The sequence below is a fragment of the Kordiimonas sp. UBA4487 genome, assembly GCF_002389025.1.
Classification (GTDB): domain Bacteria; phylum Pseudomonadota; class Alphaproteobacteria; order Sphingomonadales; family Kordiimonadaceae; genus Kordiimonas; species Kordiimonas lacus.
The window spans coordinates 508,937-565,149 of the sequence record NZ_DGNR01000013.1; the positions used below are offsets into that span (position 1 = coordinate 508,937).

Annotated in this window: 56 protein-coding genes and 1 tRNA gene (2 of these 57 running past the window's edge); 27 read left to right on the top strand and 30 right to left on the bottom strand. The window is 55.3% G+C overall.

All coding sequences use genetic code 11. The features are described from left to right. A protein-coding gene (locus B3Z17_RS14055) for a serine hydrolase domain-containing protein (protein ID WP_286830402.1) crosses the window boundary here: on the top strand, positions 1-154 show its 3' portion. The gene continues 899 nt to the left of window position 1, outside the view; the window shows 154 of its 1,053 coding nt (coding positions 900-1,053); its start codon lies off the left edge, out of view; it ends in the stop codon at positions 152-154. Positions 155-197: 43 nt separating this feature from the next. On the opposite strand, the gene B3Z17_RS14060 is transcribed toward B3Z17_RS14055, so the two are convergent. Next, positions 198-2,228, bottom strand: a complete 2,031-nt coding sequence (locus tag B3Z17_RS14060) for an alpha/beta hydrolase family protein (protein WP_286830404.1) — start codon at positions 2,226-2,228, stop codon at positions 198-200. A gap of 36 nt (positions 2,229-2,264) precedes the next feature. Further along, positions 2,265-2,861, bottom strand: a complete 597-nt coding sequence (locus tag B3Z17_RS14065; protein ID WP_286830406.1) for a hypothetical protein — start codon at positions 2,859-2,861, stop codon at positions 2,265-2,267. Positions 2,862-2,992: 131 nt separating this feature from the next. On the opposite strand from B3Z17_RS14065, the gene B3Z17_RS14070 reads away from it, so the two are divergent. Further along, positions 2,993-3,946 (top strand): GNAT family N-acetyltransferase, encoded by a 954-nt coding sequence (locus B3Z17_RS14070; RefSeq protein WP_286830408.1) that lies wholly within the window; start codon positions 2,993-2,995, stop codon positions 3,944-3,946. Between the two features lie 296 nt (positions 3,947-4,242). Continuing rightward, complete coding sequence (locus tag B3Z17_RS14075; RefSeq protein ID WP_068302186.1) at positions 4,243-4,671, top strand: hypothetical protein; 429 nt, start codon at positions 4,243-4,245, stop codon at positions 4,669-4,671. A gap of 28 nt (positions 4,672-4,699) precedes the next feature. On the opposite strand, the gene B3Z17_RS14080 is transcribed toward B3Z17_RS14075, so the two are convergent. From B3Z17_RS14080 to B3Z17_RS14130, 11 genes are all read right to left on the bottom strand, one after another. Beyond that, entirely contained in the window at positions 4,700-5,023 is a 324-nt protein-coding gene (locus B3Z17_RS14080) for a hypothetical protein (protein ID WP_286830410.1), read from the bottom strand. A gap of 10 nt (positions 5,024-5,033) precedes the next feature. Beyond that, the gene (locus B3Z17_RS14085) at positions 5,034-5,942 is read right to left on the bottom strand and encodes a hydrogen peroxide-inducible genes activator (RefSeq protein WP_068302197.1); all 909 of its coding nucleotides are present in this window, start codon (positions 5,940-5,942) and stop codon (positions 5,034-5,036) included. A 550-nt stretch (positions 5,943-6,492) separates the two neighbouring features. Then, on the bottom strand, positions 6,493-7,476 hold the full coding sequence (locus tag B3Z17_RS14090) for a type II secretion system F family protein (RefSeq protein WP_068302200.1): 984 nt from the start codon (positions 7,474-7,476) through the stop codon (positions 6,493-6,495). 6 nt (positions 7,477-7,482) lie between these two features. Further along, positions 7,483-8,472, bottom strand: a complete 990-nt coding sequence (locus tag B3Z17_RS14095; RefSeq protein ID WP_286830412.1) for a type II secretion system F family protein — start codon at positions 8,470-8,472, stop codon at positions 7,483-7,485. Between the two features lie 3 nt (positions 8,473-8,475). Beyond that, positions 8,476-10,167 carry a CpaF family protein gene (locus tag B3Z17_RS14100; RefSeq protein WP_286830413.1) on the bottom strand — a complete coding sequence of 564 codons (1,692 nt, stop codon included), beginning with the start codon at positions 10,165-10,167 and terminating at the stop codon, positions 8,476-8,478. A gap of 60 nt (positions 10,168-10,227) precedes the next feature. Then, positions 10,228-11,445, bottom strand: coding sequence for an AAA family ATPase (locus tag B3Z17_RS14105; protein WP_068302210.1), 1,218 nt, complete (start codon positions 11,443-11,445; stop codon positions 10,228-10,230). Between the two features lie 9 nt (positions 11,446-11,454). Beyond that, positions 11,455-12,099, bottom strand: a complete 645-nt coding sequence (locus tag B3Z17_RS14110; RefSeq protein ID WP_286830415.1) for a CpaD family pilus assembly lipoprotein — start codon at positions 12,097-12,099, stop codon at positions 11,455-11,457. 28 nt (positions 12,100-12,127) lie between these two features. Beyond that, positions 12,128-13,579 carry a type II and III secretion system protein family protein gene (locus B3Z17_RS14115; protein ID WP_286830416.1) on the bottom strand — a complete coding sequence of 484 codons (1,452 nt, stop codon included), beginning with the start codon at positions 13,577-13,579 and terminating at the stop codon, positions 12,128-12,130. Continuing rightward, positions 13,576-14,463: a Flp pilus assembly protein CpaB gene (gene cpaB, locus B3Z17_RS14120; protein ID WP_286830417.1), complete on the bottom strand. Its 888-nt coding sequence runs from the start codon at positions 14,461-14,463 to the stop codon at positions 13,576-13,578. The genes B3Z17_RS14115 and cpaB overlap by 4 nt, the downstream gene beginning before the upstream one ends. Before the next feature lie 73 nt (positions 14,464-14,536). Further along, positions 14,537-15,028, bottom strand: a complete 492-nt coding sequence (locus tag B3Z17_RS14125; protein WP_286830419.1) for an A24 family peptidase — start codon at positions 15,026-15,028, stop codon at positions 14,537-14,539. A 132-nt stretch (positions 15,029-15,160) separates the two neighbouring features. Beyond that, complete coding sequence (locus B3Z17_RS14130; RefSeq protein WP_068302223.1) at positions 15,161-15,349, bottom strand: Flp family type IVb pilin; 189 nt, start codon at positions 15,347-15,349, stop codon at positions 15,161-15,163. A 624-nt stretch (positions 15,350-15,973) separates the two neighbouring features. On the opposite strand from B3Z17_RS14130, the gene B3Z17_RS14135 reads away from it, so the two are divergent. From B3Z17_RS14135 to B3Z17_RS14150, 4 genes are all read left to right on the top strand, one after another. Then, positions 15,974-17,278 (top strand): Tad domain-containing protein, encoded by a 1,305-nt coding sequence (locus tag B3Z17_RS14135; RefSeq protein WP_286830421.1) that lies wholly within the window; start codon positions 15,974-15,976, stop codon positions 17,276-17,278. 19 nt (positions 17,279-17,297) lie between these two features. Continuing rightward, positions 17,298-17,771, top strand: a complete 474-nt coding sequence (locus tag B3Z17_RS14140; protein ID WP_068302229.1) for a TadE/TadG family type IV pilus assembly protein — start codon at positions 17,298-17,300, stop codon at positions 17,769-17,771. Between the two features lies 1 nt (position 17,772). Continuing rightward, a complete protein-coding gene (locus B3Z17_RS14145; protein WP_286830423.1) occupies positions 17,773-18,237 on the top strand; it encodes a TadE/TadG family type IV pilus assembly protein in 465 nt (154 codons plus the stop codon). A gap of 85 nt (positions 18,238-18,322) precedes the next feature. Next, positions 18,323-19,405, top strand: a complete 1,083-nt coding sequence (locus B3Z17_RS14150; RefSeq protein ID WP_286830425.1) for an alpha/beta fold hydrolase — start codon at positions 18,323-18,325, stop codon at positions 19,403-19,405. On the opposite strand, the gene B3Z17_RS14155 is transcribed toward B3Z17_RS14150, so the two are convergent. Next, positions 19,402-19,965: a TetR/AcrR family transcriptional regulator gene (locus B3Z17_RS14155; RefSeq protein ID WP_286830426.1), complete on the bottom strand. Its 564-nt coding sequence runs from the start codon at positions 19,963-19,965 to the stop codon at positions 19,402-19,404. The genes B3Z17_RS14150 and B3Z17_RS14155 overlap by 4 nt on opposite strands. A 164-nt stretch (positions 19,966-20,129) precedes the next feature. On the opposite strand from B3Z17_RS14155, the gene B3Z17_RS14160 reads away from it, so the two are divergent. Further along, positions 20,130-20,690, top strand: coding sequence for a carboxymuconolactone decarboxylase family protein (locus tag B3Z17_RS14160; protein ID WP_286830427.1), 561 nt, complete (start codon positions 20,130-20,132; stop codon positions 20,688-20,690). 3 nt (positions 20,691-20,693) lie between these two features. Here the strand turns inward: B3Z17_RS14160 and hisN are convergent, their stop codons facing one another. Next, positions 20,694-21,500, bottom strand: a complete 807-nt coding sequence (gene hisN, locus B3Z17_RS14165) for a histidinol-phosphatase (RefSeq protein ID WP_286830428.1) — start codon at positions 21,498-21,500, stop codon at positions 20,694-20,696. 107 nt (positions 21,501-21,607) lie between these two features. On the opposite strand from hisN, the gene B3Z17_RS14170 reads away from it, so the two are divergent. Further along, entirely contained in the window at positions 21,608-22,732 is a 1,125-nt protein-coding gene (locus tag B3Z17_RS14170) for an NAD(P)/FAD-dependent oxidoreductase (protein ID WP_286830430.1), read from the top strand. On the opposite strand, the gene B3Z17_RS14175 is transcribed toward B3Z17_RS14170, so the two are convergent. The 3 genes from B3Z17_RS14175 to B3Z17_RS14185 are packed head-to-tail and all read right to left on the bottom strand — an operon-like array spanning position 22,729 to position 23,455. Next, entirely contained in the window at positions 22,729-22,983 is a 255-nt protein-coding gene (locus B3Z17_RS14175) for a GlsB/YeaQ/YmgE family stress response membrane protein (protein ID WP_068302252.1), read from the bottom strand. The genes B3Z17_RS14170 and B3Z17_RS14175 overlap by 4 nt on opposite strands. Then, positions 22,980-23,228, bottom strand: a complete 249-nt coding sequence (locus B3Z17_RS14180) for a GlsB/YeaQ/YmgE family stress response membrane protein (RefSeq protein ID WP_286830432.1) — start codon at positions 23,226-23,228, stop codon at positions 22,980-22,982. Before B3Z17_RS14180 ends, B3Z17_RS14175 begins: the two co-directional genes overlap by 4 nt. Positions 23,229-23,239: 11 nt before the next feature. After that, positions 23,240-23,455 (bottom strand): hypothetical protein, encoded by a 216-nt coding sequence (locus B3Z17_RS14185; protein ID WP_068302258.1) that lies wholly within the window; start codon positions 23,453-23,455, stop codon positions 23,240-23,242. Positions 23,456-23,699: 244 nt separating this feature from the next. Here B3Z17_RS14185 and B3Z17_RS14190 point away from each other — a divergent pair, with 244 nt between their 5' ends. From B3Z17_RS14190 to B3Z17_RS14200, 3 genes are all read left to right on the top strand, one after another. Continuing rightward, positions 23,700-25,064, top strand: a complete 1,365-nt coding sequence (locus B3Z17_RS14190; protein WP_286830434.1) for a methyl-accepting chemotaxis protein — start codon at positions 23,700-23,702, stop codon at positions 25,062-25,064. 117 nt (positions 25,065-25,181) lie between these two features. After that, positions 25,182-25,928 (top strand): substrate-binding periplasmic protein, encoded by a 747-nt coding sequence (locus B3Z17_RS14195; protein WP_286830436.1) that lies wholly within the window; start codon positions 25,182-25,184, stop codon positions 25,926-25,928. Between the two features lie 83 nt (positions 25,929-26,011). Next, the gene (locus B3Z17_RS14200) at positions 26,012-26,764 is read left to right on the top strand and encodes a substrate-binding periplasmic protein (protein ID WP_286830437.1); all 753 of its coding nucleotides are present in this window, start codon (positions 26,012-26,014) and stop codon (positions 26,762-26,764) included. Here B3Z17_RS14200 and B3Z17_RS14205 read toward each other — a convergent pair. Then, complete coding sequence (locus tag B3Z17_RS14205) at positions 26,761-27,219, bottom strand: gamma-glutamylcyclotransferase family protein (protein WP_068302268.1); 459 nt, start codon at positions 27,217-27,219, stop codon at positions 26,761-26,763. The two genes, B3Z17_RS14200 and B3Z17_RS14205, sit on opposite strands and share 4 nt — an antisense overlap. An 80-nt stretch (positions 27,220-27,299) precedes the next feature. Continuing rightward, positions 27,300-27,596 carry a putative quinol monooxygenase gene (locus tag B3Z17_RS14210; RefSeq protein ID WP_068302272.1) on the bottom strand — a complete coding sequence of 99 codons (297 nt, stop codon included), beginning with the start codon at positions 27,594-27,596 and terminating at the stop codon, positions 27,300-27,302. Between the two features lie 217 nt (positions 27,597-27,813). Between B3Z17_RS14210 and B3Z17_RS14215 the strand changes: the two genes are divergently transcribed. Next, positions 27,814-28,344: a hypothetical protein gene (locus B3Z17_RS14215; protein WP_286830440.1), complete on the top strand. Its 531-nt coding sequence runs from the start codon at positions 27,814-27,816 to the stop codon at positions 28,342-28,344. Positions 28,345-28,424: 80 nt separating this feature from the next. On the opposite strand, the gene B3Z17_RS14220 is transcribed toward B3Z17_RS14215, so the two are convergent. Beyond that, complete coding sequence (locus B3Z17_RS14220) at positions 28,425-28,562, bottom strand: hypothetical protein (protein WP_160328578.1); 138 nt, start codon at positions 28,560-28,562, stop codon at positions 28,425-28,427. Between the two features lie 280 nt (positions 28,563-28,842). Here B3Z17_RS14220 and B3Z17_RS14225 point away from each other — a divergent pair, with 280 nt between their 5' ends. After that, positions 28,843-29,310: a GNAT family N-acetyltransferase gene (locus B3Z17_RS14225; protein WP_286830441.1), complete on the top strand. Its 468-nt coding sequence runs from the start codon at positions 28,843-28,845 to the stop codon at positions 29,308-29,310. Positions 29,311-29,400: 90 nt separating this feature from the next. Here B3Z17_RS14225 and typA read toward each other — a convergent pair whose 3' ends face one another. From typA to B3Z17_RS14250, 5 genes are all read right to left on the bottom strand, one after another. Next, the gene (gene typA, locus B3Z17_RS14230; RefSeq protein ID WP_068302281.1) at positions 29,401-31,233 is read right to left on the bottom strand and encodes a translational GTPase TypA; all 1,833 of its coding nucleotides are present in this window, start codon (positions 31,231-31,233) and stop codon (positions 29,401-29,403) included. 135 nt (positions 31,234-31,368) lie between these two features. Beyond that, positions 31,369-32,124, bottom strand: coding sequence for a substrate-binding periplasmic protein (locus B3Z17_RS14235; RefSeq protein WP_286830442.1), 756 nt, complete (start codon positions 32,122-32,124; stop codon positions 31,369-31,371). An 81-nt stretch (positions 32,125-32,205) separates the two neighbouring features. Beyond that, positions 32,206-33,012 carry a substrate-binding periplasmic protein gene (locus B3Z17_RS14240; protein WP_286830444.1) on the bottom strand — a complete coding sequence of 269 codons (807 nt, stop codon included), beginning with the start codon at positions 33,010-33,012 and terminating at the stop codon, positions 32,206-32,208. 1,179 nt (positions 33,013-34,191) lie between these two features. Then, positions 34,192-36,816 carry a TonB-dependent receptor plug domain-containing protein gene (locus B3Z17_RS14245; protein ID WP_286830630.1) on the bottom strand — a complete coding sequence of 875 codons (2,625 nt, stop codon included), beginning with the start codon at positions 36,814-36,816 and terminating at the stop codon, positions 34,192-34,194. A 326-nt stretch (positions 36,817-37,142) separates the two neighbouring features. Continuing rightward, a complete protein-coding gene (locus B3Z17_RS14250; RefSeq protein ID WP_286830446.1) occupies positions 37,143-38,063 on the bottom strand; it encodes an N-formylglutamate amidohydrolase in 921 nt (306 codons plus the stop codon). Between the two features lie 164 nt (positions 38,064-38,227). Between B3Z17_RS14250 and B3Z17_RS14255 the strand changes: the two genes are divergently transcribed. Further along, positions 38,228-38,303: transfer RNA gene (locus B3Z17_RS14255), tRNA-Val, on the top strand. 49 nt (positions 38,304-38,352) lie between these two features. Here B3Z17_RS14255 and B3Z17_RS14260 read toward each other — a convergent pair. After that, positions 38,353-39,144 carry a substrate-binding periplasmic protein gene (locus B3Z17_RS14260; RefSeq protein ID WP_286830448.1) on the bottom strand — a complete coding sequence of 264 codons (792 nt, stop codon included), beginning with the start codon at positions 39,142-39,144 and terminating at the stop codon, positions 38,353-38,355. Positions 39,145-39,343: 199 nt separating this feature from the next. On the opposite strand from B3Z17_RS14260, the gene B3Z17_RS14265 reads away from it, so the two are divergent. From B3Z17_RS14265 to B3Z17_RS14290, 6 genes are all read left to right on the top strand, one after another. After that, complete coding sequence (locus B3Z17_RS14265; RefSeq protein WP_286830450.1) at positions 39,344-40,270, top strand: ferritin-like domain-containing protein; 927 nt, start codon at positions 39,344-39,346, stop codon at positions 40,268-40,270. After that, positions 40,270-42,375, top strand: coding sequence for an ATP-binding protein (locus B3Z17_RS14270; protein WP_286830452.1), 2,106 nt, complete (start codon positions 40,270-40,272; stop codon positions 42,373-42,375). Before B3Z17_RS14265 ends, B3Z17_RS14270 begins: the two co-directional genes overlap by 1 nt. Continuing rightward, positions 42,368-42,736, top strand: a complete 369-nt coding sequence (locus B3Z17_RS14275; RefSeq protein WP_286830453.1) for a response regulator — start codon at positions 42,368-42,370, stop codon at positions 42,734-42,736. The genes B3Z17_RS14270 and B3Z17_RS14275 overlap by 8 nt, the downstream gene beginning before the upstream one ends. Before the next feature lie 144 nt (positions 42,737-42,880). Beyond that, a complete protein-coding gene (locus B3Z17_RS14280; protein ID WP_286830455.1) occupies positions 42,881-43,804 on the top strand; it encodes a hypothetical protein in 924 nt (307 codons plus the stop codon). A 203-nt stretch (positions 43,805-44,007) separates the two neighbouring features. After that, positions 44,008-44,700, top strand: a complete 693-nt coding sequence (locus tag B3Z17_RS14285; RefSeq protein WP_286830456.1) for a response regulator transcription factor — start codon at positions 44,008-44,010, stop codon at positions 44,698-44,700. 20 nt (positions 44,701-44,720) lie between these two features. Next, a complete protein-coding gene (locus B3Z17_RS14290; RefSeq protein WP_286830458.1) occupies positions 44,721-45,398 on the top strand; it encodes a DUF502 domain-containing protein in 678 nt (225 codons plus the stop codon). A gap of 208 nt (positions 45,399-45,606) precedes the next feature. Here B3Z17_RS14290 and B3Z17_RS14295 read toward each other — a convergent pair whose 3' ends face one another. Together B3Z17_RS14295 and proB are read right to left on the bottom strand one after the other, a co-directional pair. Beyond that, entirely contained in the window at positions 45,607-46,095 is a 489-nt protein-coding gene (locus B3Z17_RS14295; RefSeq protein WP_286830460.1) for a nuclear transport factor 2 family protein, read from the bottom strand. A 168-nt stretch (positions 46,096-46,263) separates the two neighbouring features. Continuing rightward, positions 46,264-47,421 carry a glutamate 5-kinase gene (gene proB / locus B3Z17_RS14300; RefSeq protein ID WP_139167506.1) on the bottom strand — a complete coding sequence of 386 codons (1,158 nt, stop codon included), beginning with the start codon at positions 47,419-47,421 and terminating at the stop codon, positions 46,264-46,266. A 314-nt stretch (positions 47,422-47,735) separates the two neighbouring features. Between proB and proC the strand changes: the two genes are divergently transcribed. The 5 genes from proC (at position 47,736) to B3Z17_RS14325 (ending at position 54,824) form a co-directional block, all read left to right on the top strand. Further along, on the top strand, positions 47,736-48,515 hold the full coding sequence (gene proC / locus B3Z17_RS14305; RefSeq protein ID WP_286830462.1) for a pyrroline-5-carboxylate reductase: 780 nt from the start codon (positions 47,736-47,738) through the stop codon (positions 48,513-48,515). Positions 48,516-48,566: 51 nt separating this feature from the next. Further along, positions 48,567-49,832: a glutamate-5-semialdehyde dehydrogenase gene (locus tag B3Z17_RS14310; RefSeq protein ID WP_286830464.1), complete on the top strand. Its 1,266-nt coding sequence runs from the start codon at positions 48,567-48,569 to the stop codon at positions 49,830-49,832. A gap of 93 nt (positions 49,833-49,925) precedes the next feature. Further along, positions 49,926-51,425, top strand: a complete 1,500-nt coding sequence (gene putP / locus B3Z17_RS14315; protein WP_286830465.1) for a sodium/proline symporter PutP — start codon at positions 49,926-49,928, stop codon at positions 51,423-51,425. A gap of 180 nt (positions 51,426-51,605) precedes the next feature. Continuing rightward, positions 51,606-53,729 carry a TonB-dependent receptor gene (locus tag B3Z17_RS14320; RefSeq protein WP_286830467.1) on the top strand — a complete coding sequence of 708 codons (2,124 nt, stop codon included), beginning with the start codon at positions 51,606-51,608 and terminating at the stop codon, positions 53,727-53,729. 69 nt (positions 53,730-53,798) lie between these two features. Continuing rightward, a complete protein-coding gene (locus B3Z17_RS14325; RefSeq protein WP_286830469.1) occupies positions 53,799-54,824 on the top strand; it encodes a PepSY-associated TM helix domain-containing protein in 1,026 nt (341 codons plus the stop codon). On the opposite strand, the gene B3Z17_RS14330 is transcribed toward B3Z17_RS14325, so the two are convergent. Next, positions 54,821-55,570: an ABC transporter permease gene (locus B3Z17_RS14330; protein ID WP_286830471.1), complete on the bottom strand. Its 750-nt coding sequence runs from the start codon at positions 55,568-55,570 to the stop codon at positions 54,821-54,823. The two genes, B3Z17_RS14325 and B3Z17_RS14330, sit on opposite strands and share 4 nt — an antisense overlap. A 164-nt stretch (positions 55,571-55,734) precedes the next feature. Between B3Z17_RS14330 and B3Z17_RS14335 the strand changes: the two genes are divergently transcribed. Continuing rightward, positions 55,735-56,213 carry the 5' portion of an Hsp20 family protein gene (locus B3Z17_RS14335; protein WP_286830472.1) on the top strand. The gene runs 13 nt beyond the window's last position, so only the first 479 of its 492 coding nucleotides appear in the window; its start codon is at positions 55,735-55,737; its stop codon lies beyond the right edge, outside the window.

A 56,213-nucleotide genomic window follows, 5' to 3' on the forward strand; every position in this document is an offset into this window, starting at 1 on the left:
CGGTGTGACCTTCTATGAGCATTCAGGCTTCTGGGGCACGCTGGCGATCTATGTGCCGTCCCAGAAACGTGCGATTGCTGGCGCGGTCCTACACCAGAAACATTTCAAAGCCATGCGCGATGCCATGGTCGGACTTGTGACCGAAGGCATGTAGCCCTGAAATAAAAGGCCGGGTCTCCCCGGCCTTTATTGTTGGCTTATTTGTATTTTTCGAACCAGGCGAGGATGTTTTCCACCTTGGCGACAAGCCGGGACGGCCTGCCGGCGATGCCGTGTGGGCTGTCGGGCACGCGTACCATCAGGGTGTCAACGCGCCTAAGCTTCAGCGCCTGATAAAACTGCTCGGTTTCCGAAATCGGCGTGCGGCGGTCGGCTTCGCCGGTGATCAAAAGTGTTGGCGTGGTCACATTGCCCACCAAGGAAAGCGGCGAGCGTTTCCAGTAGTGCTCCACATTGTCCCACGGCATACCGGGGAACTGGTAGGGGATCTGCCCCAGGTAGCTATCGGCCGTCAGTACCTTCGATATCCAGTTGATCACCGGCTTGGCCACAGCCGCCGCCCGGAAACGGTCCGTCAGGCCAATGGCATAGGCGCTGGCGATGCCGCCCGCGGACCCGCCGGTGATATAGAGCTGGTCTGGGTCAATGAAGCCGAGGCCGATCATGGCATCGACGCCTGAGTTATGGTCGGCAAAGTCGAACTCGCTCGAATATTTGTTCTGCAACAGAAGTGCGAAGCGCTCGCCATAGCTGGTGCTGCCCCGGTGGTTATCATAGAAAACCACATATCCTTCAGCGGCATAGCGCTGCATTTCAGCGGAAAAATTGGGCCCGTACGAGAGGTGCGGCCCGCCGTGAATCTCGAGGATCAGCGGGTATTTCCTGCTGGTCGGGTCGAAGCCCGGTGGGGTTATGTACCAGCCCTGGATTTCCTCGCCGTCGATCGATGACTTGTAGATGATCTCATGGGTTTCGCCCAGCGTCTTGTGCCCCAGCGCATCTTCATTCAGGGCCGTCAATTGCGTGGTCTTGCCGCCGCGCACAGCAAAGATATCAGCGGGGCGGGTGCCGCTGCCGCGCGTGAAAGCAACCGTGCCGCCCGCCGCGTCAAAGTCACCGCTGGTGTAGGGGCGGCCGATAGAGGTGCCGCCCAGCGCGTCTGCCACCATCCGGCGCTTGCCGCGCGTGTCGGTGTAGTGCACTTCCGCAAGGCCCCGGTTTTCGGTCATGAAATAGAGGCCACGCCCACGCGCGTCCCAGATGGCTTTGTCCACCGACCGGTCAAGGTCTGGTGTCAGGCTTGTGGCGTCGCCGCCCTCGAGCGGCATCAGCATTAGCTCGCGGTTGCGGTAGGCCAGCTTTTCGCCGTCACGGGCGAGGAAGGCTATGGTCTTGTCGTCAGGCGACACTGTGGGCGCTTCCTCTGACCCCGGCATGCTGGTGATCTGGCGGATTGTGCCGTCCAGCTTTACAGCGAACAGGTCACTGTCGCGCTGCTGGTATTCCCAGTCGTCATTGCGGTTGGCGGAAAACAGGATTTCCGTGCCATCAGGGGTGAAGGCCAGTGGCCCACGATGGTTGAACTCGCCGCTCGTCAGCTGGCGGGCACTGCCACCATCAGCCGGGATGATGAAGACATGACTGAAGGCAGGCTCCAGAATGCCCTGACCGTCACGTTGATACCGCGCTTTTGAAACATACTTAACCTTGTCCGCCCACGTGGCGCCTTCCGGCTGCTTGGGCATTTTAACCTTTAGCGGGGTATGGTCTGCCGGAACCATCATGGTGAAGGCCAAATGCTTGCCGTCGGGCGACCAGCTGATATTGCGTGGGCTTTCCTGCAGGTTGGAAACCAGGGCAGAGCGGCCGCTTTTGACCCACAGGACATACAGCTGGGTGCTGCCTTCCTCGTTTGAAAGGTATGCGATGCGGTCGCCGCCTGGTGACCACACAGGGCTGGAGAAATTCTTGCGGCCCGACATCAGCGGCATATGGCCCGTGCCGTCCGCATCCACAATCCACACGTTGGTACGCGTGCGGTCCGTCATGATGTCGTTGCTGCGACGCTCATAGATGACACGGCTGCCATCCGGCGACAGGGCTGGGCCAGTGGCATATTCCAGATTGAAAATATCTTCGGCCTTGAACAGCTTGCTGTCGGTGTTGTCGGCCCAAGCCGGCTGTGTCGCTGCCAGCGCAGCAATCAGAATGATTGCGGGTTTCAACATAAGTTCCTCCCTGACCGCTGGCATTGCCAGCCAATGTTATTTTTGTGTCGCCCGTTTGCGTTTGCCCTGCCTGTGGGCCGCGATCCTCAGCCCCAGCGCCAAAAGGCACATCAGCGGCAGCCAGGTTCGCGGGCCAGGATCAAGAAGCTGATTGAGCGACGTCACCAAGAAAATAGCCCAGATATAGTAGCTGCCAACCTTATGCAGTTGTTTCCATCGTTTTGCGCCCAACCGCCGCACTGCCGCGCCAGATGACGTCAGCGTCATGGCGATCAGGAACAGGTAGGCCGTGCCGCCAACGGCCAGCACGGGCAGCGTCCTGCTGGCATCCGTCAGCGCCAGGTTAGACAGCACAATGGCACCATGCGTGCCGTGGATGATGGCGAACGACAAGCCGATATAGCGCCGGTTTCGCATCAGGAAGCGGGGCCCCGCACCCGGCGCCAGCCGCGCAAGGCTTGACGCGGTGAAGGCAAAAAAGAAAAAGATGAAGCCGAAGTGCGCTGTTGGGACCATCAGTGCCGGTAGCGCGTCAACATAGCTTCCGGCAGCGGTAATCTGGCTGCTGATGTAGGCTACCAGCAACAGCACCACAGGAATGAAAATTCTTTTGCCTTCAATCAGTGCCACCATGGCGGAAATCCTTCCCGGTTTCTTTATCGCGCGATGGCGCGTGCATTCAACTGGTTGACAGAAACGCATAGCCTAATGAAAGTCTGGCATAGTTACCAAGAAAACAAACACACAAGACAGCGAGTAAAACTATGCTTGAGATGAAGCCGCTGACGGACGCGGACCTTGAAGCTTATTTCGATCTTTTCAACGACCCTGGCCTGGCGCGCAATGCGGGAACGGTGCCGCATCCGATCGACCTTGCCTGGGCGCGGGAGCGCATGGCGTCGCGCCTTGAGGGCGAAGCCAAAGGCGAGATGAAAGACCGGGGCTTTTTTGACGACGGCCAGTATGTCGGAAATGGTGGCTATTTCTTCCGTGATGGCGAGTTGGAGATCGGCTATTCCGTGCACCGAAACGCGCGCGGGCGCGGTCTGGCAACCAGGATGGCACGGATGATCGTGGCCATGGCCCGCGAAGACCGGCTCGCGGGGCCAATCGTCGCCAACTATTTTACCGACAATCCCGCGTCCGGCAGGGTGCTCGAAAAACTGGGCTTTGTAAAAGTGGGCCTTGAAACGGGTACGTCGATGGCGCGCGAGGGCGACATTGAAAGCCAGCGCACCGAACTCAGGGGCGATGTGCATCTGGCAGATCCGGCAGCCAGTGACTATCCGATCCTGTTTGAGCAGCATCAGGACAAGGAAGCCCAGTGGCAGGCGGCGGGTGGCCGCGTTTTTGACAGCGTGGAAGCCTATCAGCTGTTTCATGAAAATTCTTTGGCTGCCGGTGCCACGATCAAGACCATTCTTTGGGAAGGCAATGTCGCGGGTTATCTGGCGATGTTCAAACGGGACGGTGTGCCGGAGGTCAGCTATTGGCTGGGAAGGGCACACTGGGGGGGCGGTATTGCCACTAAAGCATTGGCGGAATTCCTTGACCAAATGGGCACACGAAACTGTGCCCTGTGTGCCCGTGTGGCCAAGGATCACCCCGCTTCAGGCCGGGTTCTGGAGAAGTGTGGCTTCAAACGTGTGGGCGAAGACAGCTATCATTCCGATATCCGCGGCGTGGCCGTTGAGGAATATCTGTACCGGCTGGATTGATCGCTTTTCACGATTACTAAATCCATTTCTATTCGTTGGATCAAATGAACGACTTCCCCCATATTCAAGGGGAAGCAGCAGCCCGGCTTGACCCCTTCCTCCCCCCTAGCAGTCGAGATGCTGACTTCCCTGTTCCTCGCACGCTTCGGCTACTAGCCCCCAGTTTTTGGTCGAAGCATGTCGTCCTGCCGCTCCTGGTACTCCCGGGAGCGGCTTTTTTATTCTTAATTGCGGAGGGTCAAGGGCGCGTGAGTTGTCCCATAAAGCAAACAACAACAATGCTGTAGGGAGCAACCATGTCAGACGGCTGGGCAGAACCGGCGCTGCGTCAACAGATTGAAGATCTGATTGCGATGTTGAACCGCGGCCAGGTGCTGGAAGCGCTTGAGCAGTTCTATGCGCCGGATGCGCGTGTCTTTGAAAATGACTATCTGTTTGCTGAAGATCGCTTTGAAGCCCTGGCGCGCCAGAAACCTTTCATTGAGCCGTGTCTGTCAATCGACGGCGATGTTCGATTGGTGTACCTGGACGTAGGGCGGGGTATCTCCGTTTTGAACAACCAGACACGGTACGATCACCCGGAATATGGTCAGGGCCAGATCGACGGCGTGCATGTGCTTTACTGGCAGAATGGCGATGTGGTTCGGGAAAATTATTTCTCGGGCACCAAAGCTGGTGAAGCCCTTTCATTCTGGCAGTTGTTGGCTAGCGCCAAGACAAGCTGACAGGGCACCGCCAGTTTACATTTCAGCTTCAGGGCTGGGTCCGGTAAGCGAGTGCAAGGCCGTCGTCCAGTGGCAATCCGACACCGGTACAAGCGACTTTGCTGTCTTTCTTCCATGTCAGGCTGAAGGTATGGTCTGTGCGTTTGATATCGAGGTCGAAGCATGCGGCTTCAGCGCCGTCAGGCCCAAAATAGGTTACCTGATAAGACCCGGCAAGGCCCTCAGACGGCCCACCAACAGCCAAGCCGCGACAGGGTTTGTCCTGTGGCAGGCCAGCTTCCAACCACGTGGCTTCCAGCGTCCCGGGCTCCGGGACAGGGCGATAGATACAGATGCCATAATCGCTGCTCATACAGTCCTGCTCACGATAGGTGGTGGTCCGCGCCAACTTCCTTGATCACCCGCCCCAGTGCTTCAAAGGTGGAGGCGCGTGGGTTGGTTTTGCGCCAGATCAGGCCGATGGTGCGGGTGGGGACAATGTCAGCAAATGGCAGTACTTCAACGCCTGTGCCTTCGGTCAGGCCAGCTTCCACTGCCATTCCTGGCAGCAGGGTAATGCCGTGGCCCGCCGCCACCATTTGCAGGATGGTATTGAGGCTGGTGCCCGCCATCTCGCGGCGCGCGCCGCGGCCCAGCAGTTGGCAGGCCTCGAGTGCATGATCGCGCAGGCAGTGGCCTTCCTCCAGAAGCATCAGGCGTTTTTCGTCCAGCTCGGTTGATTTGATGCCGCCCTTGGGTGCCTCACCTTCCGGGAAGGCCACAAGGAAGGGGTCGTGGAACAGTGGCAGTTCGGCGACATCACCGCAGGCGTAGGGCAAGGCATACAGGACCAAATCCAGCTCGCCTGAACGCACCAGCTCACACAGCTCGGCGGACTTGTCCTCCCGCAGGTGCAATTCGAGGTCCGGCAGCTTCCGGCTGATCGCGGGCATGATTTTGGGCAAAAGAAACGGTGCGATGGTGGGGATAACGCCCATTCGGACGATGCCCTTGAGCGGGTCCTTGGCTGAAGTGGCCAGGTCTGTCAGGTCATCCACATCATTCAGGATGCCTTGGGCACGCCGCACGATCTCTTCCCCAAGGGCCGTGAACATCACCGAGCGCTTGGTACGTTCCACAAGCTGGGTCCCCAAAAGGTTTTCCAGCTCCTGCAAGCCCGCAGACAGGGTGGACTGGGTCACGTGGCAGGCATCCGCCGCCTTACCGAAATGGTTCGTGCGGTGCAGGGCCACAAGGTACCGCAGCTGTTTCAGGGTGGGGGGGAAGCTCATCGATTTGTCCGATTATAATACCATTAATAAATTCATGCTTTCACTATAGGCTTGGTAAGGGCCAAGACCAACCACTTTCGCGAAGCTGGGTGGGGGCGCGGTAATCAACCCCGAAAAAGGCAAGCTGCCTGATTATGGTCACAATTCGACTTTCTACTATCGTTGCCCTGCGTGTGGGGGCTCCGTATCTAGTCTGTATTAGTGGATGTTTTTGACCAGGCTGTTGTCTGGCCAACAGGCATTTGGCCAAAAAAATGGCCGGGTAAAAACCCGGCCCGAGTCACGACAGCGAGGATAGTACGGCTGCAGTCACGCAACCGTAATAGGAGTGGGCGCAGTCGAGACGCGCCCTCTCGCACCTCCTAAGAAACCAAATATCGGCCTTCGGGTCAATGCTTGTCTGCTCGAAATCGTTCAAATCCTTGGTTTACAGGTGTTTTTTTGGGGTGCAGCGCAGCATTTTGATACACTTTGGTGCAGCCAAACCAGCAATAGTGGAGCAACGCAAAAATGCGTCGGGTCTTCCTGTAAAGTGATTCGCGGGTAGCCTTTAGCTGCGGTTGATGAAACCGTCGGTAACCTTGCAGGCTGCGGGCCCCAGGAGGACCACAAACAACGTCGGCAAGATGAACAGGATTAGCGGCACAGTAAGGGTGGCCGGCAGCCGGGCGGCTTTTTCTTCCGCCAGCATCAGCCGCTCATTCCGGAACTCTGCCGACAGCACACGCAGGCTTGTTGCCAGCGGTGTCCCGTAGCGCTCGCTCTGCACCAAAGTGGTTACCACGCCTCTGAGGGCGGGCAGGTCAACCCGTTCCGAGAGGTTCAGAAGGGCCTGGCGCCGTTCGGGCAGGAAACCCAGCTCGATGGCCGTCAAGGAGAACTCATCGGATAGTTCTGGTGCCGCGCGGCCAAGCTCCTTGGCCACCCGGTTAAGGGCACTATCAAGCGTCAGCCCCGCCTCCGCACACACCACAAGAAGGTCGAGTGCGTCTGGTAGTGACTTCCGCAAAGCCTCGGTGCGCTTGGATTTGACGTTGGAAACATACATATCCGGGAGCTTGAAGCCCAACAGCACGGCACAGACGGAAAAGATCGGGTACATGCTGGCTTTGCTGGCCCAGACACCCATGCCGTAGAACAAGGTAACGGCCACCAAGCCCATGATCAGCGGCATGGTAAGGCGCGCGACCTGGAATATCACCAGCGCGTCTTTTGAGCGGAACCCGGCCTGGGTCAGTTGGGCAGAAACTTTCTGGGTCTGTTCCTTTTGCAGCAGCTGCAGTTTGTCGGCCAGCTTGCGCATGGCACCAACACCGTCCACCTTTTTTACTGGTGATCGGCGCTTGGATGTGGTCATGAGGCCGGCTTTGAGGGAATCCCGGCGGTCCTGCAGGGACTTCACGCGCCCCTTCATCGGGTCACGCACCAGTGCGGTCTGATAGATGGTATACATCACCAGAAGCGCGACAAGGCCTGCGACAACCGAAAGGATGTCAATGATCTGGATGCCAAGAATGTCTTCAATTTGCTGCATCTGTTCCTAGACCTCGAACTTGATCATTCTGGACATGATGAAGATGCCCAGGCTCATCCACAAAAGCCCGCCCAACCCAGCCATGATGGCTTTCGGATGGGTAAAGAGAATGATGCCATAATCATAGTTGATGGCGAGGATTGCCCCCAACATGATGAACGGTAGCGCTCCTACGATCCAGGCGCTTGCTTTGGCCTCGGACGACAGTGCACGTACCTTCAGTTTCATCGCCTGCCGGCTTCTCAGGATGTTGGCCAAATTCCCAAGTGTTTCACCAAGGTTACCGCCCGTTTCGCGCTGCACGACAAGCGATATGACGAAGAATTTGAAATCTGGTGTATCCAGCCGGTCCGCGGTTTCCCAAAGAGCTTCTTCAAGTTGTTTGCCGAGGCGCATGGCATCGGTGATCTTCTGGAATTCGACCCCGGTAGGCGCACTCAATTCCTTGGCTACGTTGGCAATGCATTCGTTCACCGGTAGACCAGATTTGAGGCCACGTACCATCAGGTCCATCGCCTCCGGGAACTGTTTGGTGAAACGTTCCTTGCGTTTGTTGATACGGCCGGATACCCACATGTGGGGCAGGCCGAAGCCCAGGATGATCCCGAGCGCCGCGCCGAGCACCCATCCAAATCCCATCACCATGAAGACGCCAGCAGAAATGACAGCGATGCCAAAGGATACAGCTGCATACTTTGAAAGCTGTATCTCAAGCCCTGCCTGGGCAAGGCGCTTCTGGATCTGGTCCTGGCGCGGCAGCATTTCCGCGATCATGCCGGCGAAACCAGCCTCGCTCTGGCGTACGCGGATGGAACGGGACTGCTCCCCTTTCAGTGTGGTTTTGTTCTCAAACCGGGCCTTGAATTGCTCCAGCCGTGCACGGGTTTCCTTGCGGCCTTTGCTGAGCATGCCTGCAACGAAGAACCCGAGCACAATCAGAATGATCGTGGTCAGCCCGCCGGCCAGTAGGATGATATTCAGATTGGCGCCCTGCATGGTCTATCCGTTCATTGCCTCCATCAGCGCACGGTCGAGGCCGAAATATTCGGCTTTTGTCAAGAAATGTGGCCGCACGCCTGTTGAGTGGAAATGGCCCACCAGACGACCACTTTCGTCCTCGCCCGTGAACTCATATTTGAAAAGATCCTGGGTGGTGATCACATCGCCTTCCATACCCACCACTTCGGTGACGTGGGTTGTCCTGCGGCCACCATCGCGCATCCGCTGTACCTGTACGATCATGTCCAGGGACCCAGCGATCTGTTCGCGGATAGCTTTTGCGGGTAGGTGCAGGCCGGCCATATTCACCATGTTCTCAAGCCGGGTCAGTGCCTCGCGCGGGCGGTTGGCGTGGATGGTGCCCATGGAACCGTCGTGGCCAGTGTTCATGGCCTGTAGCATGTCGATGGCTTCACCGCCGCGAATCTCGCCTAGGATGATCCGGTCCGGGCGCATACGCAGGGCGTTTTTCACCAGATCCCGCATGGTCACTTCGCCCTGGCCTTCAAGGTTTGGTGGGCGTGTTTCAAGACGCACCACATGCGGCTGCTGGAGCTGAAGCTCGGCCGCATCCTCAATGGTGACAACGCGCTCGCCTTTGTCGATCATACGGCTGAGCGCGTTCAGCATGGTGGTTTTACCAGAGCCCGTACCGCCAGAGATCATGATGTTGAGGCGGCAGGCGCCTGCGATCTTGAGAAGCTTGGCTAGCGGCGCAGTGATTGAGCCAAAATCCAGCATCTTATCCAGCGTGATCTTGTCTTTAGTAAATTTCCGGATGGAAATGGATGCTCCGTCGATGGCAAGTGGTGGCGCAATCACGTTTACCCGGCTGCCATCCGCCAGACGGGCGTCACAGATGGGTGAGGTTTCGTCCACCCGACGGCCCACAGCGGTCACAATCCGCTGGGCGATATTCATCAGGTGCTGGTTGTTACGGAAATGGACATCCGTGAGTGTCAGACGACCCTTCTGTTCCACGTAAACCTGGTTCGGGCCATTGACCATGATATCAGAGATGCTGTCGTCGGCCAGCAGGGGCTCAAGCGGGCCAAGGCCCAGCATGTCATCGAGCAGCAATGTGACAAGGTCGCGCTGCTCGGACAGGTTCAGGTTGATCTTTTCCTGAACCAGTAGTTCACCGACAACTTCACCAACCTGTTCGGCCAGTTCCGGACGGGGCAGCTCTGCCGCCGCTGCCGGATCGATATGTTCCATCAGCAGGGTCTGGACACGGGTTTTGGCTTCAAACAAGGTTTGTTTGTTGGCGTCTTTGGCTTTTGGGGCGTCAGGGGCCGCGTCGCCGATGGGGCCAATATTGGCCTCGGCTTCGTTCAACAGGTAGGTAACAAGATCTTTCTGTTCCTGTTCGGACAGATGGGCCTCTTCGCTATGCATGACGCGTTCGACCAACCCCTGCAACTTTTTGGTCACTTCGGCTTTCTGCGACATCCGTAGTTCGTCTGGCGTGAAATTGTCCTTGAGTTGGGCTTCGGCCAGCGACGCCAGCATTTCCACAGCGCTTACTGTTCCTGGATCAGTGATCGGCGCGGCCAGATTGCTGGTGCCGGGCGTCTCCTGAACGTCAACAATGGAAGGCGTGACCGACGGTGCGGCGGAAGTGGCGCTTCTGCCAAAGCCGCTGCCGCGTTTCAGTCCTTGCCGTTTTTTGCCAAATGCCTGCGACTTCATACCGCTAAACTAGTCCTGACTTACCAAGTTGGTTCGTTGTGCTCGATCTCTATAAAACCGCTATTTCTTTAATAATTTGTCTAACCAGGACCCCGATTTTTGCGTTTCTTCGTCATCGGCGTCGATCAGCTGCAGGAGTTCCTTATAGGCGGCAGCTGTTTTGCTGTTCGGAAGCGCATCCACGACGACCTTGCCTTGCTGCGATGCAGCCATGGATGTCTTTGGATCAAACGGGATTTTGACTTTGACCGAATGCTCGATCGAATTCTCGAAGTCCTTTTCGTCAACCTCGTTCGGCACCATACCCACCTTGTCGGCCACCACATGGATTTCCGCGTTTGGGGCGGCTTGCTTGATATGAGCCATCAGGCGGATACAGTCGCGCGCTGCCGGAAGGGAGAAATCCGTCACCATTATGATATCGGTGGCTGCCTTGAGGATATCAGCATGGTCACCCAGCATCTGGCGTGGGATATCTACGATCACATTGGAGTAGTTTTCGCCAAGTGCTGTAACCAGTTGTTCCAGTGCTCCTTCAGCAGGCTCTCGGAAGGCGCCAACAGGCGCCTCAGCGGCCAGTATCGCCAGCTTTTCGTGGGGTTTGACCACGGCGCGCTCCAGAAACAGGCCATCTACACGGTGCGGGTTATCAAGCGCATCAGGCAGCCCACGACCGGGTTCCAGATCAAACTGCATGGCTGACGTACCGAAATAGAGGTCCAAATCCAGGATTGCAGTGTTCTTGTCTTTCTCGGCCATTAGCCAGGCAAGGTTGGTCACGATGGAACTGGTGCCAAGGCCGCCGCGAACACCCACACACACAATCTGTCGGTTGTCGGTTTTTACATGCTGGTCGGGCGCTTCATCCACGGCGACAAGGGCTTCCTGTGCCGCGAGCAGGGCATTCTGTAGCAGCTCGCCGGTGACGGGCTTTACCAGGTAATCAAAGACGCCTGCGTGGATCAGGTCTCGGTACAGGGTCACGTCATTGACATCGCCTATCGCCAGCACAAGGGTGCCTTCCTCGGCCACGTCGGCCAGCGCCTGCATATCGGCGCGCGGGTCGGCGCTACCAGAAATGTCGACGACCAGGAATTCGGGACAGGGCATGGCGCCGAGGGCCCGCACGGCCTGGCCGATACCACCAGGGTATACCATTTCCGGGTTCCAGCCGATTTTGGCTGCGACGCCAGACAGCGTCTGAAGCGTGTCATTGTCAGCCATGAAGGCTGCAAAGGGCTCGCGGGCGGTTGTTTCAACTTTTGCCGTCATGTTCATCTTGCCCTCTTACTTCTTGTCGCCAGGAAGGCCGCCAGCGCCAGTGACTGGTTCTTCGCCCGATAGAGGTGCGATGAGCTGGTCAACTGCGGTGGAGGTAAAGCCGGCGCCGCTTTGACCCGCGATCAAGTCCCGGGGGTTGGCGACCATCAGGCCAAGGTTGGCTGTATTGGAGCATCCCAGGAAACTGCTTGGGTTGTTGCGCTGATTGTTCGAAGTTTCAGCCGCCCATTCACCACAGTTTGGTGTGGTCACCACATACCGCTCGAGGTAGAGCATCACACTGCCGCCAGATGGCATGCCGCCCAGGGTGGCTGTGCCGCCATAAGTGTAGCCCTGGCTTTTGAAATAGTCCTCAAGTGCCATCAACCGGTCGTCGGAGGCATTGCCCCTGTCCAGCATCAGAACATCGCCATAGGAGACGTTGGCGGCTCTCAGGAAAGTCTGGATACCGCTATATGTTGCGCCCGAAGGCGTGCTTGTGCCGTCTTCCTCTGCCTTGATTTCATAGGGCAGGCGGATCATCTGTACGCTGTTGCGCATGGTGGTTTCCAGGTGCGACGGGGCCGCCACATCTGTGTGCTGGCATGCCGTCAGGCCAAGAAGCCCAAGGCCAAGGAATGCCGATTTCAGTATTTTTGCCTGATTGGTCATGGTCCTGTTCCTTTCCGTGCTTCTTTGCCTAGTCCAGCTGGAAGCCGGCCCGCTTCTTCAGCGAGGCACCGCTTTGCTTGTCTTTGTTAGCCGCTTCATTTGCAGGTTGCGGTACCCACGACCGGCCGTTCAGGAAACGATCCATATCATTGGGTGCAACATAGCGATCGGTTGGCAGCACAAGCTGGCGGTCCGATACCGGGCGAACAACATAAGGTGTCACGACAATCAGAAGCTCGGTTTCGTCGCGGCGGAAGGATTCTGAGCGGAAGAGCGCCCCCAGGATCGGGATGTCACCCAGGCCGGGAATCTTGTCTGCGTCCTGCACCACATCATTTTGCAGGAGGCCTGCAATTGCGAAGGATTGGCCGCTGCCAAGCTCAACCGTGGTCTCTGCCCGGCGCGTACTGATGGAAGGGATGCTGATGCCTTCGACCCTGATGGAACCCGCGCTTGACAGGTCACTCACTTCAGGGCGTACCCGCATCGAAATGCGGCCCGAGTTCAGGACTGTCGGAGTGAAGTCAAGCTTCACACCAAACTCGCGATACTCAATGGCAATGCCTTCGCGGGTCGGCACGGGGATCGGGAATTCGCCACCTGCCAGGAAGTTGGCGGCTTGGCCGGTCAGCGCCGTCAGGTTCGGCTCCGCCAGAACGGTCAGGAAACCCTGCTGGTCAAGCGCATCGATGGCATAGTTGAGGTCCAACGTGTTGCTGATAAAGTCGCCATAGATGGATTTTACGCCTTGTTCCGGGAACTGGAACAGCTTCAAAGGCCCTTGGGTAACGGGGTCCACAACAATGTCGGCAACATTGCGGCCCGTAATCATGCCGATGCCAAAGCTGGATCCGAAATATCCACCTTCCCAATTGAAGCCAAGCTGTTTGACCACGCTGCGCGACACTTCAGCGATGCGCACACGCAGATTTACCTGCGTAGGCTGTGTAATCTGCAGTTCGTTCAATACGCGATCAGTGCCGAGTACGTCAGTTGCAAGAACTTCTGCCTTCGCAGCCTGGTCAGGGCTGTTGACCCGACCGTGCAGTACGATGATGTTCCCGTATGTACTTATGGAAATCGCTGTGCCCGGAAGCATATCTTCATAGGCACGCAGCAGGGCATCAAGGTTTCTGGTAACGGCCACATTTGCGGAATAGATCGTCTGGTCCTTGTCATCAATGGCATAGAAACTGGTTTCGCCCTGTGCCTTGCCATAGATATAGATGACGCGCGGTGACTTGACCTGAACGTCCGCCACTTCCGGATCAACGATAAAGACCTCGCTTGCTGGTCGGTCCAGCCGCACCAGGGTACCCTTGCCAACCTGCAGGGGCAGGGATGTCTCGCCCGCATTGACAATGCTTGCACCCGACATTGTTTTAAGGGACTCCGCGCTTGCCGGTGTACCCGACAGCAGCGCGGTCAGCGACAGACCAATCAAGGCCGTTCGCGCAATGCTATTCATCTGCCTGATCATTTGCCTGGCTCCTTGCTTTCTCCGGCCCCGTCCACTTCCTTCGCGTCCGAGCCACGGCGAACGATAACGGTATCGCGCTTTTCGTCTTTGGTAGCATCAGGGCGGAACTGGCTCACTTCAGGGCTGCCGGTGAAGGTGAGCGTGGTGCCCACAGGGGGGCTGTCTGGGTCAGAAGGGAGGCCGTCATTACCGCCTGCAAGGCTGCGCAGGCTAAGCGACAAGCTGCCAAGCCGTTCCAGCATGGCGACTTTTTCGGCCATTTTGGGGGTTACCTCTAGGGTCGCCGTTTTAGCAACCTTTACTTCGTCCGTATCCGCGGGGCTGCGTTGGTCAACGCCCAGCACGCGAACATTCTGGAACACGGTTTCTGAGGTAACGTAAGGGATTTTTGTGCCTTTCATTTCGAAAGACTGGGTCAGGATTACGTCGACCCGGTCGCCAGGGAAGACAAAGCCCCCCACACTTGATGTCGGCGACAGCTTAACTGTTACGGCGCGCATGCCAGGGGACAGCACTGCTGCCATGAAGCCTTTTTCGCCCTGGGAGACAACAGCTGTCTTGGTAACCGGTTCGCCACCGGATACCGGGGTCCGGACCACCTTGCCAACAAGATCCTCGATCTTGTTTTTTGGCTGGCTGAAATAGTCATCCGCTACGCCGTCCTCGGGCCATGGACGCCAGGACACATGATCTTTGGTCAGGATCGTGCCGACGGACAAGGGCTTGGACGCAACAAGGATACGCGCGGCAGGAAGCTGCTGCGCAGTTGTCTGCACTTGCTGGCTTTGCTGCTCGAGGCCGCTCAGGAAGCTGCGGGTCAACAAGACCACCAGCAACACACCGACACCTGCGACGGCAATTAGAATTAGGCTTCTGGGGTTCATAGTCCCCTCCTGGCTTTTGTCACACACTCCCCAGGCCCATGGTCAGGCCGAAGGGTTAATAATTCTTCACGAATTAGATCGAAAGTGCAGATATCTGGTGGAAACAGACCCACAGCCCCCCGGCTGAAATAGCAACGCCATACGGTACTTTGGCGCTTTGTTCCGATTGGTCTTTTCTCCAGCGGCTCCAGGCTAGGAGTGCAATGGCAACAAAGCCGCCAATGACCGCAACATAGAGCACGAAAGAGAGCCCCAGGTCAGGACCGGCAAACAAGGCCACTGCAGATAAGAGCTTCACATCTCCGCCGCCCATGACGCCTGTTGCAAACAGGGCAAGGCCGACAAGGAAGACTGAGCTCCCGACAACGGCTGGCCAAACAATGGCGGCCATAACATCCGCGCCGGTCAGGAGGTCTGCTGCAACTGTGACTCCGAAAAGTCCTACAAGGATCAGGCTAAGCCGGTTGGCGATCTGCCTGGTCTTTATGTCTTCAATTGCAGCAAGGATAAGCACCACAGCAACGGCCAGAAAAACGCCTGTGTATATGGCTGTTGTTGCTTGCATATCTTGCCTGAGAACTGCTTTCCCGAAATCTGATTTCAGATCCCTGTCTCACTAAAAAAGCCGCCGGCAAAAGCTATTCCCCCAGCGGCCTTTTGAGTTTCTTGAAGTACCAACTTTTCGTTGGACGCCCGATTAAGGCGTTGTCGTCGGCGTTGCGTTGTCTACTTCAGTAGCCACGCCGTCAAACATTTCGCCGAGGTCAGTACCCAGCGTATTCAGTGCCGTGATCAGTGCAACAGCGATGAGGGCGGCAATGAGGCCATATTCAATGGCGGTCGCGCCTTCTTCGTTAGTCCGTAGTTTGTTCAAAAACTTAATCATTGGTTTTCTCCAGCTGCCAAGATTGGATGCAACCTTTATAGCGCTGAACAACTAAATAAAAAGTTAACGTAAAGTCTAAAATGCTTTTTATTACAAAGACTTATTGTAAAAACTAAAGTAAAATTATCTAAAATTTTATCATGCTTAACAAGCTATTGATAATGTTGGCGAATCCAGAGAGCTGGAAGCCGGAAAACACTTCGAAAACTACTTCTGTGGATAAGAAACACGCCCGGATTTGAGGCGTTTGCTGAAATTTCTGGGCAGGTTTGTTAAAAAAATATTGGAAACTTCTGGATGAAAAGGGTGCTTATGGCCTGAAAAGGCGAATCATCTAGGGTAAAATCAGGAATAACGATGTCCCAGAGACGTTAGATTCCTTAGAATCTTATATACGCGTGCGCTCGCATGCGCGGGAAAGGTGATTCTCGCGGTGGCTGCGCCCACCGGTGCGTCAATGATGAAAGCCAGCTTCTGTCCGGCTCATAGGAGGCCTGCCCGCTTGCTTGTGAGCGGCAACCGCATTTTGTTAAAATGCAGGCTATTTATGCACTGAATTTAAAGAATTCTCCAATAGGTTTGAGGCTCAGGCAGTGTGACCGGAACGACAGGCAGGCGATTCGGATGAAAAAACAATCGAGAATTCAGCGCTTCTTGCGCGACGAGAGTGCCGGCATGATCACCTTGAGTGCATTCATGTTGCCGGCGATTTTGGGTTTTGCAGGTCTCGGACTTGATGTAAGCGGTTGGTACATGGAGCGCCGTCATGTCCAAAACATGACCGACATGGCCGCCATCGACGTGGCAAACTCCGCTATCAATTTTTCCGATTCTGATCTTGAGGCCCAGTTGGCCGCCTTCATGGCGGCACGCGATGAATATGACAGTGGTTCCGACACGGTGACCATGAACAATCCGCCGACATCAGGTGATTATGCTGGCAACAACAACTTCTATGAAGTGACCGTATCGCGCCAGGTAACGCTAAAGTTCCTGAGCGCCTTTTACGCTATCACCGGGGATAACCTGACAGTTAATGTATCTGGCCGCGCCGTTTCCGGCGCTTTGGTTGTGGGGACCCAGTGTGTGGTTGCTTTGGACGATTCAGCAGACCGCGCGCTTGAGTTTTCCGGGAATACCACGATTGGGACCGACTGTGGAGTAACGGCCAACAGCGTCTCGGAAGAGGCACTTTACATCGGCGGCAGTGCCACCCTTGACACCACATCGGTGCAGGCGGTGGGTGACATCAGCGTGCAGGGTGGTGGGACACTGACTACCACCAGTCCGCCGCAATCCTTGTCGCAATCGGCGGATGACCCGTTTACGAACCTGCCAATCCCCACGGATATGGGCTGCGATATTTCTGGTAACCAGCGGCTAAGGGACGGGGATTCGCTCGACGCTGCAGGCGGTGTGTTGCGCGTGTGCGGCGATATTACTATCCAGGGGACCGGCGTGGTGTTTGAGCCAGGTACCTACGTGATTGAGGGCGGTGATTTCAACGCCCTTGCCGGGGCTGACTTTACCGGTAGCGGTGTGACATTCATTTTTACCGGGGATACAAGCACGGACATCGGCAGTATCAAGATCAACGGTGGCGCGAGCGCTGTCCTGTCTGCGCCTGCTGACGATGGTAACGTTTATGAAGGCATCCTGTTCTACCAGGACCCAAATGCCGAATACCGTGGGCGCGATTCCGCAGCCAGCTTCACTGGTGGGTCCAGCATGACAATGGACGGTATCATCTATATGCCCAGTTCAGATGTGACCTTCAGCGGAGGAACGTCCTCTGCGCCGTCCTGCTTGCAGATATGGTCGGCCACAGTGAAGTTCACCGGTGACAGTTCAATTGATAACGACGAAACCGTCTGCAGCACAATGAATATCGAATCCACATCGCAGAAGCGTATTCTGCTCGTTGAATAGAGGTTTGAGGCAAGTCGACATGAGGCTGATGCAGAAATTCAGGACCGACCAGGAAGGATCGATTGCGGTTGAAACCGCAGCGATCATGACTGTGATTGCGCTGATTTCCATTGGCGTGGTTGATTTCGGTTTGGCTTATGCACGCAACATGCAGCTTGCGAACGCCGCACGGGCAGGCATGCAATATGCCCTCGTCCGCAAGCCTGTGCAGGGTGACTATTCAGGGATCATCGCAGCGGTGGAAGCCGCGGCGCCTGCCGCAGAGGATGGTTCCGGGCGCACCGTCACCGCGACACTATACTGCGAGTGTCCGGACGGAACCGCAAGCGACTGCACAACCACAAGCGATACAGATATCACCTGCAGCGACGGCACACTCAGGAAGGCCTATCTGGATGTCACTATCTCGGAGACATACGACCTTCTTCTTCGCTATCCGGCCTTTTCTGACAGTGTCAATCTGTCGCAAACGGCCACAGCGAGGCTGAACTGATATGATGTGTTCTAATCTAATAGGGCGCCTGCGGAAAGGCATCAAACGGTTCCAGCGCGATACCAGCGGCGTTGCTGCCGTAGAGTTTGCTTTGACGATCCCGATCTATCTCGGGTCCATAATCATGCTCGTGGAATTGTCGCGTATCGTCTATACTCAAGGGGTGGTGCTGTATGCCGCCGAAGAAGCCACGCGCTACGCCCTAGTGCATTATGATGCGACATCAGACGACGTCCAGGCGATCGCAGAAGCGAACTTGCTGGGGCTGGACCCAGACAACATCACGGCCATTATCATCACGTCGCCGGTTGATCCGTCCGACCAGACGAAATTGGTGACGGTTGAAGTTCAATATCAGTACCTTCCTATCCTGTCACTTGAAGCGTTCCTTGACTTGGGCAGCGATGCAGGACTGGCCATCAGGGGCGAGTCCAGTGGTTTCCTGACAGAGGAAATTCCGTCCTAACGCATCTATCTGCCGCAACGCTCTCCCAATTACCGCTTGTCTCACGTCAATATTAATGGCAACGATTGAGAAAAGTGGGTGTGATATGACGTCAGAATTAGAACTGGAAGCTGGTGTGGCCATGTCCGCAGCGGGCGATGACTATCCAAGCGCAGAGATATTGGCCGCTGCGAAAGCGAGCCGCCGCCATGTTCCCGAAGATGCCGTGTTTAGTTATTTCGTGGCACCAGATGAAAGGCGCCTTCGGTTCGCACGCTTTCCCGCGAGCAAGGTGATCGAGCCCAAGGGCACTATCATTTTCCTGCCAGGCCGCACGGAATTCATCGAAAAATTTCTTGAGGACGTCCATATTTTCAATGCACTGGGCTTTGCCTGTGCTGCGATGGATTTGCGCGGGCAGGGCATGTCCTGGCGACCACACCCCAACAGGGATAAGCATTATGTCCGGTCCTTTGATCCGCACCTGACAGACGTGAAGGCCTTCTTTGATGAGAAGCTGGTGGGCAAGATGCCCAAGCCTTTCATCCTGATGGGGCATTCGGCAGGCAGCCATGTTATTTTGCGTTTCCTTAAGGAACACCCTGGCTATGCCGATGCAGCCATTACGGTGGCGCCAATGGTGAAGATATTCACCGGAGGATTACCTTCCTGGGTTACTAAAGGCTTGCCGTTGATGGCCCGATTGTTGGGCTTGGGCGCCAGCTACATCCCTGGACACACTGCCTTCAAGGAAGGACGCTGGGGGTGGCGCAAGAAGCTCACCCATGACGACGAACGGTTCGAGGACGAGGATTTCTTCATCAAGACCAAGGACAAACGCCTGGCCGTTGGCGGTGCTACCTACAAATGGCTTTGGGAGGCACTCAAGTCCTGTGAAGTCCTGAATTCAGAAGGGTATCCGGAAGCCATCCAAACGCCTGTGCTGGTATTGCAGGCGGAAAAGGACCGTATCGTCGATAACGACGCCCAGCGGGCGCTGGTCGAGCGCATGCCACACGCCCGTCTTGTTGTCATCGATGGTGCGATGCATGAAATCCTGAAAGAAACGGATGACATTAGGGCGCAGGTCTGGCGTGCAGTCAGTGACTTCATCGACCTTGAAAACGGCCCTTCTTTTGGTGTCGATGTCCTGCAAACGAATTCACCCGCGCCGCTTGAGGGCGCTTAGACGTCCTCCTCGACCAAAAGCTTATGGCTGACCAGAAATGACCGGCAAGTGCGCCAAAGCTGCTGCCGGTCAGTGATGACTTTGCTCATCAAGTTGATACCCGCCAGGAAAGCAGCCAGTTCACCTGCAAGTGCCTGAATATCAGTATCCGCTGCCAGTTCGCCCTGGTCCCTGGCCTGACGGACCAACCGCAAGAATCGGTCTACCATGGCACTGAATAAATCACGTACGAAGGGCGGGGCTTCTGCATCCTTTCCCAGTTCGGCGACAGAGTTGATCACCAGGCATCCCTTGCGGTCTGGGTCTGCGGAACGCAGGTCGCATATCTCACGAAACATGGCGCAAAGCGTTGGCAGGATCGGCTTGCCGTCCTTTATCTCGGTCAACACCCCGTCCGGGGCCTCTTTCTTGTATCGGTGCAGTACCAGACCAAAAAGCTTTTCCCGGCTTTCATAAGCGTTGTAGAAGCTGGATCGGGTGATCCCCATCGCCGCCGCCAGCACCGAAACACTGGTAGCTTCATAGCCATTTTTCCAAAAAAGGATCATGGCGATGTCCAAGGCTTCGTCTTTGTCAAATTGTGTCGGCCGGCCCACTGCGCACTCCTCGCTGCTGTTGGCTTTGATGTAACATATTTGTGTACATGCTTGTACAAAAAAATCTGATACCCATCTCCGTATTGTACAATAATGTACAAAATAAACACAAGCCTACGGAGAGAAAGATGTTCCCTACGCATTCCATCGATAGTGCCCCTGCGGGCAGTAAAGAAACGCTTGCTGCAATTGAAAAAGGTTATGGTTTCCTGCCGAACCTGGCCGGGAAGCTGGCCGAAGCGCCGACGGCCTTGAAAGGGTTTGTTTCGCTCGCGGGTATCTTTTCGGGTAATGACACCACCCTTAGCCCGCTTGAACAGCAGATTGTATTGGTGGCAACAAGTGCCGAAAATGGCTGTGACTACTGCACGGCTGCCCATGGCATGTTGGCACACAAGTCTGGCCTTGGCCGTGATGACGTGTCTGCTGCACAAAGTGGTTTGCCACTATCCGACCCGAAGCAGGAGGCCCTACGGGCGTTCACAACGATCATCGTCGAAAAACGTGGTTGGGCCGATGAGGATGAAATCCAGGCCTTTCTGGACGCAGGGTATACCGGGGCTCAGGTCCTGGAAGTGGTGATCGGCGTGGCAGTTAAGACCATCACAAATTATGTCAACCACATGACAAAGCCGGAACTGAATGTTCAGTTCGCCGACTATGCGGTTACCAGGCAGGCAGCCGATTAGGCGCTAGTCTTTCAGGATATCCAACACCTGCCCCAGAAGCGTCGGGTCCCCCATGGCCACCAGTCGGCCGCAATCGCCCGGCGCTTCACCTTCCCAGTTTGTGGCGCAGCCACCAGCACCGCGGATCACGGGGATCAGGGCCATCATGTCATAGGGCTTGAGGCCGCTTTCCACCACAACATCCATATGGCCAGCGGCCATCACGGCATAGGCATAACAGTCAAGGCCATAGCGCACCAGTCGGGTTTCCTGGAGAAGCGTGTCGAAACTAGCGCGCTCGGCGTCCTTGAAAAGATTTGGGTCAGTGCTTGAAAGAGTTGCTTTGTCAAGGCTTGGACAGGCGCGGGTGCTGATGGGCGTGCCGTTTAATGTGGCGCCATCAGGCCAGCCCAGGTAGCGTTCCTTGAGGTAGGGTTGATCAATCACACCAATCACCGGTTCACCATGGTAGCGCAGGGCAATCAGCGTGCCCCACGTTGGCAACCCGGAGATAAAGGCGCGTGTGCCGTCAACAGGATCCAACACCCACTCGAACGGGCCTTCCGCAGCCTTGACCCCGAACTCTTCGCCGAAAATGCCGTGGTCGGGATAGTGTTCCTCGATCAGCGCACGGATTACCCTTTCAGCGCCTTGGTCCGCCTTGGTCACCGGGTCAAAACCGTCGCCTTTGTCCTTGTCATCCACGCCCATGGGCTGCCGAAAATAGTCCAGCGTAACTTCGGCCGCGGCATCTGCCAACTTGCAGGCAAAGGCGCATAGTTCTTCGACCTGATCCTGCGATAGCGTAGCGGGCTGTGCTGTGGCGGTCATGATAAGTTCCCGTGACGTGATTGGATAAAGATTTTCATCAATGGCGCCTTGCCATTGCGGTGACTTTAGACCACAAATTGCCCGGAAGACGCAACGGATGTATGTGGATGAATGTTGATTTTCTGATCGTTGGAGCTGGGATCGCCGGGGCAGGGCTGGCCTACCGCCTGGCGCCGCACGGACGGACTGTGCTTCTCGATATGGAAGAGCAGGCCGGGTATCATACAACGGGCCGGTCGGCTGCTTTCTATGCCGAAACTTATGGCGGCCCGAAACTGCAGCCGTTAACCACGGCATCCAAGGAATTCCTGACCAGCCCCCCTGATGGGTTCACCGATGCACCACTGATGAACAAGCTGGGCGCTATCCATGTCTTCAAGGAAAGCCAGCGTGCGCAGGCAGAGGCTGTCTTTGAGGAGATGCGCGAAGCCCTCCCGGGTGTCCGTATGCTAACTGAGGCCCAAGTACGTGACCGGGCGCCACACCTGAAGCCAGGTGTATTCGTTGGGGGAATTGATGATCCAGACTGCGGAGACCTGGATGTGGCGGCCCTTCATCAAGCGTATCTCCGTGCGGCGAAGAAGCAGGGGGCAGAGGTGTTTTTGGGAGCGGGCATGGAGGCTGCTGCGCACGATGGCACATTCTGGCATGTCAAAACCCGTACGGGGCAGGTGAAGGCGCGGGTGCTGGTCAATTGCGCCGGCGCATGGGCTGACGATATCGCCAAGCGTGCCGGTGTCACGCCACTGGGATTGAAACCCCTGAGGCGAACCATTATTACGGTACCGAAACATGATGATGTTCCGTTTGATCGCTTTGGGCCGGTCATCATTGATGTGGATGAGGCCTTTTATTTCAAACCGGAAGGCAATGGCTACCTGATCTCACCCGCGGACGAGTCAGAGAGCCAGCCTTGCGACGCCCAACCGGAACTTGAGGATGTGGCCATCGCCGCCATGCGGTTCGAGGAAGCGACAGGCTTAACGGTTGAGAAGATCGACGCCAAATGGGCCGGTCTAAGAACCTTCGCGTCAGACAAGGCACCCGTCATCGGCTATGACGCCGGCCAGCCAGCCTTCTTCTGGAACGTCGGCCAGGGCGGATACGGTATTCAGACATCGCCAGCCTGGTCAGAATTGGCGGCCGCCCTCATCCTCAAACAGGGCGTGCCGGACACGCTGGCCCGGCACGGTGTCAGTGTTGACGTCTATCGACCGGAACGGTTGCGTTAACGCCTTCTACGCTGTCTGCGGTGGCGGGTTTCGCCAAAGGCAAAGACCAGGATCAGGGCGCCGGCAACGCCCGCGATTACATCGCCTATCCAGCCGGTGGGGCCGAGGCCGATCACGCCGAACAGGAAATTGCCGACCATTCCGCCAAAGATGCCCAGGATAATGTTGCCTAGGGCGCCAAATCCTTCACCTCGGATGATGTGACCAGCCAGGAAGCCGACAATGGCGCCAGTGATGATTGTTCCTATCATGATGTCTGCTCCCGTTTGTCATTATGGTTGGGGCCGAAGCGCAACAGGATTGCGCCTGCAAAGCCTGTGACAATGGCGCCAAACAAGTTGGTGGGCCCAAAGCCCAGTAGCCCGATGGCAAACCAGGCCACTAGGGCGCCCAGAAGGCCCAGTGCAACATCGCCGACCGGGCCAAAAGACTTTCCTTCAAGATATCGTCCGGCAATGAAGCCCGTCAGGGCCCCGGCAATCAAAGTACCAATCATCAGTGCCTCCCCTAGTAGCGATATCGCCGACCATAACCGCGGTCATAATCAAACTCGCGCCGGAGTTCGTCGTTGCGGTATTGGCTCAGCGCATAGATGGCCCACATGGCGGCCACAGGCCAACCGATGACGGTTATCCACAGAAAAGCATTCATCAAGCCCTGGAAAGGGCGCCAAATGGTGAAAAACACCAGGGGTGGGAAAAGTATCGCCAATATCAGGCGCATCAAATCCTCCTATATCCTCGCTATGTGTCGACATTTTTTTGTCTTATTTGAAATATGTGGGCGTGCGCCTTTTTGTTTTCAAGGTCAGCCTTGGCTGAAGGCCGCAGTACGCTTGCTGTTGAAGGGCGATATGTCGCTGCTGATTTTGATACGCAACCAGCCGCTACTGTGCTAAGGAGCCGAATAGCTACTTGTTTTCTATGGGGTTAGGGCAGCCTTGCCAGGCTAGGGATTGTGTGTCGAGATGATTAATTTTCTGCGTAACTTCAAAGTGAATGTCCGGATCTGGACGCTGACTATTTTGGCCTTTCTGGGCATGGTCTTCATTGTCTGGGAATTTTCCACCCTGGTCGCGGAACTGCAGGCGGGGCGCGTATCCGAGGCGCAATTCGCAAGCCACCAGAACTTGGTTTATATTGTCACAGCTATCTTGATAGCTGCGATCTTTGCCCTGTCGTGGGCCATCACCGCCAGTGTTATGGGGCCGCTCCGACGTCTTCAGGAGGAGTTGAATTATCTTGCGGAAGGTAAGTACGACAAGCCGGTGACTGATACCAATCATGGTGACGGTATTGCGGCTATGGCCAAGGCAGCCGAGGTCCTGCGGCATAACTCGCTCGAGACAGAGCGCCTGCGTCAGGAAGCTGATGAGGCCAAGGCGCAACAGGCAGCCGCTGAACGTGAGGAAGAGGACCGCCGACACGCAGAAGAAACCCGCCGCCTGCAGCAGGAACAGGAAAAAGAACGCCAGATGAAAGCCGAACGCGACAGCATGCGAGCGGACCTGGCAGATAGCTTTGAAAACGAAGTCTCTGGTGTGATCCAGTCCCTTTCAGGTGCAGTCGCAGAACTGCAAATGGCTGCTGACACCATGACCGACGCAATCGAGCAAACAACGATGGAAGTCAGCGCGGCGGCAAGTGCTACGGACGCCACAAGCCAGGACATGATCTCTGTAGCAGAAGCCACCGAAGGTCTTACCGGCGCTATTGGCGAAATCCGCACGCAGGTTGAGCATGCCAACACCATCAGTACCAATGCTATGTCGGTGACCAAGGCGGCGGCTGAACGGGTGGGGTCGCTGGCCAGCGCGTCTGAGCGGATTGCCGAAGTCGTGCATCTGATCAACGATATCGCAGAACAGACCAATCTCTTGGCACTCAATGCCACCATTGAGGCCGCGCGGGCAGGTGAGGCAGGCAAGGGCTTTGCTGTCGTGGCGAATGAGGTGAAAAGCCTTGCGAACCAGACAGCACGTGCCACACAGGAAATTGAAGAACAGGTTGCGGCCATGCAGTCCGCAACCAAGGAAACAGTGGACGGCGTGAATGAAATTCACCGCACCATCAATCAGGTGAGCGAGATTTCCGGTATGATTGCCGCCGCCGTGGTGGAACAGGAAGCTTCGACCGGTGAGATTGGCCGCAGCGTCCAGAACGCCAGCCAGGGTACTGCCAATCTGGGCCAGAATGTTGGCCGCGTGCAGGAGATGGCGCAAAAGAGCTCTGGCGCAGCCACTGTGGTCAGCGAAAGTACAGGCGGCCTGACCGATCAGGCCAGCATCCTTGAGGATTCGGTATACCGCTTCCTGAAGAGATTGCGCGGTTGATCTGTGCCCCGATGTGGGATCGGTGAAGGCCTTCAGACTCGTCTGAGGGCCTTTTCTTTACGCCCATGCAGGATCATGGGGTAACATGGTTTCTACAGAGAAAGTTTGGGTGAAGAGTTGATCAAAACATTCCAGATCGCGGTGGCAGCAGCACTGAGCGTGCTATGCGGTGCCTTTAGCGTGGCAGACGATGGTGTGGAATGTCCTGCAACTGGCCCTGTGCTGCACCTGTCCGTTATCGCTGGTGAAATCACCAACATGATCGAGAAGTCCGGACAAGGTCCCTATTTGCGCTTGCTGCGCGAGATTGAAGCACAATCCAATATTCGTTTCGATGTAACAGTTTTGTCGGACCGTCGGGCAAAACGCGATTTTTCGGAAGGCATGGGCGACGTCTACATGATCCGCTCCAATTTTGATAAAGCGCTCTCGCCTGTCCAGGTCACGTTGGATGTGCACGGATTGCACGCATTCGTTCGCAAAGGCGAAGCTGTCCCAACGTCTCTGGGTGACCTTAAGGGCAAACGTGTTGGCCTGCCTTACCTTTATTCCTTCCCCAAGAGCTTGACGGAGAATGCTGACATCAATGTGGTTAAGCTGGCGGAATCTGCTCACGCAAACCTGGAAGCATTAGCAATAGGCCGGGTGGACGCGACCATCGTGCCGCTGGCGGTGGGAGAGGCTTTCCTGAAAGCCAGGCCGGACGCCAATTTGACGGTAGACGTTGACCATCCGGTCCTTGTGAAAGAAGCAAGCATGGTATTCCGCCCCACATTGACCTGCGCAGCACAGCAGGTGGGTCAGGTGGTCGAAGATTTCAGGCGTAGCGGCAAACTCTTCACTATTTTAGCAGAAAACCCCTGATCTGATCGGTTGGCGCGAGACCGCGCAATCGAGGGTGGTGGCTGCTAATGCCTTGTTAAATCATCTGAATTAGCCTTGCTGATATGAAAGCGTGGCGCACCCAACTCTGGTCCCTGTTGATTGTCATGACGGGTATTTTTGCCGGTCAGGCGGTGCAGGCCCATGCGCCTGCCTGCAGCTGGGACACCAGCCAGACCCATATCAGCATTGTGGGTGGTGTATTGGGCAACCTGATCGAAAGCCCCACGGAGGGCACCTATGTGAAGCTGTTGGAGCGGCTATCTGAGCGTACGCCCATGCGCTACGACTTGGAGGTTCATTCGGATAAACGAGCACAGCGCCATTTCACCGACAAGCATTATGATGCCTATATGGTCTGGTCCAACTTTGATCCCGTGCTGTCATCGCTTCAGGTCAGGATCAGCGGTCGGCCCATCTATGCCTTTGTGCAGGAAGGCCAGAAAATACCGCGCCAGATCAGTGACCTGGAAGGGCTGACTGTGGGGCTGCCGTTTGTCTATTCTTTTCCGAAAGAGCTGACAGAAAACCCGGCCATTCACACCATGCGACTGGCGGAAACCGCAGCCAGCAACCTGGACGCCCTTTCGCGCGGGCGGGTGGACGTTGCGCTGGTGGCGTCAGGTGATGCGCTGGCCTTTATGCGGGAAAACCCAATCAAGGGCCTGGTCTATGACGAAGATCATCCGATCATGACCAAGGAAACGGCGCTGGTGCTGCAGGATCATGAAGCCCTGCGCTGTACGGCTGTGATGCTCCAGCAGGAAATCGAAGCGATGCGGGCTGATGGTAGCCTGGCGCGGATACTGGCGCCCTAGTTGCGCTTCTTGGGGTCATCCAGCGGGCGGTGGCTTTCGATATGGTCGATATACCAGCCAGGAAAACCATAGCTTTTTGCGGCCTTCAGGACTTTCTCGATATATTCTGTCTTGGCCTGTTCGGGTTTCATGTTGTCGCACACATACACCAGGGCGGGCACAATCTTGCCGCCGCGGGTCGTCACAAGCATAGCCTCCGGGTGGTATTCATAGTCAGTGAAGGACGACAGGTGAGTGGTATAGAGCGTATCCAACTCTTCGTGGGTCAGGTTCGCGAGAATGCCATACACGACGCCGTCACCGTTTTCGTGCAGGTTTGCAACGGGCTGCATCAGCATTTCATAGCCATGAATGCAGGCTGGCGCGAAGGCGCGCTTCTTGATGCCTGCTTCTTCAAGCACGCTCAGGCTGATAAAAGACCCGTAGAAAAAAACCTGTACCTTGCGGTTGGTCATATGAATTCCTCCCAATTTCCCCAGCAGTTTCTTATGAACACGCGCACCGGTCGCCCGTCAAACCTTATCTTATGTATTTGCTACAGTTTTACCGGGGTTGCCTCGTAGCGTTTCACATTGATCGACAAGATCTGCATGCCCGCGAGGGCCTGGCGGAACTTCGCCGTGTTGTCTGATTTCAGATGCCGGGCAAGGGCCTCTTTGGCCTCCCATTCCTCGTAGAAACGGAAGTTGCCCGGCATGTCGATGTCTTCCGACATCTGGTATGTAATGTTGCCGAATTCCTTGCGTGCGGCGCGGACAAACTGTTCGAACGCTTCCGTCGCCTCGCGGCGGTACTCGGGCGATATCTCAATCAGGCCTGTTACAATTAACAATCTGGCCTCCCGTGGTGATTTTTCCCCAACCACAACACCAGTATAGCCAGAAGACCTTTCGCAGCTGTTAATGCGGCCAGCACCTTTTGATTGCAGGGGTGCGCCTATTGCGGGCATAGTTGAGCCAAGATAGAGATAGGGGAAACGACATGCCCGAAGACACTAAAACCAATGAGCTTTATTGTCCCAACCCCAAAGACATTAGCGAGAAATAACCATGGTCGATTACCCGAAGGTGTTTGCCTTTGATATGGCAAAAGCCCGGCTGATCCGCACAGCAGGGTTGATAGCCGCCAGTATTCTTTTAGCGATCCCCGTTGTTGCTTTGCTCCAAGGAGCAGCCACGTCGGATATAGGGCTAGCAGTAATTGCGGTCATGGCGGCGTTCTTTTTTTTCGCCATATATTATTTCCAGTTTCTCGCGTGTTGTTTTTATTCAGGGAACGCGCTTGAAATCCATGCGGACCATATCGTTGTCGCTACGCCAGCGGGGATACTTGTTCTTCCAAGGCATGCTGTGAAACAGGTGAAGGGACCGGGCGAGTATTACCACGATCCTGACCAAGCATTCAGTGTCGTTAATATAGCACAAGTGCTGGTATCGCCTGAGCTTGTGGTTGGGGATAGCTATAAGGTACGAAACCATTTCGGTTTTAAGGTAAATCCAATTGTTCAGGCTTGGCCTTTGATAGGTGCGGAAGGTTTTGATGTACTGGCGGCGCTAAAAAGGTGGCACGCCGAGACTTAGGCACGACGGCAGGCATGCGGAAACGCGCAGCATGGGCTCATGCTGCGGCGTCAAATTCTTGATGGCTTAGCTTGTGGCTGTTAGCCGCGCTTTTTCTTGAAGCGGGCAAAGAAGCCTTCGCCGGGCTGGTAAGACTGGGCTGCTTCCCATTCTGCTACCTTGCGGGCGTACTGTGTTTTGGTGATACCGTAAGTGGGCACAGGCTTTTGCTGTTGCATGGTTTCTTCCTTCGCTTATCGTTCGGGCCTTTTTTAGGTTGGCCCTTTTGTCGTGTTTTATGGTGCCTCTTTGGGCGCCTCTTGTTCACCTTATCTGGTGATGATTTCCACGATTACAAGATACGGATGAATAGGACATTAAAAAGGCGACGGAACGATGCGAGCAAGCGGCAAGCCGTTTATTCTTCTATTCCTGCAAAATATCACGGCTTTGTTTTATCGGCGTGTTGTCATGGCATGTTACGGAGAGGCCTTAATTGCCTGTAGCTGGAACTCAGATATGACCGATATCGCCTTTGTGCCGCTTTCCACGATTGATGAAGACATGCTGATGGCGTTGATGACCAATCCGTTGGTGCGCCAGCATATGCCGCTTCTGCAGCCCGATTTCTCGCTTGAGGATTGCAGGGCATTTGTTGCAGCAAAGACGCGGCTTTGGGAGGAGCACGGCTATGGTCCATGGGCCTTGGTGATTGGTGGCCAGTTTGCCGGGTGGGGTGGGTTGCAGCCAGAGTCGGGCGATGCCGACTTCGCCCTTGTGCTGCACCCGGATTTCTGGGGCTGGGGCCACAGGATATTTGCCCGTACCCTCGATTGGGCTTCAGAAAACCTTGGTGACACACCAATAACCATTCTGCTGCCTCCGGGCAGGCCTAACACGAAGGCGGTCACGCGCTTCGGGTTCACGCCAGACGGGAAGCTGGTGATTGCCGGCGAAACCTTCCTTCGCTTCCGCCGAGAGGCGTAACAGGCATGAAAAAAGGCGACCCCGTTCGGGGCCGCCTTTGATGCTTTGATTTTTCCTGTATGGACAGCAAGCCCATACCAACCTTTGGACTTATTCCGCAGCGCGGGATGCTTTCTTGCGCTCGTGCGGCAGCAGGAAGCGTTTGCGCAGGCGGATGCTCTCTGGCGTTACTTCAACAAGCTCGTCGTCGTTGATGTAAGCCAGCGCTTCTTCAAGCGGCAGGATTTTCGGCGTGCTCATCTTGATGGCGTCGTCCTTGCCGGACGCGCGCATGTTGGTGAGCTGCTTGGCTTTCTGCACGTTCACGTCCAGGTCATTGTCGCGGCTGTGTTCGCCGATGATCATGCCTTCATACACTTCAACGCCGTGGTTGATCATGATGGTACCGCGTTCCTGCAGGTAGAAAAGCGCATACTGCACGGCCTTGCCGCCGGCAGTAGCGATCAACACACCGCGCTGACGGGCACGGATCGGGCCTTTGTAGGCGTCATAGCGGTCGTAGGCGCGGGCCATGATGCCGGTGCCGCGTGTGTCGGTCAGGAACTCGCCGTGATAGCCGATCAGGCCACGGGCAGGAGCATCAAAGGTCAGGCGTACTTTGCCGCCGCCGGATGGCACCATGCCGGTCAGTTCAGCCTTACGGAGAGACATCTTCTCAACAACGGCACCCTGATATTCTTCGTCCACATCAATCTGGACGGTCTCATAAGGCTCCAGGCGCTTGCAGTTTTCGTCCTGCTTGAACAGCACGCGTGGACGGGAAATTGCCAGCTCGAAGCCTTCACGGCGCATGGTTTCAATCAGAACGCCCAGTTGCAGTTCGCCGCGGCCAGCCACTTCGAACGCATCTTTGCTTTCGCTTTCCGTCACCTCGATGGCCACATTGCCTTCGGCTTCGCGCATCAGACGGTCGCGGATCACACGGCTGGTCACATGCTTGCCCTCGCGGCCCGCCAGCGGGCTGTCGTTGACCATGAAGGTCATCGCCAGGGTTGGTGGGTCAACCGGGATCGCATGCAGCGCTTCGGTTACTTCCGGCACAGCGATGGTGTCTGCAACAGTTGCAGTGGTCAGGCCAGCGATGGCGACAATGTCACCCGCTTCAGCTTCTTCAACCGGCACACGCTCGAGCCCACGGAAGGCGAGCAGTTTGGAAATGCGGCCAGTTTCAATCACCTTGCTGTCGCGGCTCAGGGCATGGATGGGATCACCCACCTTCACGCGACCGGTTTCAACACGGCCGGTCAGGATACGGCCCACGAAGTTGTCGCGGTCCAGCAGGCTGATCAGCATGGAGAAAGGCTTTTCTTTGTTGCCTTCGGTCACCACTTTTGGTGCCGGCACGTGCTCGATGATTTTTTCAAACAGAGGGTGCAGGTTTTCGCGTGGGCCGTCCAGGTCATTGTCACACCAGCCGTCACGGCCAGAGGCATACATCACAGGGAAGTCCAGTTGCTCGTCGTTGGCGTCCAGGTTCACGAACAGGTCGAAGACGGCGTCTGTGGCTGCGTCCGGGTTGCCGTCCGGCTTGTCCACCTTATTCACCACCACGATCGGCTTCAGCCCGAGCGCCAGCGCTTTCATGGTTACGAACTTGGTCTGTGGCATTGGGCCCTCGGCCGCGTCCACCAGCAATACCACGCCGTCTACCATCGACAGGATACGCTCAACTTCGCCGCCGAAGTCGGCGTGGCCTGGGGTGTCCACGATGTTGACGCGGGTGTTGCCCCACATCACGCTGGTGCATTTCGCCAGAATGGTGATGCCGCGCTCTTTTTCCAGATCGCCGCTGTCCATGGCGCGTTCTTCCACGCGCTGGTTATCGCGCACGGTGCCGCTTTGCTTGAACAGATTGTCCACAAGCGTGGTTTTGCCGTGGTCAACGTGGGCGATGATCGCGATATTGCGAATGTCTTTACTCATGTCTGCTTCCTGAGGCCGTCAATGGGGGCCCAACTTAAAAAAGGCTTCCGGAAAAATCGGAAGCCCCCCAAATAAAAGATTTGCGCGGCTTATACGCGTCTTTGGTCGTTGCGGCAAGCGGAAAGGGCAGAGCTCCTAGGGCTTAGCTGCCATAAGGCACTTGAAAAGCTTGGTGTCGGCGGCAAATGCCAGTGACCGCTTCTTTGAGAAAGCCAGATATTGAGGCGCTGAGCCAATGGGTGGCTCGAGCGTGCGAACCCGCTTTAAAACCCCGGTTTCGCCTAGGTAATGTTCGAGAACCGCTTTTGAATCGGCAATGAACTCTACCCTTCCGGTCAACAATTCGGCCACCAGCGATTTGGCGTTGCCGCGGATTATCAGGTCTACCGCGTCGCTGCGGATAAAGGCGTCGAACTTGGGTTCGATCAGGATATTTTGCTGGATTGCAATGCGTCGGCCGCGCAATTGCTCCAGACCCAGAAAGTCCTGCACAGCACTGTCTGCACGCACCATCAAGGCTGGACCCAGATCAAGCAAGGCATGTGGGTGGAAGTCAAAGAACTCGGTTCGCTCTTGTGAAAAGTTTGTTGGGATCAGCGCATCAGTCGTGCCTTCGCGCGCCATTGCAAGTGCTCGGCTCCATGCTGGGGGCGCGATAAATTCAACGTCTGCGCCACAGGCCTGTGCCATTTGGCGAACCGATTCCACGGCCAGCCCAGAGATATGACCTGTGTCTGGTGCAATGGTGACGATAGGCGGCAGAGGGATCGTGGAGACCTTCAGGATTGGGCGGCTGTCTGCAAACACTTCGTCCGCAACTGTCAACAACACAAGCAGCGCGATTAGCAGCGCTGCAGTGCCTAAAAGTTTTCGTGTCACACTCGTAACCACTGAGCTTTCCTCCCCGCCCCTGGCGGTACCATAGAGTGAGAGCCTCTATGAAAGGTTAATTTCGCAGTGTTGAGATCGGTATCAGTTCTTCGGTAGGTACACAGATTTGCTTAAGAGGCAGCGGGATATCTCTGTCTCCGCAGCGAAGGCAGGCGCGCGTTTTTTGGACAAGGCCAGGAACTGGCCGCTACGACCCAGGGGTGGGTCCAAAACGCGAATTCTTTCCGGAATTTTTGATTCCGTCATGTGATAGATGATCATGGTTGGGCTGTCTGCGATGAAATCTACGCGACCAGACAAAAGCTCATCCACAAGGGAGATGCTATCGCTACGTTCCACAAGTGTCGCCTGATCGCTTCTGATATAGGCGTCGAATTTTTGTTCCAGAAGCGCGTTGGTGCGGACCGCTACTTTTTTCCCCTTGAGGATGTGAAGGCCGCTAAAGCGAAGGAAAGGACTATCAACGCGGACAATCAGGCTTGGGCTCATATCGACAAGCGGCTCTGTCGGGAAATCAAAATACGACAGCCGGTCTTCTGCGAAATTGGTTGGAATGACCGCGTCAACAATTCCTATTTGAGCCATCATATAGGCCCGATTCCAGGAGGGCGTGACGACAAGATCAGCTTCAGCGCCGCAAGTTTCTACCAGCAGCTGGAGGGCATCAATGGCTTCGCCGTGGATGTTTTTGCTGCCTGAATCCTGCATAACAAGTGGCGGAACCACAATCGTGGAAACACGCAGAGTAGGAACGTCAGCGGCCGAGCCGGTGCCGGTCACTGTGCAGATTACTATTAGAGCGCCGGCAATCAGTTGCGCCAACCTACCCAATCGGGACCTCCTTTCTACAAGGGTTCCCCGGTTTCCAGGACATTCAATGTAGCTCAATCCCTTCTAGGAAAGGTTAACAGCCCGGATGGCGAGGGGATCGGTTTGCCGCGGCCTTGCCACCGTTCGCCGACTACCGCCTGATTTGTAGCTCTGATGATGTAATGCTGCTGATGTTGGCGGATTAAGGATTGTCGGAGTGAAAACTATGGCTCGGGATATCGATCAGACAATTGATCTTTCCTATAAGCTTTTGGGGTGTCTATGGGGCGTTGGCTTGATCTGTCTTTGCCTGAGTTTCATGGCGGATAGTGCTGAACCGGACTGTCCTTTGGCAACATGCCATATCGAAAAATGCTGAAATTCTGAAAGGCGCCAATCTCTACTATTGGGTGTATTTTGCGTTTTTTTGGCGGGATGCCTCCCTGTTGGAACGGCCTAAGAGACAGTCAGAGCCGATCTGGTTTCCAGCGTGGCATCACAGACAATAATTCCCAAGTGGGATGCCGAGCATCGGCAAGAGAGCTTTCAGAAGCTAATTATTCCTGCGGGGCGCGATAAACGGCAATCATGGGGTTAACCAGAATAATTGCCTTGCGTTGAAATAAAATTGGCAAAGATCTTGAAAAGATGTGAGTCGTTCCTTGAAACCTGCGCCCTTATGGGCCCGGGACAACTATTGAGCCAAGTTTGGTGAAAAAAAATTTCAAAAATAACACCAAATAAAATTCATATATTTCATAAAGTTATAGTGAATTAACAGATTCTCAAGGATTCGTGACGTAGCCTGTACTTGGAATTTGAGTACGAAGCATTTATCTTAATGCTTAGCGGGTAGCCCCCGCGAATGCCCTCCGTGGGCGTTTCCTCCCTGAGCCTGGGCCACGCGAAAGCGTGGCCTTTTTTTATTCAGCGTAAATTTTTCAGTAGCTGTGGCATTTTTGCTTACCTTACTTATTGCGGCTCATGTATGGCTTGTTTCGCACATGCTTGACCTTTCAAGCCCTGGTATATGTATCGCCTGCATTAGGTCGTCGCGGTTTTAGAAATGACTTTGTAGCGGCACAAGGGCCTTCGGAACCTCTTACAAGTTTTCACTTATGGGTAGAGTGTTGCAAAAGCAATAAGTTGGGAGTGGTGTTGCGCAGGCCTCTTGGTGTAGGGCCCCGGCATAAATAGTTGCGGCAAAAGAAAAGGGGCGCCGAAGCGCCCCTGATGATTCATATGTAGGATCAAGCCTTAGAAGGTGTAGCGAGCTCGTACGTAGTACATGCCGCCATTAAAGCCCATTGGTGAGGTAACCGGATAAGCCGCACCTGCAACGCCTGCCCATGGGTTGTCATCTGGGTAGTTGTCGAACAGGTTGTTCGCGCCAACCACGAGTTCCAGATTGTCCATGATGTTGTAACCGAATTCGGCGTCGAGCGTGAACTCGGCACCTGCATCAATCGGCAGACCGCCGCTATCCAGGTGTGCTTCCCAGTAGCTGCCATAGTAGTTAACCCGTGTCAGCATGCGCCACTTGTCGGTTTGGTGCGTGAAGGTCGCGTTAAAGCGGGTCCTTGGCAGGTTTTCCTCCAATTGGCGGATACGCAGGTCATCGAGGGTCGCTGGGTTGAAGTCGATCACTTTCGTCTTCGTATAGTTACCAGCTATCGCAATGTTGCTTGAGCCGTCCTCGAACAGATCCAGTGGGATCGTTGCAACAACGTCAATACCCTGCGTACGGGTGTCGAAGTCGTTCACGAAGAAACGGAAGGCTGCGAGGTCAGCTGCGAAGCTTACGCCGCTATCCACAAGCGCCTGACGTTCTGCAGAGGTCAGTACCTGGGTCGCAGACTGGGTGATCCGGTCCGTGAGCTTAATGTTGAAATAGTCAACCGTCAGGGATGCTGCGCCGATATCGACGGAAGCACCAAGCGTGAAGGCATCAGACTTCTCTGGGCCAAGCGCCTGTGCGCCCTTAGAGATGGACACAGGGTTGGTTGGTGGAATGGTACCACGCTGTGCAAGCTGCAGGCGACCGTCAACTTCCTCGAACACTGTCGAGATGTTCACTACCTGCTGCTGCCCAACAGTTGGCGCCCGGAAGCCTGAGCTGATGGAGCCGCGGATCCGGAAACTGTCGGTGACTTTATAAAGACCAGTAACCTTGAAGTTGGTTGTGGAACCAAAGTCAGAGAAGTCTTCCCAGCGCAGTGCTGCACCCAGGATCAGGTCTTCGGTTACGTCTGCTTCCATATCGAGGTAAAGCGCGATGTTGGTGCGGTCCCATTCGCCAGCAACCTGCGGGCTGAAGCCTGCAAAGCCATTAGCTGCAATGCCGAAGCCTTGCGTACCGGTAATGATCTCTCCAACATCGTTTTCAAGCGCGAATGGCTCAGCAAGAATACCAGTTTCCCAGGACTCGGTCTGACCAATGCGTGCTTCGAACTGCTCTTCACGCCATTCGAAACCAGCTGCAACGTTCAGGTCAGAGAAGAAGCCAACATCGATCGGATAAGACAGATCGGCGTTGAAGTTCTTTTCAAGCTGAATGTAGGAGCCAAGCTCGAAGTTGTTTGGCGTGGCAGAACCAAGGCTTGGGTTTACCGTGTTATTGATAAAGAAGTCAGCCTGGTTGCGACCAACGTGCATGGATACGTCATACGCAAGGCCATTGTCCATTTCACCGCGGTAGCCAAGGGCGATCGCGGCATCGTTCAGCTTACCGCCGAACTGTGGCGTAAAGCCGCCTGGGAACATCTCGTTAAATACGAAACAGTTCGGGTCAGCAAACACTTGTGCCAGCAGTGCATCTTCGTTGTCTGCGCCAACAATGATCGGGTCAACTACCGTACCGGTGGTGGCTTCGCCTTCATTGAAGTTGATGCCGCCTGGGCAGGTGATGCCGTCTTCAGGCGTCATGTCGCCAACAAGGCGCTGGTTGCCGGAAACGTTCACGCCGGAACGGGTGTCCGGGTTACGGAAGAAGAAACCGCCTTCAACTTCACGCTCGGCATAGTTACCGAACATGTAAGCTTCGCCTGAATCGGTGTTGAGGCCTGCGTTCAGGAAGACTTTCCAGTCGTCGCGTACTTCAGGCTGACCCCAGATCTGAGCGTATGGCTGGCGAACATTGTTGTTGCCGGCATCGATCAGGCCTTGCGCATCGTCACGCTGGACGCTGCGGCTGGTTGGGTCTTGCTCGCGCCACTCGGCGGAGAAGTTAGCAAAGCCGTCAGGGCCAAGTGGCAGGCCGATGTTGGCTGCAAACATGCGCTGATCGCCGTCACCTTCGTAGGTTTGACCCCATTTGGCTTCAACAGTGCCGCCTTCGGCATCATCGCGCAGTTGGAAGTTGATCACGCCGGCGATGGCGTCAGAACCATACTGTGCCGCTGCACCGTCACGCAGAACTTCGACCTGCTTCAGGGCGATTGCAGGGATAACGGAAATGTCCGGGCCTTGTGCACCGTCAGAAAGGCCGCCGCCAAGGAAGGAAATGACGGCCGCACGGTGACGACGCTTGCCGTTCAGAAGTACCAGCGTCTGGTCGGGCGCGAGGCCACGCAGGTTCGCAGGGCGAACAAGCGTTGCGGCATCCGAAATTGGCTGTGCGTTCACGTTATAGGATGGCACAACAGTCCGCAGCAGGTTCGACATGTCTCCGTCGCCCTGGTTTGCAAACTGGTCTGCGCTGATTACATCAACTGGTGCCGGCGTATCTGCCGCAGAACGTGCTGCCCGGCGCGAACCGGTAACAACAACTTCTTCAATGGCAAAACCGTCATCAGTAGAAGTGCTTTCCTGTGCGCTAGCAGCAACAGTCGGTAGGACTGATGCCATCGCTACGCAGGACGTACCTAATAGGAATTTTTTCATGGTGTCCACAGAACCCCTCCGTGTTTTTAAGGTGTGGTTTCAGTTCTTCGCCGCCAACCTCCCAGAAGCGCAGCGAATGCACTCGATACCTACAAAGACGGATATTAAGCCTGCTTTAGGAATAAAAAGATCAGAAAAAGGTGCTTTTTTTCTTTGGCGCCAAGAAAAGTTAAAATGTGTTGTTTTTGAAACACTTGTGAACTCTTGGGTCTAGAAAAAGAAATTATGTTTCCTGAAACATGGATGGGCGCAATATTTGACAATGAGTGATGAGGTTGTCAGGCGCGGAAAATAGCGATTTTCTAGGGAGTGGCAATAATGATTAATCACTCAGCTGCGCGAGGGAGGACTGCTTTCTGCAGGCCTTTTTGCATGTCTGTGAAGCGCGAAATAAGGTTCTGGCTAAACCACTGAAGTTTTTCACGAATTTCTTCAAACTCTGGCAAAGGCTCTATTTTGTTCTCATTCATATAGATGGCGCGATTGATTTCAATCTGCAGCGCATGGCGTCCCTGGTTGGGGTTACCATAATGCTGGGTGGTAAAGCCACCGGAATAGGGCACGTTCCGACGCACACGAAAACCAGTCCGGATCAGTAGCTCCTCTGCGATGGAGGTCAGGTCGCGACTGCATGCGGAGCCCCAGTTGTCTCCAAGTACGATGTCTGGCCCCTGATGTCGGCCCGTCTTTTGTTCCGAAGGCATCGAATGACAATCAATCAGCGCAGCATAGCCGAACTGCTTTTTCCGGGCGCTGATAAGGGCCGCCAGCTTGTCGTGGTAGGGCTTGTAGACGGCACCAATGCGATAGAACGCTTCCCGGGCTGGCAGCTTCTCAGTATAGATGGGCACGTTTTCGGCCACAAGTTTCGGGATGATCCCAAGCCCTGCTTTTACGCGGTGTGTTTCGTGTACCAGGCCTTCATCAAGGGTGGGGCTGAACATGGATGGGTCAAGCTCCACCTCGTCACGATTGAGGTCCAGATAGGCGCGGGCGTGGGTTGCCACCAGAAGAGTTGCGCCATTTTGGGGCGCGTGATCAAACAGCTTGTCGACGAATGCATCTTCCGACAGGCGCAATGTGTGATCTGACAAATGGGTGGCTGAGCGCATGGCTTGCGGGTAGAAGCGGCCGCTGTGTGGCAGGGCAAATATAAAGGGTCCCGGTGTTGGTGCGGAACGGCACAAGAAGGGCGCTGGGCGCTCAACTTTTTTCCGGCTTGTCTCGTCGCAGCTATGCTCTGTCATATGAATAGCCTAGCGCGAAACCGTCACGAAGTCATCGCTGATCTTAAGTGGGTCGGTCCGATAAAAATTGGCTTGCACGGTCGCGGGCTGCGGTGTAAACACAGGCCCGTTCCCTCCCGGTCCAAGTTTCTTGGTGCGGGCGGGCCTTCCGAATGAAATGGCACGGTCGGTTAGCTCAGTTGGTAGAGCGCATCGTTGACATCGATGAGGTCGTTGGTTCGAACCCAATACCGACCACCATTTATTTTCCGCAACAATATACTGTTATGCGCCACGAGACTGTTAGTGGCTAATTTGCCTGCACTGTATGCGCTTCGGTCGGGTGATTGTTGAAAAGGGCAGCAACCTTTCCTGCATTTACCAGCGTCTCAATGGCCTTGCCAAGGCGATCGGCAAGGCCGATGCAGGGGGATTGACGTGAAAAGGCCATATAGACCTTGTGCGCATCAACGGGCGTTGGATGCAGCATGAATGTGCCGTCTGGGCTGAAGTCGCCTGTTTCGAACATGGAATATTGCCCGGTGAGCATAAAATCCACTCGTCCGGCTTTCAGTAGGTTGAAGGCAACCTCCTGACTGTGGACATATAGCATGTTCAGATTCTTTCGCATGAACGCGTCAAAGCGGTCACCGCGGCTATCACTGGCCACTGTAACGCCTTTGAAGGCTTTCAGGTCATCCCAGGTGGTATAATTGATGGGACCGTCGCGGCGCATGACAATCTGTGTTTCTTCCGACCAGAAGGCTGGGAGGAAGTGCATTGTCTCTTCCCGTGGTTCAGTGTGATACAGCCCGACAACAACGTCCAGATTGCCCAGCGCGTGTTGCTGAAGCACGCGCGCCCAGCTACCCCGGTATGTGATTTGCACCGGAATGCCGGCTTCTTCGGCAGCCATGCGCGCCAGATCGATGCCGACACCTTTGACGGTATTATTGTCTTTGTAGGACAAGGGGAAATATTCTGGCGGCCCACTGATCTGCAAGCTTTTGCAGGAATGGTCATCTGCCAGAGATGCAGGCGGGCCAAACGCGAGCGCGATTATTAGAGTGATCCCAAGAATAAGAATGCGGTGCGTGGTCACCCGGCCTCCTGTCGCCCCCACTAGAGTAACAGAGTGTAGCGCAACCCGGCGTTTCCTCCAAGGCTGATTGAGGCCGGTCAGAGCTTCCTGTATTGGTTCAATTTTTATGCATTCTTTATACAACCAGCCCGGAGTCATATCGAAACCTCACATGAATGGCAGCACCCTAAGGGCTTCCAAGTCAGGAGGTCGCTGGGACATGTCTGAAGAGCCGGGAGAAATGCAAACGTTTGACACCGTAGCGGTCAACCTGCATGAGCAACTCAAGCAACACCAGGATATGCTGGAAGCAGAAGGCATGGTGGTTGAGCTCGGCGCGTTGGTTTATTGGACTGACCGAGTGGCCCGAGGCCAACTTTCTGCCCGAGATGCTCTCGACAAGCACGGCTTGGGAGATCTTCTGGCGCTTAAGCGCCGGATCGCGGCCACCTGTGTCGAGTTGGAAAACGCTACCCAGTATCAAGAAAGCGAGGATGTCCTTCTCATCAAAAAGCAGCAGGAATATTCCAAGGCCTATGAGGACCTGTCGGTTGCGATAGATTGTTATCTGAAGGCAGCCTATAGCATGAAGCCGGAACAGCGCCTCAAGGATTTCAAGCAGGTTTCCGACTTGGCTGCCGAAAGCTCGCTGACTTCAAAGGCTAGCAACAACAAGGGGCGTAAAGCGGTTCTCGTTGAGCCATTGGCAGGGCTGCTGGTCACCATTTATTCGCTCTATGTCAAGTCCCTGTATTACCGCTGGAACAGCGGCAAGAAAAGTGCAGCCCATGCGCATGAGATGCTTGATCATCACTGTACGGCCATCAGCCAAATTGGCGATGAGCTTGCGAAGCGCATCAGCGCCCTTGGACATTCGACGCCGGGACAGTTAAGGGCCTATGCCGCCTTTGCAGCAGAACGTGATGACCTGGGGCAGCCGGGAACGCCAGTAGAGTGCATTAATGCGCTAATTGTTGCCAATCAGGTCTGTATGTCGGAAGCTAGGCGCGTGTTTGATGTGGCCCGGGCAGTACGGGATGAGACGACGGTGGAGCTGGTCAACCCCATTTTCACTTTCCATAATCGGGCCATCCAGGAGCTCAAGGCTGTCCGAAGTGCGACGGAAGGGTCAGGTGGTACCAGCTGATGTCGTCTCTTGTGCCAGCTTTGTATGCCCACCACCGGTCCACCGAAGGCACAGCATGTGCGGTGGGCGGTGGCTACAAGGAAGAACGGATGGCAAAGAAACAGCAACAGATTCTGGCGTTTGTCGACAGCCACCCAAAAAGTTACAAGGTCGTTGCCGCGGCGCGCGAAAAGGCGACGAAGACCGGCGCGCGCTGGCGCTTGATTTATGTTGACCGTATCGACGAAAGTGTTGGCAGTGACAACCGGCGCGAGGCGCTGCTCTCTCTTTTAAACAAGGCCCGCCGCGAAGGGGCAAGTGTCCTTCACCTTGATTCCGCCAGCGGCAGCCAAACGGAATTGAGCTACATTCGCAGCTGCGTTAACAGTGGTGAAGCCGTTTCTCACATATTCATGGGGCAACCCGCAACGGCGCGGGGGGCGGATCTGAGGCGCTATTGGCGCACTCGAAGAATTACCAAAGAGTTCTCGCACCTGGCGTCGGTGACGATCATTCCGCTGGAAGGCAGCATCAAGCCCGCGAGCCTCTGGAGCCGATTTGTTCACGGCCCTATTACGTGGCATACCGCGGTCTATCCACTCGTGGCTGTCGTGGCGGCCTATCTGGCCGCGGAAGGAATCCGTGCGTTGATGCCGGTGATCTATTTCAAGATCAATACCCACAATGTGGCACTCTTGTTCCTGCTTGCATGCGTGATGGTTGCTATCAGGCAGGGGCTTCTGGCTGCGATTTTGGCGTCTATCCTGAGTGCCGCGACCATCAATTATGCTTATACGGTGCCGTTCCAGAAGTTCTACATCGGCACCGTAGCAGATGTCGCGAATATCACCATCTTTCTTGCCTCTGCAGTTATCATTGCGTTCCTTGGTGGCCATGTCAGGGCAAGCCTGGAAACCACCCGGCGCCGTGAAGAGCGCAGCAGGGTGCTTTATGAAATTCATACACTGACTGCAGAAGCTAGCGCACGGGAAGCGCTGCTGAAGGTCGTGGCGCGTGAACTGAAATCGCTTTTGGGTATGAAAGTCGTCTTCTTCATCACCAAGGTGCGCACGTCGGTTTTGGAAGCCGATGCTATTGCCGATTTTGTTCAATACCCGGAGAAGGTTGACCTGGATGGGCCAGTGAAGCAGGGGCTGGAGGAATGCTGGCAGGCGGGTGACGTGGGTCGCGCCTTTCGCGCTGTTCGCCATGAGACAAGCACTTGGGTGTTCGAGCCCATTACAACGCCGAACCAGAAATATGGCGTTTTGGCGGTGTGTATCCCCTTATCGTGGCGGCTTGATTCAGAATTCACCCAGTTGATCAGCGCACTTGCCGATCACACCGCGCAGGCGTTGGAACGTATCGAATATGCTACCGAAATGCAGGAAAGCCGGTTCAGGGAAGAGCGTGAAAAATTGAGGTCCATGCTGCTCTCCAGTGTGTCCCATGACCTTAAGACACCGCTCGCTTCGATCATCGGCAGTATCAGTGTCCTCAAAAGCTTGAAGAAGTCAGATCGGTTGTCAGATGACCAGTTGGAGACGTTGGCAGGAACGGCGCTTGAAGAGGCGCAGCGCCTGGACGCCTTCATCACTAATATTCTGTCGATGACACGGATCGAAAGTGGTGACGTGGAGTTTTCATGCCTGCTGCATGACCCGGCTGAGCCGCTGGATCAGGCGCTGAAGTCGTTGCGCTCCCGCCTGCAGGGGCGCGAGCTGCGCATAACGCGGAACTATGAAGGCCTCCATGTCGAAATGGATGCCCTGATGACGGCCCAGGTGCTGCAGAATGTCATTGATAATGCGGCCAAATATTCGCCGAATGACAGTGCGATCGAGATTGATCTCAAACGCCGCGAGGACGGTTTCGAATATCGCGTCCGGGATTTTGGCAGCGGCATACCTGAGGATAAACAGGAAAAGATTTTCGATAAGTATGAGCGCCTCAATCGTACGGATCAGCAAGTTGCCGGGACCGGCCTGGGGCTTGCTATTGCAAAGGTGGTGATGCACCGCCAGGGCGGCGTCATCACGGCAGGCAATCACAAGCAAGGTGGTGCAGAATTTGTTCTGGTGTTCCCGACTGTTGTCGCTGTACCCAAAGGGCAAATGGATGGCTGAAGAACTAAAAAAATCTATTCTGGTAATTGATGATGCCGACGCAATCAGGACCTTTCTGCGCATCTCTTTAGGTGACTTGGGTATGAAGGTTACCGAAGCCAAAACCGCGCAGGACGGACTTCGGGCTTTCCGGGATCAATCGCCTGATTATGTGGCACTTGACCTGGGTCTGCCTGATGATGATGGCATTGAAGTATTGCGGCAGATTAAGGCGGACGGTGCTGGCAAGCGAACCCATGTGATTGTACTTTCTGCCCGGTATGGCAACAAGATCAAGGACGAAGCCCGTGCTCTGGGGGCTCTTGCCTTTATTCCCAAACCGTTCGTGATTGACGATCTTCTCGAAGTGATCGGTTGTTAGCCTCTCCAGCTTGCAGGTAGCTGCCTCAATGCAGCCTTAATTAATTTACTAAAAATTTATGCACAGTCGCGGTTCGGCGGATCGAATACTGATGCCGCGTGCGCCATCCTCAGTTCAACAGATCCTTGAGGGCTGGAGGGTGACATGACTAAAACATTATGCATGCTGGCAGCCGCGCTTGCGCTGCCCTTGACGGGGCATTCTGCAGTAACCGCGGAAGAGAGCCTGAATCAAGTGACCCCCGCAGTGGCTCACAAGGCGGAGTGGCCAGAAGGGGTCACTGATGCAAGCTCTCTTTCATGGGTTCTTGAGGATAGGAGCAAAGCAATTGCGCGTGCCAAATGGACGTTGATGGACCAACTGTTTCAAGCGCACCTTGCTATCAAGCATCAATCCCGGGAACAAGTCGGACGGCGGCTTGCAGATGCTTCCCAACAGTTGCGGTCGCTGGTTGAAGAGGGTCTTGAAGGTGCGCCTTCAAAGGTTGCCGGACCAGTCAAACTGGTGGAGCTGAAATACGGCAGCATCATTTCGCCAAATCTGATTTATGTCCCAGTTGCCGATAGTACGCTGGCAATTGATGAATTTGTCGCCGTACTTGATATCAAAGCTGCTGATCGAAGCGATATTGAAGGTGCAAAGGTGCGCTACGTGCGGCTGCAGCTGGACCCTGACAAGCTATCCCATGACTTGAATGAAGGCCTGGACGCGCTCAACAGGGGGGACCTTGACGGAGTGCGTGATCAGCTGGTGGACGCACAGCAAAGCATGATTGCTGAATTGGAACCTGCACCATCCTTGCAAGGGGTGGCGCGGGACAATGTGTCGCTCGCGCGTTTCATGCTCAAAGCGGCTGAATATGAAGGCGCGCGCAAGGCCCTGAAAGAGGCAGAGAGGGCTATGGCGGCACTCTGTGAAGGTCAGGATGCCTCAGACCGCGATGCCGCAGAGGTCGAAACGATCCGCAAGGAGATGAGGGAGCTATCGGGCATGATCGAGCAGCGTGACCCGGCACTTGCGGATCAGATCGACAAACAGCTGGAAGCCTGGTGGAACTCGCTGAGTTGACCCCCAGACATCGGGCCCGGCGCATAACAATAAATATTTTCCTCACCCAACCTTCAGGAGCCTTCTGGCTCCTGTTTTTTTGAACAGCTAATTGACTTTGGTTTAAAGGTTCCAGTTACCAGAGAGGTGAACATGCGCTATCATCCAGCTCAAATTGTCATATTTGGCTATATTCCAGACAGGCAAAACTTTGGGGGAGCGCGGTGAAGCAGAAGAAGAACATCATTCTGATTGTCGATGACGAGCCGCAGATACGCAAGCTGCTGTGCATCACGCTTGAAGCCCACAATATGAAGCCGGAAGAAGCGGACGAGGGGCGGAAGGCCATCCGCATGGCTGTTTCTGTAAAACCTGACTTGATGCTGTTGGATCTGGGGCTGCCCGATATTGACGGTAAACAAGTGATCAAGGAAGTACGTGAATGGTCGAACCTGCCGATCATTGTCTGTTCGGTGCGTAACAGCGACAAGGAGATGATCGAAGCCTTTGACCTGGGGGCGGATGATTATGTTACCAAGCCCTTCAACCCTGACGTGTTGCTGGCGCGGATCACAGCAAACTTGAGGAAGGCCGCGTCCGCTGAAGCTGGCCAGCCGGTTCTTGAGAACGGCCGTATCCAGATGGACCTTGTGAAGCATGAGGTGTTGGTTGACGGCAACCGCGTGGAATTCACGCCCAAGGAATATGATCTGCTGCGCTATTTCCTTGTGCACCGGGGTAAGATGTTGACCCACCGGCAGATTCTGCATGAAGTTTGGGGTGCTGCGCATGGTGATGACACCCAATATCTACGGGTTTATATCAGTCAGGTGCGCGAGAAGGTCGAGCCGACGCCGTCAAGCCCGGACTATATTGTCACCGAGCCCGGCATCGGCTACCGCATGGAAGTGATTTGAATAACTCTTTGGAGACTGCAATGGACAGTGAGAAACGGCCTTCCCTTCTGGTTCAGGTCCGCCGTAACATGCTAGTGGGGCTGTTCACGCTGATTCCGATCTGGCTAACCCTGTTGCTGGTCTCGGTGATCCTCAAATTCATTAATGACCTGGCTGCGCCTATCATCAAATGGGTGACAGCCAGTGTTCAACCGACTGACGGCTTGTACAGCATTATCAAATCGCCTCTTTTCAACACGTCACTTTCCGTAGTTGTGCTGTTGTTACTGTTTTATGTCGTGGGATGGGTTGCATCCCGCTACGTGGGGCAAAAGCTTTTGACGCTTTTTGAATACACCGTGGACCATATCCCGGTCGCGAAATCCATTTATCGCACTATCAAGCGGCTGGCGGACGCGGTGCAATCAAGCTCTAATGACATTGAGCGTGTGGTGCTGATTGAGTTTCCGTCGCGTGACATGAAGACCGTCGGGCTGGTCACGCGCACTTTCAAGGACACGACAACCGGGCGTGAACTCGCCGCCGTGTATGTGCCGACAACGCCCAACCCCACCTCAGGCTATCTTGAGATCGTGCCGGTGGAATATGTCACGCCCACAAACTGGAAGATGGATGAGGCCATGTCTTTTATCATTTCCGGCGGAGCGGATGTGCCCAAAACCTTCAACTACGATAAAGCAGCCCCGCGCCAAAAATAGCACGGGGCAGGGGGTGCCAATCAGGGTATCGTTTTGTAGTGCCAAACCAATCAATGGAGTGGCATCGCGACCCCGGCGCGTGTGTGGGGGAGGTCGGGGCCGCGATGCGGTGTGTGCTGGATAGGACACAGCTTGATAATGCATCCGCCCTCATCAAGATGCGATACGGAGCACGCTCGGCGGTATAAAGATTCCGTAAAGATGTGGCTTATTTGGTCTGTGGATCCCAGTGTTCCACGATCTCGCCATCTTCAATGCGAAACATGTCAAACCAGGTGGTGCTGTATGCAGCTGTATCGCCTTTTGCAGGCATATTGCGCACAAATACAAGCGTAACCAAATCGCCTTCCGCCATGATGGCAACGAGGGGCGCTTTCACTCGGCTTTCCACGTTGGTGTCGGGGTTGGCGAACTGTTTGAAGACGTCAATGAAACCTTGCCGGCCTGTGGGGACACGTGGGTTGTGTTGGATATAGTCTTCGGCCAGAAAATCAGCGACACGGTCCAGTTGCTGTCCCTCGAAAACAATGCGCCAGAAGTCATAAACCAGGCGTTTGTTGGCCTCCAGTTCTGGTGTGTCGGCTTGCAGCATGGCTGCATGATCTGGGTTGCCGGTGACCGGAACCTGCGCGTGGGCCGTGGAACTGATTAGTATGAGGAATAAAAAGGTGGTTTTTACCACGATCGTCTTAAGCATAGATGCCCCGCTAATGTTCATTGTCATGCTTGCGGATAATTGTGCCGCAAGCCAAAGCCTGACTGGCAGGGCAACATGCTGTTCGTCAACAGCAGTTGATCGCTACTCACGGTAGTTTTAACTGCTATTGACGAAAGCTGACGATTTCGTGATTTTTGTGGAACTTGCTTAGGACGCTACCTGTTGAAGGTCTTCTGTAGGTACCTCCCACGAAAGGTGGTTGTCGTTCAGGATCACCATATTTTTGGTGGTGATGACGTCCGGCACTGCAGAATAGCCGAGCAGCTCTGCCGTGGTGGATTCCGGATGGCGCGCCAGCAAAAGAACCTCGTCTGAGCCGAAGTTTGTCAGCCCTCGGGCGATTTCCTGTCCCTTTTCGTCGTAGATGTGAAGGATGTCGCCTTTCTGGAACGTGTCGGCCACCGATACAATATCCGTATGCTTGATGGCTTGCGGGGTTGAGACAAGCTCGTCCGCAGCGCTTTGCTTCAGGATCAGGCTGCCCGCCACTTGAAGCCTGTTGGTCAGCCAAACCTTCCAGGCAGAAGCCGGGGTGCCGATCGCGGTGCACAAGGTGTGGCGACGTTCGCCTTCAAGTACCGACAGGATTGGGTTTTCAATGATGCCTTCAGCGATGATGGTGCTGCAACCTGCGTGCTGGGCCATGTTGGCCGCCTGCAGTTTGGTGTACATGCCGCCGCTTCCTAGCGCATTGGTGCCTGTGGTTGCCGCCAGATAGGTGCTGACGTCTTCGAGTTTTTCGATAAACTCGGCGCCGGGCTCTGATGGCGGCCGGTCATAAAGGCCATCAATACTGGTCAATAGCACCAGGTGGTCAGCCTGAATCATTTGCGCAACCTTGGCGGCCAGGCGATCGTTGTCGCCCACGCGCAGCTCTTCCGTGGTCACCGTGTCATTTTCATTCACGATGGGCATGATGCCATTGTCGAACAGGCGCTCGAGCGTGTTTTTAATATTAATGAATCGACGGCGGCCTTCCATATCGCCCAGCGTCACAAGGATCTGTGCGATGTCGAAGCCGAATTCATGCGCTACCTGCTTGTAGGCGTTCAGCAAAAGTGGCTGACCGTAAGCAGCCGCAGCCTGCTTGTCCAGGATACCTGCATCCTCGGGTGATTTTCCGATGGCGTTCAGGCCCAGCGCAACAGCGCCGGACGACATAAGCACCACTTCATAACCTTGCTCCTTCAGACGTGCGATATCGCTCATCAGTCCGTGCATAAAGGCGTACCGGAGCGTCAGTTCTTGGCTGTGCGCCAACAGGCTTGAGCCGATTTTGACAACGATACGCTTGGACATAGACAAAACAGAATCTCCTTTTAATGGCCAAAACTCGGCCCTTCATATAGGGGGCATTGCGCAAAGATACCAGAATTATTTTGAATTAAAATTAAATTCAGATGAAACGAATATGTCTAATATTCCAATTAGTTTTTATTTAACATCGCGTTACGGCCATTTTATGCGTCAGCATTCCTGACCTTCCAGAAATTTAGACTTGAAAATATCATTCGAATTCTAATATTTAGCAGCAACCGAGCGACCGGAGTTTTGTCGAACCGCTACGCTTGGGCAAAGTGATGAATACGCCGAGAGGCGGAAAGAAAAGGAGCAGTTGAATGGATATTCTGATGGTCGGATGCGGCCGCATGGGCGGGGCGATGCTTGGATGTTGGAGTGCCCGCAAGGATATTCGGTTCACTGTTATTGATCCTGCCGGCCCGGATGCACCAGAAGGTGTTCGGGTCCTGAAGGCGCCATCGGCGCTGGGCTCTGACCAGTTTGACATGATCATCATTGCGGTGAAGCCTCAGATGATTGAAGACGTCATGCCGGGCTACACGGCGCGCCTTAAGGATGATGGCTGCATGGTTTCCATTGCGGCTGGCTTCAGCCTTGAAAGCCTGAAGCGGGTTCTTGGCAATGTTCCCGTGATCCGCGTGATGCCGAACCTGCCGGCGCTGATTGGCAAGGGTGCCACCGGCATTTACGCCAGTGATGACTGCTCAAGCGCACACAAGGAAACGGTATCAGACCTGATGGGCCGTATTGGTAAAGCCGTATGGGTGCGTTCGGAAGATGAGCTCGATCGCCTGACGGCGGTATCCGGCAGTGGGCCCGGTTATGTATTCCAGTTTATTGAAAGCTTTATGGAAGGCGCCAAGGAGTTGGGCTTTTCTGATAAGGATGCCCGTACACTCGTTATCCAGACCATGGTAGGGGCCACAGAGATGGCAGCCAACACGGACGCGCCAATCAGCGAATTGCGCACGTCGGTTACAAGCAAAGGCGGCACCACGCAGGCCGGGCTGGATCAGCTGAGGCAGGACCACATGCTGGACCTGCTGATGAAAAGCACCACCAAGGCCGCTTACGAACGCGCGCTTGAGCTGAAGTAGCCCGGATCGCCCGAATTTTTCCTCCCCCAAGTTAACGAAACGGAGCCATTCATGACCTCCCTGTCGAATGAAATCAGAGACTATGTTCACCTGCTGGCCAAGCGCGCGAGCGCGGCGTCCAAGAAACTGGCAACGGCCACGACTGACCAGAAGAACGCTGCCCTGTTGGCTGCGGCAAGTGCGTTGCGGGCAGACAAGAAACTGATCATTGCCGCGAACGAGCGAGATGTGGCCGGTGCGCGGGAGGAGGGGCGTCCTGATGCATTTATCGACCGGCTCGTGTTGAATGACGACCGTGTGGAAGCCATGGCGGAAGCGCTCGAGGCTATTGCAGAACTGCCAGATCCGGTTGGGCGACAACTAGCCATGTTTGACCGCCCGAACGGCTTGAAGGTTGAACGGGTTGCCGTGCCGATCGGTGTGATCGGGATGGTCTATGAAAGCCGCCCGAATGTGGGTGCGGACGCTGGCGCCTTGTGCCTGAAGTCCGGTAACGCCGTGATTTTGCGTGGCGGGTCTGAAAGCTATCATTCCACCAGTGCAATTGTGGCCTGTATGAAACAAGGCCTCAAGGACGCTGGTCTGCCCGAAGATATTATCCAGTTTGTGGACACACGCGACAGGGCGGCGGTAACCCACCTGTTGAAGTGCGCTGAGTATGTCGATCTTGTCATCCCGCGTGGCGGTAAGGGCTTGGTGAAACTGGTAACAGAGCAAGCCGAAGTGCCCACGCTTCAGCACCTGGACGGTAACTGCCACACCTATATCCATGCGGCGGCTGACATAGATAAGGCTGTGGCGATCGTGAAGAACGCCAAGCTTCGCCGGACGGGCATCTGTGGTGCCACTGAAAGTCTGGTGATCGACCGTGAGATTGCGCCGGACGTGCTGCCGCGCCTTCTGGATGCCATGCCTGACTGTGAGTTCCGTGGCGACGGCTTGGCGCTGACCATCGATGATCGCATCAAGGAAGCCAGCGAAGAAGACTTCAGTACCGAATATCTGGACGCTGTACTGTCGGTGAAGCTTGTGAACGGTGTGTCAAACGCAGTCACATTTATCGACCAGCATTCGTCTAAACATACGGACGCTATTGTGACCGAAGACCAGGCAGTCGCTGATCAGTTTATGGACATGATCGACAGCGCTGTGGTGATGCACAATGCTTCCACGCAGTTTTCGGATGGTGGCGAGTTCGGCATGGGCGCCGAAATTGGTATTGCCACCGGCAAGATGCACGCGCGGGGGCCTGTGGGGCTCGAGCAACTGACTACCTTTAAATACAAGGTACATGGCAGTGGCCAGACAAGGCCGTAGCGCGTGAAGAAAATATTGAATGTTTGGCGCCCGGCACCTTTGTGACCGGGCGTTTGCACAGAAACGAATAAAGACCAGAAGGGGCAGGATACAATGCAGATTGAAGTGATGATTTCACTGGCCGCCTATTTCATCCTGATGATGGGCATCGGGCTATATGCCTTCAAGAAATCCACCGACGACGTGTCGGGCTATATGCTGGGCGGGCGCCAACTGAGCCCGGCTGTGGCTTCGCTTTCAGCAGGCGCGTCAGACATGAGCGGTTGGATGCTGATGGGTCTGCCTGGCGCCGTGTATGTTTCGGGGCTGTCCAGTGCCTGGATTGCCGTTGGCCTGATGGCGGGCGCCTTCCTGAACTATCTTTATGTGGCCCCGCGGCTGCGCGTTTATACCGAAATCGCGGATGATGCCATTACTATCCCCGACTATTTCGAAAAGCGCTTCCACGACAGCTCGCACATGCTGCGGGTCCTGTCTTCTGTAGTGATCATCATCTTCTTCACGCTTTATACGTCTGCGGGTGTGGTCTCTGGCGGCAAGCTCTTCGAGGCGTCTTTCGGCATGTCTTATGAGGTGGGCCTGTTCGCCACGGCTGGTGTGGTCGTGGCCTATACGCTGTTTGGCGGGTTCCTGGCCGTTAGCATGACGGACTTCGTGCAGGGCTGTATCATGTTCGTGGCGCTTGTTCTTGTGCCGGTTGTTGCCTTTTTTGACATGGGGGGCAGCGGGTCCATCTCCAACACCATCGGTGAGGTGGACAGCAGCCTGCTGAATATGTTTGGGGGGCTCACAATTGCGGGCGTGGTGTCCAGTCTGGCATGGGGGCTGGGTTATTTCGGTCAGCCACACATCATTGTGCGCTTCATGGCGATCCGGACACTGAAGGATGTGGGCGTCGCCCGCAATATTGGCATGAGCTGGATGCTGATCACCGTGATTGGCGCGGTGGCAACAGGTATCGTGGGGCTTGCGTACATTCTGAAAAACGACCTCAACCTTGAAGACCCGGAAACCATCTTCATCGTGCTGTCGGAGCTGTTATTCCACCCCTATATCGCAGGCTTCCTGCTTGCGGCCATTTTGGCTGCGATCATGTCCACGATCTCCAGCCAGCTGTTGGTTTCGTCAAGTTCGCTTACGGAAGATTTTTACAAAACCTTCCTCAGGAAAGAGGCCAGCCAGAAAGAGCTGGTTCTGGTCGGGCGTCTGTCAGTTCTGGCGGTATCTCTCGTGGCCATTGGCTTAGCGTTTGACCGGTCCAGCACTATCCTGTCGCTTGTGTCGAATGCATGGGCGGGCTTTGGTGCCGCCTTCGGGCCTCTGATCCTCCTCAGCCTTCATTGGCGTCACATGACACGTGACGGGGCGATGGCCGGTATGATTTCCGGTGCGGCAACCGTCCTGTTCTGGATTTATGCGCCCATCACCATTGGCGGCAAGTCGCTGTCAGACAATCTCTACGAGATGTTGCCCGGTTTTGTGGTCAGCATGATTGTCTCGGTCGTCGTCAGCAAGCTGACAGAAGGTCGTGGCGAAGCAGCGCGTTCGAAAAAACTATTCGCCGAGATGGAAGCCGTTCTGGCTAAAGGCTAGGCGGCACCTTTGAATTCGGTTGGTAGCGGTTCGCCGCTACCAGCACCATACCTCTGCCGTTAGAAGCGACGGCCTTCCCTTCTTCTCCGATACTTTGACCCCAACCTAAAATATGATTGCACGCCTAATCTTATAATGATAATGCGAGTCATTCTTAATTATTGGTTCAGGGAGATATTCATGTATCGGAGTAAGGTAAGCGCCCTAGCAGTGCTGGCAGTTCTTGTATCGGCTGGCGCGGGAGCGGATGACGCCCAGTCAGGTGAAGGCGCTGATTTTGAGGAAATTATTGTTACCGGTAGTAGGACGCCGGAAAAAATTGATGAAGTCACGGCGTCGATTTCGGTAATCGGCAAAGACGATCTGATGGAGGACCTAAAGCTCAATCTGGAGCTCCAGAGCACACTTGCCACCCGTATCGCCGGATTTGGGCCAGCGACCGGCTCCACTAGTAACTCCGGCATGACCTTGCGCGGGCGGACTGTCCTGGTGATGATTGACGGTGTGCCGCAGTCCACCCCGCTTCGGAACGGTCAGTTGGGGCTCAGGTCTGTTGATCCAAGCGCACTCGGCCGAATTGAGGTAATCAAGGGGGCGACCTCTATTTACGGTAATGGTGCCGCGGGTGGCATCGTGAACTATATTACCAAGCAGGCGTCAGAGGAGACGCTGGCGGGTGATATTGCGGTCAGTAGCCGATTTTCCATGGTGGACGCCGACGGCAGCTTTAGCAAGCGCGTCGACGGCACGCTGAGCGGTACGCTGGACAAGTTCAGTTATGTCGTGAATGCAGTGTACGACAGCCGCGGCCAGCAAAAGGACGCCGATGGTGACACTATGGGGCTCGTATACGGCTTGTCAGACCTGGATACAGTCAACCTGTTCGCCAAGGCGGCTTATCAGTTTGACGCTGAAAAGCGCCTGCAAGCTACAGTGAATTACTATGACAGCCAGCAGGATAGCGACCTTGTTGATGTAACCGGAAACCCGGTCACGGGCCAGAAAACCTATGCTGTGGAAACGGACGAAGACAAGCCGGGTGTGCCGCAAGGGCCGAAAGGCAACACCAATATCATGGTGAAATACAGCGACGCCGCGCTTCTGGAAAACACCGAGCTGACACTGGATCTCTATAGTCAGAAAATCGAAAATGTCTTCTTCTTCTCCTCGCGTCTTGCGAACCCCGACGAAGGCTTCGACGGTGGCCAATCCCTGATCAAATCCGAAAAATTCGGCGTGCGTGCAAACTTCAAAAGTACCTTCGATTGGGACAGTGTGCAGGCTGATTTTGTCTATGGCATCGATTATCTGAAAGACACCACATCCCAGCCGCTGGTGGATGGCCGCCTTTGGGTCCCCGAGATGGACATGCAAAACAAGGCTGCCTACCTGCAGTCCAAGTTTGTCTGGCGTGATCACTGGGTGTTCAAGGCTGGCGTCCGTGCTGAAAAGATCGATATCTCTGTTGATGACTATAGCACCTTGCGCCTGTGCCGGTCGGAAACTCAGTGCTCGGTCCCCATGGACGTGACAGGGGGTGAGCTGGACTATAGCTCCACCACCTATAATGTTGGTCTGCGCTATAATGCCATTCCGGCATTCAGCCCGTTCATCAGCTTCTCTGAAGGGTTTGATATCTCAGATCTTGGCCGTCTATTGCGGTCCGCCGTGGTGACAGACCTGATGCAGGTCCAAACGGAAGCATCGGAAGTACGCCACTATGAAGTAGGCTTCACCAGCCAACTGCAAGACCTGAAGCTCGAGTTTGCCTATTACCGCAGCACGTCTGAGCTGGGTACTGGCACACAGCTGGACCCGGACACAGGCGTGTTCCTGCCGGTCAGGGAACCGCAGGAAATCACCGGTTTTGAAATCGCAGCCCAATATGATGTCAGCGACACGCTCGAGATTGGTGCCAACTATACCAGTTTTGATGGTGAAAATTCCGACACCGGCGAAAAACTGTCCGGCCGCTTTATCTCGCCAGCCAAACTGTCGGTTTATGCTGATTGGTCCCCGATCGAAAACCTTCGGGTTTCGGCGAACCTCCTGCACCTGGCATCGCGTGATGAATTCACTGCTGAAGGGAATGCCTACGCCATCTATGAGGGCCCGGTTGACGGCTATGACCTGGTGAACCTGAGTGCGTCTTACCGCATGGGCGATGTGGAGATTTATGGCGGCGTGGAGAATCTGTTCAATGAGGACTATTTCTCCCAGCGGGCGCAATCGATCTTCATCGACAGCTACTATTCCAAAGGCCTGGGGCGCACGGCCAATGTAGGCGTGCGCTACAGCTTCTAAGCTATGGCCGGGTTCCTGCGGGTGCCCGGCTGTCAGACTGTACCAGTTGTTCAAGGGGGCGTGCCGGTTATGCGCAAGACAATGAAACGTGTCCATCAGCTCATCGGGCTTGTGGGAGCGCTGTATATGATACTGATGGCGCTGACCGGCACCATCCTGGCGTTCGAGGACCAGTTGTTGCGGCTTGCGGTGCCTCGGCTTGAACAAAGCGTGGTGCCCCTGGATGCTGATCAGCAGGGTACTGTGCTTGAGACCATTGAGGCCAGGTATGACGCTTACCAGCTTTTGTCCATAAAGTTGCCGTATCCCGGCATGAATGCTTACCGTATATATGAACGGGGGCATGGCTCCTATCTCCTGGATCCGCGTACGCTGAAGCCAATAGATGACCCGCTCAATGTTGATGCCGCGCTCCAGTTCCTGTTCGACCTGCATCACAGTTTGGCGCTGGGGCTCTGGGGCGAGGAAGCTGTTGCGCTGCTTGGGCTTGTGGCCTTTTTTCTGGTGCTCAGTGGTCTGTATTTGTGGTGGCCCTGGCGTAAGGGGTTTCGGCTGAAATTGCTGAAACCAAAGAACGGACGCTCTTCGGCCTTGCGGGCCACACATGCCACCAGCGGTATCCTCATCACGCCGCTATTGCTGCTACTGATTGGGACCGGTGTTGGGATGATGTATGGCACCCCCATTCGAAGTGCTCTTGGGGCTGTGTTTGGTGGTGACCAGCCAGTGAATATGCATGCTGTATCAAATGGCAATCCGGCAACTTTGCTGACCATGGCAGGTGATCACTTCGCTGAGGCGCGGGTCACGCTCTACCGTCCGGCGCGCCAGCCAGGTGACCCTGTGGGGCTCAGGCTGCAGATGCCCGCAGAGATGCACCCCAATGGCCGAACCACAGTGACGGTGGGGCAGCAGGGGGGGCAGTCCTATGATGCTACTAAGGCAGGGCTGGGGCACCGCATTGCAGACAGTTTCTATCCGCTCCATTCCGGGAAAACAGGCGGGCTGCCATATCTGCTGTTGGTTGTCTTTACCGGGCTGGGTACGCTCTATCTCGCAGGCATGGGGCTGACGGCCTATGTGCGGCGGCGCTAGTCGGCTTTGGTCGGCACTACCTCTTCGGTATGGCGCCGGATGAATAGCAGGAACAGGGTGGCCGACAAGCCAGCGGCGGCGAACATCATGCACATCACCATGATCTGGTACCGGGCGGCAACCAGGGGCGAGACGCCTGATAGGATTTGTCCGGTCATCATGCCGGGCAGGGACACCAACCCGACTGCGAACAGGCTGTTGGTGATCGGGATCAGCGCCGCTTTCAGTGCTACGGAGCGGGCCGCCTGGTAGCTGTCCCCGCGCCGCATTTCCGCGGCTAGGCGCTCTGCCGCCAAACTGACGCTGTTCATGGAGGCGGCGAAAATCATGCCCGCGAGCGGGATAATTACCTGGGGCGTGAACCAAGGGTCCGGGCGCAGCACCCCTTGGGTAATAACCGCAAGTACGGCCCCGCCGCCCAGTGTGATGGAACAAAGTGCGATGGGATATAATGTCCGGCGGGAAAACTTGGTGGTCCGCAGCGAGATCCAGCTTGATACCAATGCCATGACGGCCAGCACAGCAATTACAAGCCAAGGCGTTTCGGCGGCGAACAGATAAACCAGGAAATAACCGATCAACGACAGCTGAAGGATCATCCGGGCGAAACCATACAGGGTTTCCCGTGCGTCCCGTGACCAGATGTGAAGGATGGCAACCACCAAGGCGACAGGAACTAACGCCAGTGCCAGGTCGGTAAGCGGAATTGTGTGCGTGGCATCAGCCATTTCCAGTATCATCTCCATAGAAAGCTCATATCGTTATAGCGCAGGGAAGCTTGGCTGCACATAGCGTTCTAAAGCCCAGGATTACCCTCTTGAAACCGTAAAAAGGCTTCCTAGATTCTGTATGTCGGCGCCTGAATGGGCCGGCAAATATGGTGAACATTGCTCAAAGGAGGATGTAAGCTATGACACGCTTTAATTTCGATCCACTATTCAGAACCACGATCGGTTTTGACCGACTGGCGCGCCTGATGGATGCGGCAGAGCAGCAAGCCGAACCGTCTTCATCATTTCCACCCTATGACATCATGATGGATGGCGATGACCGCTATCGCATCACCATGTCAGTGGCTGGTTTTTCGCGTGAGGATATCGATATCCAGGCGCAGGAAAATCTGCTGACCATTGTAGGACGGAAAGAGCAAAAGGAGACTGGCGGTGAGTACCTTCATCGCGGCATTGCGGAACGCGATTTCAAGACTGAGTTCCAACTGGCTGACCATGTGGAAGTTAAGGGGGCGAATCTTTCTGATGGCCTTCTGACCATTGACCTGGTTCGTGATGTGCCTGAGGAAAAACGACCCAAGACGATTGAAATCAAATCGTCTGCTCCGGCTGGCTTCCTGGACAAGGCCAAGAAATTGCTGTCGGATGGCTCACCGAA

What these genes read in the sequence shown, in the direction of transcription:
- B3Z17_RS14100 (WP_286830413.1), bottom strand. Translation starts at nt 10,167, where the DNA reads ATGAAGTCGCAGGCATTTGGCAAAAAACGGCAAGGACTGAAACGCGGC.
- B3Z17_RS14225 (WP_286830441.1), top strand. Translation starts at nt 28,843, where the DNA reads ATGACCGATATCGCCTTTGTGCCGCTTTCCACGATTGATGAAGACATG.
- B3Z17_RS14280 (WP_286830455.1), top strand. Translation starts at nt 42,881, where the DNA reads ATGACTAAAACATTATGCATGCTGGCAGCCGCGCTTGCGCTGCCCTTG.
- proC (WP_286830462.1), top strand. Translation starts at nt 47,736, where the DNA reads ATGGATATTCTGATGGTCGGATGCGGCCGCATGGGCGGGGCGATGCTT.
- B3Z17_RS14145 (WP_286830423.1), top strand. Translation starts at nt 17,773, where the DNA reads ATGATGTGTTCTAATCTAATAGGGCGCCTGCGGAAAGGCATCAAACGG.
- B3Z17_RS14110 (WP_286830415.1), bottom strand. Translation starts at nt 12,099, where the DNA reads ATGACCAATCAGGCAAAAATACTGAAATCGGCATTCCTTGGCCTTGGG.
- B3Z17_RS14220 (WP_160328578.1), bottom strand. Translation starts at nt 28,562, where the DNA reads ATGCAACAGCAAAAGCCTGTGCCCACTTACGGTATCACCAAAACACAG.
- B3Z17_RS14265 (WP_286830450.1), top strand. Translation starts at nt 39,344, where the DNA reads ATGTCTGAAGAGCCGGGAGAAATGCAAACGTTTGACACCGTAGCGGTC.
- B3Z17_RS14140 (WP_068302229.1), top strand. Translation starts at nt 17,298, where the DNA reads ATGAGGCTGATGCAGAAATTCAGGACCGACCAGGAAGGATCGATTGCG.
- B3Z17_RS14175 (WP_068302252.1), bottom strand. Translation starts at nt 22,983, where the DNA reads ATGATAGGAACAATCATCACTGGCGCCATTGTCGGCTTCCTGGCTGGT.
- B3Z17_RS14115 (WP_286830416.1), bottom strand. Translation starts at nt 13,579, where the DNA reads ATGATCAGGCAGATGAATAGCATTGCGCGAACGGCCTTGATTGGTCTG.
- B3Z17_RS14170 (WP_286830430.1), top strand. Translation starts at nt 21,608, where the DNA reads ATGAATGTTGATTTTCTGATCGTTGGAGCTGGGATCGCCGGGGCAGGG.
- B3Z17_RS14075 (WP_068302186.1), top strand. Translation starts at nt 4,243, where the DNA reads ATGTCAGACGGCTGGGCAGAACCGGCGCTGCGTCAACAGATTGAAGAT.
- B3Z17_RS14250 (WP_286830446.1), bottom strand. Translation starts at nt 38,063, where the DNA reads ATGACAGAGCATAGCTGCGACGAGACAAGCCGGAAAAAAGTTGAGCGC.
- B3Z17_RS14185 (WP_068302258.1), bottom strand. Translation starts at nt 23,455, where the DNA reads ATGCGCCTGATATTGGCGATACTTTTCCCACCCCTGGTGTTTTTCACC.
- B3Z17_RS14190 (WP_286830434.1), top strand. Translation starts at nt 23,700, where the DNA reads ATGATTAATTTTCTGCGTAACTTCAAAGTGAATGTCCGGATCTGGACG.
- B3Z17_RS14200 (WP_286830437.1), top strand. Translation starts at nt 26,012, where the DNA reads ATGAAAGCGTGGCGCACCCAACTCTGGTCCCTGTTGATTGTCATGACG.
- B3Z17_RS14095 (WP_286830412.1), bottom strand. Translation starts at nt 8,472, where the DNA reads ATGCAGGGCGCCAATCTGAATATCATCCTACTGGCCGGCGGGCTGACC.
- B3Z17_RS14310 (WP_286830464.1), top strand. Translation starts at nt 48,567, where the DNA reads ATGACCTCCCTGTCGAATGAAATCAGAGACTATGTTCACCTGCTGGCC.
- B3Z17_RS14205 (WP_068302268.1), bottom strand. Translation starts at nt 27,219, where the DNA reads ATGACCAACCGCAAGGTACAGGTTTTTTTCTACGGGTCTTTTATCAGC.
- B3Z17_RS14090 (WP_068302200.1), bottom strand. Translation starts at nt 7,476, where the DNA reads ATGCAGCAAATTGAAGACATTCTTGGCATCCAGATCATTGACATCCTT.
- B3Z17_RS14080 (WP_286830410.1), bottom strand. Translation starts at nt 5,023, where the DNA reads ATGAGCAGCGATTATGGCATCTGTATCTATCGCCCTGTCCCGGAGCCC.
- B3Z17_RS14290 (WP_286830458.1), top strand. Translation starts at nt 44,721, where the DNA reads ATGGACAGTGAGAAACGGCCTTCCCTTCTGGTTCAGGTCCGCCGTAAC.
- B3Z17_RS14275 (WP_286830453.1), top strand. Translation starts at nt 42,368, where the DNA reads ATGGCTGAAGAACTAAAAAAATCTATTCTGGTAATTGATGATGCCGAC.
- B3Z17_RS14330 (WP_286830471.1), bottom strand. Translation starts at nt 55,570, where the DNA reads ATGGAGATGATACTGGAAATGGCTGATGCCACGCACACAATTCCGCTT.
- B3Z17_RS14270 (WP_286830452.1), top strand. Translation starts at nt 40,270, where the DNA reads ATGTCGTCTCTTGTGCCAGCTTTGTATGCCCACCACCGGTCCACCGAA.
- typA (WP_068302281.1), bottom strand. Translation starts at nt 31,233, where the DNA reads ATGAGTAAAGACATTCGCAATATCGCGATCATCGCCCACGTTGACCAC.
- B3Z17_RS14135 (WP_286830421.1), top strand. Translation starts at nt 15,974, where the DNA reads ATGAAAAAACAATCGAGAATTCAGCGCTTCTTGCGCGACGAGAGTGCC.
- B3Z17_RS14160 (WP_286830427.1), top strand. Translation starts at nt 20,130, where the DNA reads ATGTTCCCTACGCATTCCATCGATAGTGCCCCTGCGGGCAGTAAAGAA.
- hisN (WP_286830428.1), bottom strand. Translation starts at nt 21,500, where the DNA reads ATGACCGCCACAGCACAGCCCGCTACGCTATCGCAGGATCAGGTCGAA.
- B3Z17_RS14125 (WP_286830419.1), bottom strand. Translation starts at nt 15,028, where the DNA reads ATGCAAGCAACAACAGCCATATACACAGGCGTTTTTCTGGCCGTTGCT.
- B3Z17_RS14085 (WP_068302197.1), bottom strand. Translation starts at nt 5,942, where the DNA reads ATGAGCTTCCCCCCCACCCTGAAACAGCTGCGGTACCTTGTGGCCCTG.
- B3Z17_RS14295 (WP_286830460.1), bottom strand. Translation starts at nt 46,095, where the DNA reads ATGCTTAAGACGATCGTGGTAAAAACCACCTTTTTATTCCTCATACTA.
- B3Z17_RS14215 (WP_286830440.1), top strand. Translation starts at nt 27,814, where the DNA reads ATGGTCGATTACCCGAAGGTGTTTGCCTTTGATATGGCAAAAGCCCGG.
- B3Z17_RS14070 (WP_286830408.1), top strand. Translation starts at nt 2,993, where the DNA reads ATGCTTGAGATGAAGCCGCTGACGGACGCGGACCTTGAAGCTTATTTC.
- putP (WP_286830465.1), top strand. Translation starts at nt 49,926, where the DNA reads ATGCAGATTGAAGTGATGATTTCACTGGCCGCCTATTTCATCCTGATG.
- B3Z17_RS14105 (WP_068302210.1), bottom strand. Translation starts at nt 11,445, where the DNA reads ATGAACATGACGGCAAAAGTTGAAACAACCGCCCGCGAGCCCTTTGCA.
- B3Z17_RS14180 (WP_286830432.1), bottom strand. Translation starts at nt 23,228, where the DNA reads ATGATTGGTACTTTGATTGCCGGGGCCCTGACGGGCTTCATTGCCGGA.
- B3Z17_RS14060 (WP_286830404.1), bottom strand. Translation starts at nt 2,228, where the DNA reads ATGTTGAAACCCGCAATCATTCTGATTGCTGCGCTGGCAGCGACACAG.
- B3Z17_RS14325 (WP_286830469.1), top strand. Translation starts at nt 53,799, where the DNA reads ATGCGCAAGACAATGAAACGTGTCCATCAGCTCATCGGGCTTGTGGGA.
- B3Z17_RS14065 (WP_286830406.1), bottom strand. Translation starts at nt 2,861, where the DNA reads ATGGTGGCACTGATTGAAGGCAAAAGAATTTTCATTCCTGTGGTGCTG.
- cpaB (WP_286830417.1), bottom strand. Translation starts at nt 14,463, where the DNA reads ATGAACCCCAGAAGCCTAATTCTAATTGCCGTCGCAGGTGTCGGTGTG.
- B3Z17_RS14130 (WP_068302223.1), bottom strand. Translation starts at nt 15,349, where the DNA reads ATGATTAAGTTTTTGAACAAACTACGGACTAACGAAGAAGGCGCGACC.
- B3Z17_RS14245 (WP_286830630.1), bottom strand. Translation starts at nt 36,816, where the DNA reads ATGAAAAAATTCCTATTAGGTACGTCCTGCGTAGCGATGGCATCAGTC.
- B3Z17_RS14150 (WP_286830425.1), top strand. Translation starts at nt 18,323, where the DNA reads ATGACGTCAGAATTAGAACTGGAAGCTGGTGTGGCCATGTCCGCAGCG.
- B3Z17_RS14320 (WP_286830467.1), top strand. Translation starts at nt 51,606, where the DNA reads ATGTATCGGAGTAAGGTAAGCGCCCTAGCAGTGCTGGCAGTTCTTGTA.